54 protein-coding genes are annotated in these 57,170 nt (G+C 72.3%); 47 read left to right on the top strand and 7 right to left on the bottom strand.

What is annotated here, in order from left to right:
* The first annotated feature begins 152 nt into the window (after positions 1-152).
* The 14 genes from pyrR (at position 153) to AC068A_RS13360 (ending at position 16,917) form a co-directional block, all read left to right on the top strand.
* Positions 153-749 carry a bifunctional pyr operon transcriptional regulator/uracil phosphoribosyltransferase PyrR gene (gene pyrR / locus AC068A_RS13425; RefSeq protein ID WP_478584437.1) on the top strand — a complete coding sequence of 199 codons (597 nt, stop codon included), beginning with the start codon at positions 153-155 and terminating at the stop codon, positions 747-749.
* A gap of 132 nt (positions 750-881) precedes the next feature.
* The gene (locus tag AC068A_RS13420) at positions 882-1,874 is read left to right on the top strand and encodes an aspartate carbamoyltransferase catalytic subunit (RefSeq protein WP_478584435.1); all 993 of its coding nucleotides are present in this window, start codon (positions 882-884) and stop codon (positions 1,872-1,874) included.
* A gap of 2 nt (positions 1,875-1,876) precedes the next feature.
* Complete coding sequence (locus AC068A_RS13415) at positions 1,877-3,163, top strand: dihydroorotase (RefSeq protein WP_478584433.1); 1,287 nt, start codon at positions 1,877-1,879, stop codon at positions 3,161-3,163.
* Positions 3,160-3,741, top strand: a complete 582-nt coding sequence (locus tag AC068A_RS13410) for a PH-like domain-containing protein (protein ID WP_478584432.1) — start codon at positions 3,160-3,162, stop codon at positions 3,739-3,741. Before AC068A_RS13415 ends, AC068A_RS13410 begins: the two co-directional genes overlap by 4 nt.
* Positions 3,738-4,886 (top strand): glutamine-hydrolyzing carbamoyl-phosphate synthase small subunit, encoded by a 1,149-nt coding sequence (gene carA, locus AC068A_RS13405; RefSeq protein ID WP_478584430.1) that lies wholly within the window; start codon positions 3,738-3,740, stop codon positions 4,884-4,886. The genes AC068A_RS13410 and carA overlap by 4 nt, the downstream gene beginning before the upstream one ends.
* Positions 4,879-8,187, top strand: a complete 3,309-nt coding sequence (gene carB / locus AC068A_RS13400; RefSeq protein WP_478584428.1) for a carbamoyl-phosphate synthase large subunit — start codon at positions 4,879-4,881, stop codon at positions 8,185-8,187. The genes carA and carB overlap by 8 nt, the downstream gene beginning before the upstream one ends.
* 86 nt (positions 8,188-8,273) lie before the next feature.
* Positions 8,274-9,383 (top strand): quinone-dependent dihydroorotate dehydrogenase, encoded by a 1,110-nt coding sequence (locus AC068A_RS13395; RefSeq protein ID WP_478584495.1) that lies wholly within the window; start codon positions 8,274-8,276, stop codon positions 9,381-9,383.
* Positions 9,380-10,216 (top strand): orotidine-5'-phosphate decarboxylase, encoded by an 837-nt coding sequence (pyrF, locus tag AC068A_RS13390; protein WP_478584426.1) that lies wholly within the window; start codon positions 9,380-9,382, stop codon positions 10,214-10,216. The genes AC068A_RS13395 and pyrF overlap by 4 nt, the downstream gene beginning before the upstream one ends.
* A 282-nt stretch (positions 10,217-10,498) precedes the next feature.
* The gene (locus tag AC068A_RS13385; protein ID WP_008740406.1) at positions 10,499-10,822 is read left to right on the top strand and encodes an integration host factor; all 324 of its coding nucleotides are present in this window, start codon (positions 10,499-10,501) and stop codon (positions 10,820-10,822) included.
* Between the two features lie 61 nt (positions 10,823-10,883).
* Positions 10,884-11,447: a guanylate kinase gene (gene gmk / locus AC068A_RS13380; protein WP_478584424.1), complete on the top strand. Its 564-nt coding sequence runs from the start codon at positions 10,884-10,886 to the stop codon at positions 11,445-11,447.
* An 81-nt stretch (positions 11,448-11,528) separates the two neighbouring features.
* Positions 11,529-11,801, top strand: coding sequence for a DNA-directed RNA polymerase subunit omega (gene rpoZ, locus AC068A_RS13375; protein ID WP_114056739.1), 273 nt, complete (start codon positions 11,529-11,531; stop codon positions 11,799-11,801).
* Positions 11,802-11,902: 101 nt separating this feature from the next.
* Entirely contained in the window at positions 11,903-13,105 is a 1,203-nt protein-coding gene (gene coaBC, locus AC068A_RS13370) for a bifunctional phosphopantothenoylcysteine decarboxylase/phosphopantothenate--cysteine ligase CoaBC (RefSeq protein WP_478584422.1), read from the top strand.
* Between the two features lie 195 nt (positions 13,106-13,300).
* The gene (metK, locus tag AC068A_RS13365) at positions 13,301-14,509 is read left to right on the top strand and encodes a methionine adenosyltransferase (protein ID WP_478584420.1); all 1,209 of its coding nucleotides are present in this window, start codon (positions 13,301-13,303) and stop codon (positions 14,507-14,509) included.
* Positions 14,510-14,784: 275 nt separating this feature from the next.
* Positions 14,785-16,917 (top strand): primosomal protein N', encoded by a 2,133-nt coding sequence (locus tag AC068A_RS13360; RefSeq protein ID WP_478584418.1) that lies wholly within the window; start codon positions 14,785-14,787, stop codon positions 16,915-16,917.
* A gap of 293 nt (positions 16,918-17,210) precedes the next feature.
* Here the strand turns inward: AC068A_RS13360 and AC068A_RS13355 are convergent, their stop codons facing one another.
* On the bottom strand, positions 17,211-17,729 hold the full coding sequence (locus tag AC068A_RS13355) for a hypothetical protein (RefSeq protein ID WP_478584416.1): 519 nt from the start codon (positions 17,727-17,729) through the stop codon (positions 17,211-17,213).
* A gap of 284 nt (positions 17,730-18,013) precedes the next feature.
* Here AC068A_RS13355 and fmt point away from each other — a divergent pair, with 284 nt between their 5' ends.
* Positions 18,014-18,949 carry a methionyl-tRNA formyltransferase gene (gene fmt, locus AC068A_RS13350; RefSeq protein WP_478584414.1) on the top strand — a complete coding sequence of 312 codons (936 nt, stop codon included), beginning with the start codon at positions 18,014-18,016 and terminating at the stop codon, positions 18,947-18,949.
* Positions 18,950-19,003: 54 nt separating this feature from the next.
* A complete protein-coding gene (locus AC068A_RS13345) occupies positions 19,004-20,464 on the top strand; it encodes an RsmB/NOP family class I SAM-dependent RNA methyltransferase (protein ID WP_478584412.1) in 1,461 nt (486 codons plus the stop codon).
* A gap of 450 nt (positions 20,465-20,914) precedes the next feature.
* Here the strand turns inward: AC068A_RS13345 and AC068A_RS13340 are convergent, their stop codons facing one another.
* Positions 20,915-22,144, bottom strand: a complete 1,230-nt coding sequence (locus AC068A_RS13340; protein ID WP_478584410.1) for an MFS transporter — start codon at positions 22,142-22,144, stop codon at positions 20,915-20,917.
* 352 nt (positions 22,145-22,496) lie between these two features.
* Between AC068A_RS13340 and rpe the strand changes: the two genes are divergently transcribed.
* The 4 genes from rpe to AC068A_RS13320 all read left to right on the top strand — a co-directional run bounded on the left by rpe (position 22,497) and on the right by AC068A_RS13320 (position 25,316).
* The gene (gene rpe, locus AC068A_RS13335; RefSeq protein WP_478584408.1) at positions 22,497-23,183 is read left to right on the top strand and encodes a ribulose-phosphate 3-epimerase; all 687 of its coding nucleotides are present in this window, start codon (positions 22,497-22,499) and stop codon (positions 23,181-23,183) included.
* A gap of 165 nt (positions 23,184-23,348) precedes the next feature.
* Positions 23,349-24,395: a sugar-binding transcriptional regulator gene (locus tag AC068A_RS13330; protein WP_403562947.1), complete on the top strand. Its 1,047-nt coding sequence runs from the start codon at positions 23,349-23,351 to the stop codon at positions 24,393-24,395.
* Between the two features lie 52 nt (positions 24,396-24,447).
* Positions 24,448-24,930: a guanyl-specific ribonuclease gene (locus AC068A_RS13325; RefSeq protein ID WP_478584406.1), complete on the top strand. Its 483-nt coding sequence runs from the start codon at positions 24,448-24,450 to the stop codon at positions 24,928-24,930.
* Positions 24,927-25,316 carry a barstar family protein gene (locus tag AC068A_RS13320; protein WP_478584405.1) on the top strand — a complete coding sequence of 130 codons (390 nt, stop codon included), beginning with the start codon at positions 24,927-24,929 and terminating at the stop codon, positions 25,314-25,316. Before AC068A_RS13325 ends, AC068A_RS13320 begins: the two co-directional genes overlap by 4 nt.
* 132 nt (positions 25,317-25,448) lie before the next feature.
* Here AC068A_RS13320 and AC068A_RS13315 read toward each other — a convergent pair whose 3' ends face one another.
* From AC068A_RS13315 to AC068A_RS13295, 5 genes are all read right to left on the bottom strand, one after another.
* Positions 25,449-25,934 carry a group II truncated hemoglobin gene (locus AC068A_RS13315; RefSeq protein ID WP_478584403.1) on the bottom strand — a complete coding sequence of 162 codons (486 nt, stop codon included), beginning with the start codon at positions 25,932-25,934 and terminating at the stop codon, positions 25,449-25,451.
* A complete protein-coding gene (locus tag AC068A_RS13310; protein ID WP_478584401.1) occupies positions 25,931-26,266 on the bottom strand; it encodes a putative quinol monooxygenase in 336 nt (111 codons plus the stop codon). Before AC068A_RS13310 ends, AC068A_RS13315 begins: the two co-directional genes overlap by 4 nt.
* A gap of 99 nt (positions 26,267-26,365) precedes the next feature.
* Complete coding sequence (locus AC068A_RS13305; RefSeq protein WP_478584399.1) at positions 26,366-26,893, bottom strand: hypothetical protein; 528 nt, start codon at positions 26,891-26,893, stop codon at positions 26,366-26,368.
* Positions 26,894-26,963: 70 nt separating this feature from the next.
* Positions 26,964-28,697, bottom strand: coding sequence for an FAD-dependent oxidoreductase (locus AC068A_RS13300; protein WP_478584397.1), 1,734 nt, complete (start codon positions 28,695-28,697; stop codon positions 26,964-26,966).
* On the bottom strand, positions 28,694-28,966 hold the full coding sequence (locus AC068A_RS13295) for a UBP-type zinc finger domain-containing protein (RefSeq protein ID WP_478584395.1): 273 nt from the start codon (positions 28,964-28,966) through the stop codon (positions 28,694-28,696). The genes AC068A_RS13300 and AC068A_RS13295 overlap by 4 nt, the downstream gene beginning before the upstream one ends.
* 281 nt (positions 28,967-29,247) lie before the next feature.
* On the opposite strand from AC068A_RS13295, the gene AC068A_RS13290 reads away from it, so the two are divergent.
* From AC068A_RS13290 to AC068A_RS13160, 27 genes are all read left to right on the top strand, one after another.
* On the top strand, positions 29,248-30,072 hold the full coding sequence (locus AC068A_RS13290; RefSeq protein WP_478584393.1) for a type 1 glutamine amidotransferase domain-containing protein: 825 nt from the start codon (positions 29,248-29,250) through the stop codon (positions 30,070-30,072).
* A gap of 32 nt (positions 30,073-30,104) precedes the next feature.
* Positions 30,105-31,748: a thiamine pyrophosphate-binding protein gene (locus tag AC068A_RS13285; RefSeq protein ID WP_478584391.1), complete on the top strand. Its 1,644-nt coding sequence runs from the start codon at positions 30,105-30,107 to the stop codon at positions 31,746-31,748.
* An 81-nt stretch (positions 31,749-31,829) separates the two neighbouring features.
* Positions 31,830-32,267 carry a nuclear transport factor 2 family protein gene (locus AC068A_RS13280; RefSeq protein WP_478584390.1) on the top strand — a complete coding sequence of 146 codons (438 nt, stop codon included), beginning with the start codon at positions 31,830-31,832 and terminating at the stop codon, positions 32,265-32,267.
* A 26-nt stretch (positions 32,268-32,293) separates the two neighbouring features.
* A complete protein-coding gene (locus tag AC068A_RS13275; protein ID WP_478584388.1) occupies positions 32,294-32,749 on the top strand; it encodes a nuclear transport factor 2 family protein in 456 nt (151 codons plus the stop codon).
* A gap of 14 nt (positions 32,750-32,763) precedes the next feature.
* Positions 32,764-33,150 carry a nuclear transport factor 2 family protein gene (locus AC068A_RS13270; protein WP_478584386.1) on the top strand — a complete coding sequence of 129 codons (387 nt, stop codon included), beginning with the start codon at positions 32,764-32,766 and terminating at the stop codon, positions 33,148-33,150.
* Between the two features lie 9 nt (positions 33,151-33,159).
* Positions 33,160-34,776, top strand: a complete 1,617-nt coding sequence (locus AC068A_RS13265) for a GMC family oxidoreductase (RefSeq protein WP_478584384.1) — start codon at positions 33,160-33,162, stop codon at positions 34,774-34,776.
* Positions 34,769-35,380, top strand: a complete 612-nt coding sequence (locus tag AC068A_RS13260) for a DJ-1/PfpI family protein (protein WP_478584382.1) — start codon at positions 34,769-34,771, stop codon at positions 35,378-35,380. The genes AC068A_RS13265 and AC068A_RS13260 overlap by 8 nt, the downstream gene beginning before the upstream one ends.
* Positions 35,380-35,811, top strand: coding sequence for a VOC family protein (locus AC068A_RS13255; RefSeq protein WP_478584381.1), 432 nt, complete (start codon positions 35,380-35,382; stop codon positions 35,809-35,811). Before AC068A_RS13260 ends, AC068A_RS13255 begins: the two co-directional genes overlap by 1 nt.
* A 1-nt stretch (position 35,812) precedes the next feature.
* A complete protein-coding gene (locus tag AC068A_RS13250) occupies positions 35,813-37,633 on the top strand; it encodes an AGE family epimerase/isomerase (RefSeq protein ID WP_478584379.1) in 1,821 nt (606 codons plus the stop codon).
* A 41-nt stretch (positions 37,634-37,674) separates the two neighbouring features.
* On the top strand, positions 37,675-38,073 hold the full coding sequence (locus AC068A_RS13245) for an STAS domain-containing protein (RefSeq protein WP_478584377.1): 399 nt from the start codon (positions 37,675-37,677) through the stop codon (positions 38,071-38,073).
* Positions 38,070-40,211: a glycogen debranching protein GlgX gene (gene glgX, locus AC068A_RS13240; protein WP_478584375.1), complete on the top strand. Its 2,142-nt coding sequence runs from the start codon at positions 38,070-38,072 to the stop codon at positions 40,209-40,211. Before AC068A_RS13245 ends, glgX begins: the two co-directional genes overlap by 4 nt.
* 81 nt (positions 40,212-40,292) lie before the next feature.
* Positions 40,293-40,604 (top strand): STAS domain-containing protein, encoded by a 312-nt coding sequence (locus AC068A_RS13235; RefSeq protein WP_478584373.1) that lies wholly within the window; start codon positions 40,293-40,295, stop codon positions 40,602-40,604.
* 5 nt (positions 40,605-40,609) lie between these two features.
* The gene (locus tag AC068A_RS13230) at positions 40,610-41,074 is read left to right on the top strand and encodes an ATP-binding protein (RefSeq protein ID WP_478584493.1); all 465 of its coding nucleotides are present in this window, start codon (positions 40,610-40,612) and stop codon (positions 41,072-41,074) included.
* Positions 41,056-42,468: a PP2C family protein-serine/threonine phosphatase gene (locus AC068A_RS13225; protein WP_478584371.1), complete on the top strand. Its 1,413-nt coding sequence runs from the start codon at positions 41,056-41,058 to the stop codon at positions 42,466-42,468. The genes AC068A_RS13230 and AC068A_RS13225 overlap by 19 nt, the downstream gene beginning before the upstream one ends.
* Positions 42,468-43,211 (top strand): MinD/ParA family ATP-binding protein, encoded by a 744-nt coding sequence (locus AC068A_RS13220; protein WP_478584369.1) that lies wholly within the window; start codon positions 42,468-42,470, stop codon positions 43,209-43,211. Before AC068A_RS13225 ends, AC068A_RS13220 begins: the two co-directional genes overlap by 1 nt.
* A gap of 72 nt (positions 43,212-43,283) precedes the next feature.
* Entirely contained in the window at positions 43,284-44,063 is a 780-nt protein-coding gene (locus tag AC068A_RS13215; protein WP_478584368.1) for a type 1 glutamine amidotransferase domain-containing protein, read from the top strand.
* Positions 44,060-45,544, top strand: coding sequence for an aldehyde dehydrogenase family protein (locus AC068A_RS13210; RefSeq protein WP_478584366.1), 1,485 nt, complete (start codon positions 44,060-44,062; stop codon positions 45,542-45,544). Before AC068A_RS13215 ends, AC068A_RS13210 begins: the two co-directional genes overlap by 4 nt.
* Positions 45,545-45,629: 85 nt before the next feature.
* Positions 45,630-46,244, top strand: a complete 615-nt coding sequence (locus tag AC068A_RS13205; protein ID WP_478584364.1) for an NADPH-dependent F420 reductase — start codon at positions 45,630-45,632, stop codon at positions 46,242-46,244.
* Positions 46,229-46,768 carry a (2Fe-2S)-binding protein gene (locus AC068A_RS13200; RefSeq protein WP_478584363.1) on the top strand — a complete coding sequence of 180 codons (540 nt, stop codon included), beginning with the start codon at positions 46,229-46,231 and terminating at the stop codon, positions 46,766-46,768. Before AC068A_RS13205 ends, AC068A_RS13200 begins: the two co-directional genes overlap by 16 nt.
* 4 nt (positions 46,769-46,772) lie before the next feature.
* Positions 46,773-49,229 carry a xanthine dehydrogenase family protein molybdopterin-binding subunit gene (locus tag AC068A_RS13195; RefSeq protein WP_478584361.1) on the top strand — a complete coding sequence of 819 codons (2,457 nt, stop codon included), beginning with the start codon at positions 46,773-46,775 and terminating at the stop codon, positions 49,227-49,229.
* Positions 49,226-50,053: an FAD binding domain-containing protein gene (locus AC068A_RS13190; protein ID WP_478584359.1), complete on the top strand. Its 828-nt coding sequence runs from the start codon at positions 49,226-49,228 to the stop codon at positions 50,051-50,053. The genes AC068A_RS13195 and AC068A_RS13190 overlap by 4 nt, the downstream gene beginning before the upstream one ends.
* Positions 50,054-50,088: 35 nt before the next feature.
* Positions 50,089-51,363: an MFS transporter gene (locus AC068A_RS13185; protein ID WP_478584357.1), complete on the top strand. Its 1,275-nt coding sequence runs from the start codon at positions 50,089-50,091 to the stop codon at positions 51,361-51,363.
* The gene (locus AC068A_RS13180) at positions 51,360-52,868 is read left to right on the top strand and encodes an ATP-binding protein (RefSeq protein WP_478584356.1); all 1,509 of its coding nucleotides are present in this window, start codon (positions 51,360-51,362) and stop codon (positions 52,866-52,868) included. Before AC068A_RS13185 ends, AC068A_RS13180 begins: the two co-directional genes overlap by 4 nt.
* A 12-nt stretch (positions 52,869-52,880) precedes the next feature.
* Positions 52,881-53,222 (top strand): nuclear transport factor 2 family protein, encoded by a 342-nt coding sequence (locus AC068A_RS13175; protein WP_478584354.1) that lies wholly within the window; start codon positions 52,881-52,883, stop codon positions 53,220-53,222.
* Positions 53,223-53,304: 82 nt separating this feature from the next.
* Positions 53,305-53,952 (top strand): TMEM175 family protein, encoded by a 648-nt coding sequence (locus AC068A_RS13170; RefSeq protein ID WP_478584352.1) that lies wholly within the window; start codon positions 53,305-53,307, stop codon positions 53,950-53,952.
* A 71-nt stretch (positions 53,953-54,023) separates the two neighbouring features.
* Positions 54,024-55,412 (top strand): IS701 family transposase, encoded by a 1,389-nt coding sequence (locus AC068A_RS13165; RefSeq protein WP_478584350.1) that lies wholly within the window; start codon positions 54,024-54,026, stop codon positions 55,410-55,412.
* 223 nt (positions 55,413-55,635) lie between these two features.
* Positions 55,636-57,084, top strand: coding sequence for a GuaB1 family IMP dehydrogenase-related protein (locus tag AC068A_RS13160; RefSeq protein ID WP_478584491.1), 1,449 nt, complete (start codon positions 55,636-55,638; stop codon positions 57,082-57,084).
* Positions 57,085-57,170 lie beyond the last annotated feature (86 nt).

Here is a 57,170-nt window from a genome sequence, read left to right as displayed (position 1 = left end):
GGATGCGTCAAGCCGAATGCCGCCCCTCGCCTCGGACGAGCGGCCGCGCACCGCCCGGGTTCGGCTCACCCGAATCCCCCTGGTACCGTGGACGGCGTTGTACAGACGTCCTTTAAGGTCCGTCCCGTGAGGCGGAGAAGGAGGTCCTTCCCATGGACGCTCAGGCTGCCCAGAACGCAAGTGCTGTAGGCACCGATGCGATGCGCCCCGTGCTCGAGGCACAGGACATCGCGCGGGTACTGACCCGCATCGCCCACGAGATCGTCGAACGCGCCAAGGGCGCCGGCGACGTGGTACTCCTCGGCATTCCCACCCGCGGTGTGTTCCTCGCCCGCCGGCTGGCCGCCAAGCTCGAAGAGATCACCGGCTCGAAGATCCCGGTCGGATCCCTCGACATCACCATGTACCGCGACGACCTGCGGATGAAGCCGGCCCGCGCCATCGGCCGCACCGAGATCCCCGGCGACGACATCGACGGCCGTCTCGTCGTCCTCGTCGACGACGTCCTCTTCTCCGGCCGCACCATCCGGGCCGCCCTCGACGCCCTCGGCGACCTCGGCCGCCCCCGCGCCGTCCAGCTCGCGGTCCTCGTCGACCGCGGCCACCGCGAACTGCCGATCCGCGCCGACTACGTCGGCAAGAACCTCCCCACGTCGCTGCGGGAGACCGTCAAGGTCCAGCTCCAGGAGGAGGACGGCCGTGACGCCGTACTGCTCGGCCAGCAGACCGCCCAGGCAGCTGCGCAGTAGCCGGCCCCCCAACGGACAGCCGTACCCCCGTACGAGTGATGGGTCCCGCCCCCGGGACCCCGGCCTGCCCTGCCCGCACGCCGGCAAGCCGGCCCCGTCGCTCTGACCTCTCCCGACTTACGGAGCACCCAGATGAAGCGCCACCTCATCTCGGCCGCCGACCTGACGCGTGACGACGCCGTCCTGATCCTCGACACCGCCGAGGAGATGGCCCGGATCGCCGACCGGCCGATAAAGAAGCTGCCGACCCTGCGCGGCCGCACGATCTGCAACCTCTTCTTCGAGGACTCCACCCGCACCCGGATCTCCTTCGAGGCCGCCGAGAAGCGGCTGTCCGCCGACGTCATCAACTTCGCGGCCAAGGGCTCCTCGGTTTCCAAGGGCGAATCCCTCAAGGACACCGCCCAGACCCTGGAGGCGATGGGCGTCGACGCCGTCGTCATCCGGCACAGCGCCTCCGGGGCCCCCTACCGGCTGGCCACCTCCGGCTGGATCGACGCCCCCGTGATCAACGCGGGCGACGGCACCCACCAGCACCCCACCCAGGCCCTCCTGGACGCCTTCACCATGCGCCGCCGCCTCGTCGGCCGGGACGCGGGCCTCGGCAAGGACCTCGACGGCCGCCGGATCACCATCGTCGGCGACGTCCTGCACAGCCGCGTCGCCCGCTCCAACGTCGACCTGCTGCACACCCTCGGCGCCGAGGTCACCCTCGTCGCCCCGCCCACCCTGCTGCCCGTCGGCGTCGGCAGCTGGCCCTGCGAGGTCTCCTACAGCCTCGACGAGGTGCTGCCCAAGTCCGACGCCGTCATGATGCTGCGTGTGCAGCGCGAACGCATGAACGCCGCCTTCTTCCCCACCGAGCGCGAGTACTCCCGCCGCTACGGGCTGGACGCCGCGCGCATGGCGAAGATGCCCGAGCACGCGATCGTCATGCACCCGGGCCCCATGGTCCGCGGCATGGAGATCACCGCCGAAGTCGCCGACTCCGAGCGCTGCACCGTGGTCGAGCAGGTAGCCAACGGCGTGTCCATCCGCATGGCCGTCCTGTACCTGCTGCTCGGCGGCTCCGAGCCCGCCGTCACCACCTCCGCTTCCGCCGCCCGCACCGAGGAGACCAAGTAACCATGACCAAGATCCTTATCCGCGGTGCGAAGGTCCTCGGCGGCGAGGCGCAGGACGTCCTGATCGACGGCGAGACCATCGCGGAGGTCGGACAGGACCTCTCCGCCGACGGCGCCACCGTCATCGAGGCAGCCGGCCAGGTCCTCCTCCCCGGCCTCGTGGACCTGCACACCCACCTGCGCGAGCCCGGCCGCGAGGACTCCGAGACCGTCCTGACCGGCACCCGCGCCGCCGCGGCCGGCGGCTACACCGCCGTCTTCGCCATGGCGAACACCTTCCCCGTCGCCGACACGGCCGGCGTCGTCGAGCAGGTCTACCGGCTCGGCCGGGAACACGGCTACTGCGATGTGCAGCCCATCGGCGCCGTCACCGTCGGCCTCGAGGGCAAGAAGCTCTCCGAGCTCGGCGCCATGCACGAGTCCGCCGCCAGGGTCACCGTCTTCTCCGACGACGGCAAGTGCGTCGACGACGCCGTGATCATGCGCCGCGCCCTGGAGTACGTGAAGGCCTTCGGCGGCGTCATCGCCCAGCACGCCCAGGAGCCCCGCCTCACCGAGGGCGCCCAGATGAACGAGGGCATCGTCTCCGCCGAGCTCGGACTGGGCGGCTGGCCCGCCGTCGCCGAGGAGTCGATCATCGCCCGCGACGTCCTCCTCGCCGAGCACGTCGGCTCCCGCGTCCACATCTGCCACCTCTCCACCGCCGGCAGCGTCGAGATCGTCCGCTGGGCCAAGTCCCGCGGCATCGACGTCACCGCCGAGGTCACCCCGCACCACCTCCTCCTCACCGACGAGCTGGTCCGCAGCTACAACCCCGTGTACAAGGTCAACCCGCCGCTGCGCACCGAGCGCGACGTCATGGCCCTGCGCGAGGCCCTCGCCGACGGCACGATCGACATCGTCGCCACCGACCACGCCCCGCACCCGCACGAGGACAAGGACTGCGAGTGGGCCGCGGCCGCCATGGGCATGGTCGGCCTGGAGACCGCCCTCGCCGTCGTCCAGCAGACGATGGTCGAGACCGGCCTCCTCGACTGGGCCGGCGTCGCCGAGCGCATGTCCTTCGCCCCGGCCCGCATCGGCGGCCTCTCGCACCACGGGCGGCCCGTCTCGGCAGGTGAACCCGCGAACCTCGTGCTGGTCGACACCTCGTACCGTGGAGTCGTGGACCCCGCACACTTCGCCTCCCGGAGCCGCAACACGCCCTACGAGGGCCGCGAGCTGCCGGGACGCGTCACTCACACCTTCCTGCGGGGCCGTACAACGGTCGTGGACGGGAAACTGGCGTGACACCTGGAGCAATCCGACTGGCCGCAGAGGCCGCCGAACGGAAGTCGGCGGAGGTGACGGACTGGGGCGCCCGCATCGCGTGGGTGATCGGTCTGCTCGTCTTCATCGCCTTCGTGTACTGGCTGATGCGGCAGGGCTGGAAATGGCGCGGCGCCCTGCAGAGCGACCTGCCGGAACTGCCCGCCGCCCCCGGCGGACTCCCCGAGCACCGGCTGGCCCTCACCGGCCGGTACCACGGGTCCACCACCGCCGGGCAGTGGCTCGACCGGATCGTCGCCCACGGTCTGGGCGTGCGCAGCCGCGTCGAACTCACGCTCACGGACGAGGGCCTCGAAGTGGTCCGTCCGGGTGCCACGGACTTCTTCGTACCGGCCGCGCAGCTGCGCGGCGCCCGCCTCGACAAGGGGATCGCGGGCAAGGTACTCACCGAGGGCGGTCTGCTCGTCGTCACCTGGGCGCACGGCGACACGCTGATCGACTCCGGATTCCGCTCCGACCGGGCGGCCGAACACGCCGCCTGGGTCGAAGCCATCAACGACATGAACACATCCACCACGACGGAAGGCGCCGAACGATGACGACCTCCACCAGGGGAGCAGCCAAAGCTCCCGCCGTACTCGTCCTGGAGGACGGTCGCACCTTCCGCGGCCGCGCCTACGGCGCAGTGGGGGAGACCTTCGGCGAGGCCGTGTTCTCCACCGGCATGACCGGCTACCAGGAGACCCTCACCGACCCGTCGTACCACCGACAGGTCGTCGTGATGACCGCCCCGCACGTCGGCAACACCGGCGTCAACGACGAGGACCCCGAGTCCTCCCGCATCTGGGTCTCCGGGTACGTCGTCCGCGACCCCGCCCGCATCCCCTCCAACTGGCGCGCCCAGCGCTCCCTGGACGAGGAGCTCGCCGCCCAGGGCGTCGTCGGCATCAGCGGCATCGACACCCGCGCCCTGACCCGCCACCTGCGCGAGCGCGGCGCCATGCGCGTCGGCATCTTCTCCGGCGAGGCCTTCCAGGGCGTCCGCGACGAGGTCCTGCTGGCCCGCGTCCAGGAATCCCCCCAGATGAAGGGCGCCAACCTCTCCGCCGAGGTCGCCACCAAGGAGCCCTACGTCGTCCCCGCCATCGGTGAGAAGCGCTTCACCGTCGCCGCCGTCGACCTCGGCATCAAGGGCATGACCCCGCACCGCATGGCCGGGCGCGGCATCGAGGTGCACGTCCTGCCCGCCGGCGCCACCGTCGAGGACATCTACGCGGTCTCCCCGGACGGCGTGTTCTTCTCCAACGGCCCCGGCGACCCGGCCACCGCCGACCACGCCGTCTCCGTCATGCAGGGCGTGCTGGAGCGCAAGACCCCGCTCTTCGGCATCTGCTTCGGCAACCAGATCCTCGGCCGCGCCCTCGGCTTCGGCACCTACAAGCTGAAGTACGGCCACCGCGGCATCAACCAGCCGGTCCAGGACCGCACCACCGGCAAGGTCGAGGTCACCGCGCACAACCACGGCTTCGCCGTCGACGCGCCCCTCGACAAGGTCTCCGAGACCCCCTACGGCCGCGCCGAGGTCTCCCACGTCTGCCTCAACGACAACGTGGTGGAGGGCCTCCAGCTGCTCGACCAGCCGGCCTTCAGCGTCCAGTACCACCCCGAGGCGGCCGCGGGCCCGCACGACGCCGCGTACCTCTTCGACCGCTTCGTATCCCTGATGGAGGCCGAGCGTGCCTAAGCGCACCGATATCCAGTCCGTCCTGGTCATCGGCTCCGGCCCGATCGTCATCGGCCAGGCCGCCGAGTTCGACTACTCCGGCACCCAGGCCTGCCGCATCCTCAAGGCCGAGGGCCTGCGGGTCGTCCTGGTGAACTCCAACCCCGCGACGATCATGACCGACCCGGAGATCGCCGACGCCACCTACGTCGAGCCGATCACCCCCGAGTTCGTCGAGAAGATCATCGCCAAGGAGCGCCCCGACGCCCTCCTGCCCACCCTCGGCGGCCAGACGGCCCTGAACACCGCCATCTCCATGCACGAGCAGGGGGTGCTGGAGAAGTACAACGTCGAGCTCATCGGCGCCAACGTCGAGGCCATCAACAAGGGCGAGGACCGCGACCTCTTCAAGGAGGTCGTCGAGCGGGTCCGCGAGAAGATCGGCCACGGCGAGTCCGCCCGCTCGGTCATCTGCCACACCATGGACGACGTCCTCGCCGGCGTGGAGACCCTCGGCGGCTACCCCGTCGTCGTCCGCCCCTCCTTCACCATGGGCGGCGCCGGCTCCGGCTTCGCCCACGACGAGGACGAGCTGCGCCGCATCGCCGGCCAGGGCCTCACGCTCTCCCCGACCACCGAGGTGCTCCTGGAGGAGTCCATCCTCGGCTGGAAGGAGTACGAGCTCGAGCTGATGCGCGACAAGGCCGACAACGTCGTGGTCGTCTGCTCCATCGAGAACTTCGACCCGATGGGCGTCCACACCGGCGACTCCATCACCGTCGCCCCCGCGATGACGCTCACCGACCGCGAGTACCAGCGGCTGCGCGACATCGGCATCGCGATCATCCGCGAGGTCGGCGTCGACACCGGCGGCTGCAACATCCAGTTCGCGGTCAACCCGGTCGACGGCCGGATCATCGTCATCGAGATGAACCCGCGCGTCTCCCGGTCCTCGGCGCTCGCCTCCAAGGCCACCGGATTCCCGATCGCCAAGATCGCAGCCAAGCTGGCCGTCGGCTACACGCTCGACGAGATCCCCAACGACATCACCGAGAAGACCCCGGCCTCCTTCGAGCCGACCCTCGACTACGTCGTCGTCAAGGCCCCCCGCTTCGCCTTCGAGAAGTTCCCGGCCGCCGACGCCACCCTCACCACCACCATGAAGTCGGTGGGCGAGGCCATGGCCATCGGCCGCAACTTCACCGAGGCCCTCCAGAAGGCGCTGCGCTCCCTGGAGAAGAAGGGCTCGCAGTTCACCTTCACGGGTGAGCCCGGCGACAAGGACGCGCTGCTCCTGGCAGCCGTCCGCCCGACCGACGGCCGCATCAACACGGTCATGCAGGCGATCCGCGCCGGCGCCACCCAGGAGGAGGTCTTCGACGCCACGAAGATCGACCCCTGGTTCGTCGACCAGCTCTTCCTGATCAAGGAGCTCGCCGACGAGCTCGCCTCCGCCGAGCGCCTCGACCCCGAGCTGCTCGCCGAGGCCAAGCGGCACGGCTTCTCCGACGCCCAGATCGCCGAGATCCGGGACCTGCGCGAGGACGTCGTCCGCGAGCTGCGCCACGCCCTCGGCGTCCGCCCGGTCTACAAGACGGTCGACACCTGCGCCGCCGAGTTCGCCGCGAAGACCCCGTACTTCTACTCGTCCTACGACGAGGAGTCCGAGGTCGCCCCGCGCGAGAAGCCCGCTGTGATCATCCTCGGCTCCGGCCCGAACCGCATCGGCCAGGGCATCGAGTTCGACTACTCCTGCGTCCACGCCTCCTTCGCCCTGAGCGACGCCGGCTACGAGACCGTGATGGTCAACTGCAACCCGGAGACCGTCTCCACCGACTACGACACCTCCGACCGCCTGTACTTCGAGCCGCTCACGCTCGAGGACGTGCTGGAGATCGTCCACGCCGAGTCCCTCGCCGGACCCATCGCGGGCGTCGTCGTCCAGCTCGGCGGCCAGACCCCGCTCGGCCTCGCCCAGGCGCTCAAGGACAACGGCGTCCCCGTGGTCGGCACCTCCCCGGAGGCCATCCACGCCGCCGAGGACCGCGGCGCCTTCGGCCGGGTCCTCGCCGAGGCCGGCCTGCCCGCCCCGAAGCACGGCACCGCCACCACCTTCGCGGGTGCGAAGGCCATCGCCGACGAGATCGGCTACCCGGTCCTCGTCCGCCCCTCGTACGTGCTCGGCGGCCGCGGCATGGAGATCGTCTACGACGAGGCGCGCCTGGAGGCGTACATCGCCGAGTCCACGGAGATTTCCCCGACCCGCCCGGTGCTGGTCGACCGCTTCCTCGACGACGCGATCGAGATCGACGTCGACGCCCTCTACGATGGCACCGAGCTCTACCTCGGCGGCGTCATGGAGCACATCGAGGAGGCCGGCATCCACTCCGGCGACTCGGCCTGCGCCCTGCCCCCGATCACCCTCGGCGGCTTCGACATCAAGCGCCTGCGCGCCTCCACCGAGGCCATCGCCAAGGGCGTCGGCGTCCGCGGCCTGATCAACATCCAGTTCGCGATGGCCGGCGACATCCTCTACGTGCTCGAGGCCAACCCGCGCGCCTCCCGCACCGTCCCCTTCACCTCGAAGGCCACCGCGGTCCCGCTCGCGAAGGCCGCCGCCCGCATCTCGCTCGGCGCCACCATCGCCGAGCTGCGCGCGGAGGGCATGCTGCCGAGGACCGGCGACGGCGGCACCCTGCCGCTCGACGCGCCGATCTCCGTCAAGGAGGCCGTGATGCCGTGGTCGCGCTTCCGCGACATCCACGGCCGCGGCGTGGACACCGTCCTCGGCCCCGAGATGCGCTCCACCGGCGAGGTCATGGGCATCGACTCGGTCTTCGGCACGGCCTACGCCAAGTCGCAGGCCGGCGCCTACGGCCCGCTGCCCACCAAGGGCCGCGCGTTCATCTCCGTCGCCAACCGCGACAAGCGCTCGATGATCTTCCCGGCCCGCGAGCTCGTCGCCCACGGCTTCGAGCTGCTCGCCACCTCCGGCACCGCCGAGGTCCTGCGCCGCAACGGCATCAACGCCACCGTCGTGCGCAAGCTCAGCGAGGGCGAGGGCCCCGGTGGCGAGAAGACCATCGTCCAGCTCATCCACGACGGCCAGGTCGACCTGATCGTCAACACCCCGTACGGCACCGGCGGCCGTCTCGACGGCTACGAGATCCGCACCGCGGCCGTGGCGCGCGGGGTCCCGTGCCTCACCACCGTCCAGGCACTCGCCGCGGCCGTCCAGGGCATCGAGGCCCTGGGCCACGGCGAGGTCGGAGTCCGCTCCCTCCAGGAGCACGCCGAGCACCTGACCGCCGCACGCGACTGACAGCCCGTACGGACGAGGGGGACACCACGAGCGCAACCCGCGGCGGTGTCCCCCTCGTCATGAGCGCACAAGGGATCTTCCGGACTATGTACAAGCTGTTCTTCAACCTGGTCTTCAAGCGGATGGACCCCGAGGAGGCCCACTACCTGGCCTTCCGCTGGATCCGCCGGGCGGCCCGCACCCCGGTCCTGCGCACCTTCGCCGCGGCCGCCCTGGCCCCCCGGTACAAGGAGCTGCGCACCGAGGCCCTCGGCCTGCGCATGCACGGCCCCTTCGGCCTCGCCGCGGGCTTCGACAAGAACGCCGTGGCCATCGACGGCATGTCGATGCTCGGCTTCGACCACGTCGAGATCGGCACGGTCACCGCCGAGGCCCAGCCTGGCAACCCCAGGAAGCGGCTGTTCCGGCTCGTGCCGGACCGCGCGCTGATCAACCGGATGGGCTTCAACAACGAGGGCTCGGCGGCCGTGGCCGCCCGCCTGGCGGCCCGCCGGCCGGTCTTCCGGACCGTCGTGGGCGTCAACATCGGCAAGACCAAGGTCGTGCCGGAGGAGGAGGCCGTGGCGGACTACGTCACCTCCACCGAGCGCCTAGCCCGGCACGCCGACTACCTCGTCGTCAACGTCTCCTCGCCGAACACCCCGGGCCTGCGCAACCTCCAGGCCACCGAGTCCCTGCGCCCCCTCCTGACGGCCGTCCGCGAGGCCGCGGACCGCACCGTCACCGACCGCCGCGTCCCGCTCCTGGTGAAGATCGCGCCGGACCTCGCCGACGAGGACGTGGACGCGGTCGCCGACCTGGCCCTGGAGCTGGGCCTGGACGGCATCATCGCCACCAACACCACCATCGCCCGCGAGGGCCTGGGCCTGAAGTCCGACCCCGCCCTGGTCAAGGAGACCGGCGGCCTGTCCGGCGCCCCCGTCAAGCAGCGCTCCCTGGAGGTCCTGCGCCGCCTGTACGCCCGTGTGGGGGACCGGCTCGTCCTCGTGGGCGTCGGGGGCGTCGAGAACGCCGAGGACGCCTGGCAGCGGATCCTGGCGGGCGCCACGCTCATCCAGGGGTACAGCGCGTTCATCTACGAGGGCCCGTTCTACGCCCGCGCCATCCACAAGGGCCTGGCCGCCCGCCTGGCCGCCAGCCCGTACGCCACCCTCGCCGAGGCCGTCGGCGCCGAGACCCGGAAGGCCGCCCAGTGACCCACTCCTTCGGTACCCGCCTGCGCTCCGCCATGGACGAGCGCGGCCCGCTCTGCGTCGGCATCGACCCGCACGCCTCCCTGCTGTCCTCCTGGGGGCTGGGCGACGACGTCGCCGGCCTGGAGCGGTTCTCCCGCACCGTCGTCGAGGCGCTCGCCGACACGGTGGCCGTGTTCAAGCCGCAGGCGGCCTTCTTCGAGCGCTTCGGCTCGCGCGGCGTCGCGGTGCTGGAGCGGACCGTCGCCGACGCCCGGGCGGCCGGCACCCTCGTGGTCATGGACGCCAAGCGCGGCGACATCGGCTCCACCATGGCCGCGTACGCCGAGACCTTCCTGCACAAGGACGCGCCGCTGTTCTCCGACGCGCTGACCGTCTCCCCGTACCTGGGCTACGGCTCGCTGGCCCCCGCCGTGGAGCTGGCCCGCGAGTCCGGCGCCGGCCTGTTCGTCCTGGCCCTGACCTCGAACCCGGAGGGCGCCGAGGTCCAGCGGGCGGTCCGCGAGGACGGCCGGACCATCGGCGCGACGATGCTGGCCCACCTGGCCGAGGAGAACGCGGGCGCCGCCCCCATGGGGTCCTTCGGCGCGGTCGTCGGCGCGACGCTGGGCGACCTGTCCTCCTTCGACCTGGACATCAACGGCCCGCTGCTCGCCCCCGGCATCGGCGCGCAGGGCGCCGCGGCGGCGGACCTGCCGCGGGTCTTCGGGGCGGCCGTGCGCAACGTCGTGCCGAACGTGTCGCGCGGGGTGCTGCGGCACGGTCCGGACGCCGGCGCGCTGCGCGAGTCGGCGTTCCGCTTCGCGGACGAGATCCGGGAGGCCGTCTCCGCCTGACCGGGCCGACCGGGGGTGCGCGTCGTACGGTCTGACGAAAATCGAACGTCTTTCACCGGACAAAACCGGGGTGGTTTGTCCGTGATGTACGGTTCAGTGGAGGCTGACCAGGACTTTTCGTTCGTTCTCGCTGACTGGAGCGGCCGCGGCCGCTAGTCTCCGATCAGAGTGAACGAGCAGCGAACGAGTTCCACCGCTGTTCGGGCACTCGCCTGGTGTGGCGCCCTCGGGTTCCCCACCGGTCCGTATATCCGACAGTTCGACATCCGAGGTGACGTAGGCGTGGCTCTTCCGCCCCTTACCCCTGAACAGCGCGCAGCCGCGCTCGAAAAGGCCGCCGCGGCTCGCCGGGAGCGGGCCGAGGTGAAGAATCGACTCAAGCACTCCGGCGCCTCGCTCCAAGAGGTCATCAAGACGGGCCAGGAGAACGACGTCATCGGCAAGATGAAGGTCTCCGCCCTGCTGGAGTCCCTGCCTGGTGTGGGCAAGGTCCGCGCCAAGCAGATCATGGAGCGCCTCGGCATCTCCGAGTCCCGGCGTGTCCGAGGTCTCGGCTCCAACCAGATCGCCTCCCTGGAGCGTGAGTTCGGCACCCCTGCCGGCTGACGTGTTGCCCGGAGTTCCTCCGGCGTTCTCAGGCAGTCCCGGGAACCTGGATAATCGCTCTATGGCAGCAGAGGTTCGTCCGCGGCTGACCGTGCTCTCCGGCCCTTCGGGGGTCGGCAAGAGCACGGTCGTCGCGCATATGCGCAAGGTCCACCCCGAGGTATGGCTCTCGGTGTCGGCCACCACCCGCAAACCGCGGCCCGGTGAGCGACACGGAGTCCACTACTTCTTCGTCAACGACGACGAGTTCGACAAGCTGATCGCCAACGGCGAGCTGCTGGAGTGGGCCGAATTCGCGGGCAACCGCTACGGCACCCCGCGCGGTGCGGTGACCGACCGCCTGGAGAACGGCGAGCCCGTCCTCCTGGAGATCGACCTCCAGGGCGCCCGCCTGGTGCGCGAGTCCATGCCCGAGGCCCAGCTGGTCTTCCTGGCCCCGCCGAGCTGGGAGGAACTGGTCCGCCGGCTCACCGGCCGCGGCACCGAGTCCGCCGAGGTCATCGAGCGCCGGCTGGAGACCGCCAAGGTCGAACTGGCTGCCGAGTCCGAGTTCGACACCACCCTGGTCAACACCTCCGTCGAGGACGTGGCGCGTGAGCTGCTAGCCTTGATGGACGTTGTGTGACCGTCGGCCGATGCTCCATCCGCTCCGGATGACCCGCGCGGCCGGCGTCTGAACTTTCACCCGATCTTCGGAAGGTAGAGCGTGTCCTCTTCCATCACTGCGCCCGAGGGCATCATCAACCCGCCGATCGACGAGCTGCTCGAGGCCACGGACTCGAAGTACAGCCTCGTGATCTACGCGGCCAAGCGCGCGCGTCAGATCAACGCGTACTACTCGCAGCTCGGTGAGGGCCTGCTCGAGTACGTCGGCCCGCTCGTGGACACCCACGTCCACGAGAAGCCGCTTTCGATCGCGCTGCGCGAGATCAACGCGGGTCTGCTGACCTCCGAGGCCATCGAGGCCCCGGTCCAGTAAGGCACCGAGAGATTCCCTGCACCACAGGCCCGGCAGCACACCTGCCGGGCCTGTGGTGTGTCATTGGTACGTAGCAACGGTCAGCCGAAGGGGCGTGTGTGGTGGGTAAGCCGAAGGTCGTGCTCGGGGTGAGCGGCGGGATCGCCGCCTACAAGGCGTGCGAGCTGCTGCGCCGGCTGACCGAGTCCGGCCACGACGTACGAGTGGTCCCCACGGCGGCGGCCCTGAACTTCGTCGGCGAGGCCACCTGGGCCGCCCTCTCCGGGAACCCGGCCGGCGCGGAGGTCTGGGAGGGCGTCCACGAGGTGCCGCACGTGCGCATCGGCCAGTCCGCCGACCTCGTCGTCGTCGCCCCCGCCACCGCCGACATGCTGGCCAAGGCCGCCCACGGACTGGCCGACGACCTGCTCACGAACACCCTGCTCACGGCCCGCTGCCCGGTGGTCTTCGCCCCCGCCATGCACACCGAGATGTGGGAGCACCCCGCCACCCGGGAGAACGTGGCCACGCTGCGCCGCCGCGGCGCCGTCGTGATCGAGCCCGCGGTCGGCCGGCTCACCGGCAAGGACACCGGCAAGGGCCGGCTGCCCGAGCCCGAGGAGATCTACGAGGTCTGCGTCCGAGTCCTGGCCCGCGGCGCGTCCGAGCCCGACCTGGCCGGACGCCACGTGGTGATCAGCGCCGGCGGCACCCGCGAGCCCCTCGACCCGGTCCGCTTCCTCGGCAACCGCTCCTCCGGCAAGCAGGGCTACGCGCTGGCCCGCACCGCCGTCGCGCGCGGCGCCCGGGTGACCCTCGTCGCCGCCAACACCGCGCTCGCCGACCCGGCCGGGGTGGACGTCGTGCGCGTCGGTACGGCCGTACAGCTGCGGGAGGCGGTCCTCAAGGCGGCCGCCGGCGCCGACGCCGTGGTGATGGCCGCGGCCGTGGCCGATTTCCGGCCGGCCGAATATGCCACCGGCAAGATCAAGAAGCAGGACGGGCAGGACCCCGCCCCCGTCGCCCTCGTCCGCAACCCCGACGTCCTGGCCGAAATCTCGGCCGACCGGGCCCGAGAAGGGCAGGTCATCGTCGGATTCGCGGCGGAAACCGACGAAGTTCTGGCCAACGGGCGCGCCAAACTTCTCCGCAAGAAGTGTGATCTTCTCGTCGTGAACGAGGTCGGCGAGAGCAAGACCTTCGGTTCGGAGGAGAACGAGGCGGTGATCCTTTCCTCCGATGGGCAGGAGGTTGCCGTGCCCTATGGTCCCAAGGAGGCCCTGGCGGACGCAGTTTGGGATCAGGTCGCCTCCCGACTCGGCTGACGGATGGCCCTTCTCCCAGCCGATTCCATGAGCCAGAATGGAGTGCCGCAGGTCACACGCCTCCCAGAAGGCGAGACGGGTGGTCCGGCGAACGGTGGCGACCGATAAACTGCATTCGGAACGTGACCGGGCGCAGCCCCCGGTAAGGTTTCGCCAAATGATCAGCCAGCAGCCGCTGCAACCCCAGGGAGCGATGTGTCCCGCCGCCTGTTCACCTCGGAGTCCGTCACCGAGGGCCACCCCGACAAGATCGCCGACCAGATCAGCGACACGATCCTCGACGCGCTCCTCACCGAGGACCCGACCTCGCGTGTGGCCGTGGAGACGCTCATCACGACCGGTCTCGTGCACATCGCCGGCGAGGTGACGACGAAGGCGTACGCGCCGATCGCGCAGCTCGTCCGCGACAAGATCCTCGAGATCGGCTACGACTCCTCCAAGAAGGGCTTCGACGGCGCCTCCTGCGGCGTGTCGGTGTCCATCGGCGCGCAGTCCCCGGACATCGCGCAGGGCGTCGACACCGCGTACGAGCAGCGCGTCGAGGGCGACGAGGACGAGCTCGACCAGCAGGGCGCCGGCGACCAGGGCCTGATGTTCGGCTACGCGTGCGACGAGACGCCCGAGCTGATGCCGCTCCCGATCCACCTCGCGCACCGGCTCTCCCGCCGCCTGTCCGAGGTCCGCAAGAACGGGACCATCCCGTACCTGCGCCCCGACGGCAAGACCCAGGTCACCATCGAGTACGACGGTGACAAGGCCGTCCGCCTCGACACGGTCGTGGTGTCCTCGCAGCACGCCTCCGACATCGACCTGGACTCGCTGCTCGCCCCCGACATCCGCGAGTTCGTCGTCGAGCACGTGCTCAAGGAGCTCGTCGAGGACGGCATCAAGCTGGACACCGACGGCTACCGGCTGCTGGTCAACCCGACCGGCCGCTTCGAGATCGGCGGCCCGATGGGCGACGCCGGCCTCACCGGCCGCAAGATCATCATCGACACGTACGGCGGCATGGCCCGCCACGGCGGCGGCGCCTTCTCCGGCAAGGACCCGTCGAAGGTCGACCGCTCCGCCGCCTACGCGATGCGCTGGGTCGCCAAGAACGTGGTCGCCGCCGGCCTCGCCTCGCGCTGCGAGGTCCAGGTCGCGTACGCCATCGGCAAGGCCGAGCCCGTCGGCCTCTTCGTCGAGACCTTCGGCACCGCCAAGATCGACGTTGCGAAGATCGAGGACGCCATCGGCGAGGTCTTCGACCTCCGCCCGGCCGCGATCATCCGCGACCTCGACCTGCTGCGCCCGATCTACGCCCAGACCGCCGCCTACGGCCACTTCGGCCGCGAGCTGCCGGACTTCACCTGGGAGCGCACCGACCGCGTCGACGCCCTGCGCGCCGCCGCCGGTCTGTAGGACCCCCGCGCACGCGAGTGCGCTGCGCACGGCCCCGGCCGCCCCTGTGGCCCGGGGCCGTACGCGTTCCCGGAAGTTCCGGGGCGGAGACATGCGGGCGACCTGCGGCGCTGCCGCGGGCAGGCCGGCGCAGGCCTCCCGGTGCGAAGGCGACGGATACATCCGGAGCGGGTGACCTGCCCCCGCCGTGAAGGAAACCCACCGCCGCCGGCCGGGACCTCGGGAGGCCGTCCGGACCCCGCCCACTGTCGGTGGGGTTTGGTAAGAATGCGGGTGTGAGCAGCGCGAACGATTCCGGCCAGGGGGGCGGGGGCAAGGGTCCCGGCGGCCCGCCGGAGCAGCTCGCGCTCATCCGGGAGATGGTCGCCGAGGCGAAGGCCAAGGCGCCCAAGGCCAAGCCGCGCACCTGGCGGGGCGCGGCCCTCGCCCACGACCTGCCGATCGCCCGGGTCCTCGTCAACAAGGGCGTGCTCCACCTCGACCAGCTCTGGGACTACGCCGTCCCCGAGGAGCTCTCCGAGGCCGCGCAGCCCGGTGTCCGCGTCCGCGTCCGCTTCGGCGCCGGCTCCCACCACGTCCACGGCGGGCGCCGTGAAGGCGGCCGGCTGATCGACGGGTTCATCGTCGAGCGGCGCGCCGAATCCGACTACAGCGGGGCGCTGGCCGCCCTGGCCCATGTCGTCTCGCCCGAGATCGTGCTCACCCCGGGCATGCTCGCCCTCGCCCGCGCCGTCGCCGACCGGTACGCCGGCAGCCTCGCCGACGTCCTCCAGCTCGCCCTGCCCCCGCGCAACGCCCGCGCCGAGGCCAAGCCCTCCCCGGAGCCGCTGCCGCCGCCCCCCGCTCCCGAACCCGGCGGCTGGGCCCGCTACGGCGCCGGCCCCGCCTTCCTGCGGTCCCTCGCCACCGGCGGCATCCCGCGCGCCGTCTGGACCGCCCTGCCCGGCCCCGGCTGGGCCGACGAGCTCGCCCGGGCCATGGCGGCAACCCTGGCCTCCGGCCGCGGCGCGCTCGCCGTGCTGCCCGACGGCCGCACCGCCGCCCGGGTCGACGCCGCGCTCACCGCCCTGCTCGGCGAGGGGCGGCACGCGCTGCTGACCGCCGAGTCCGGCCCCGAGAAGCGGTACCGGGAGTGGCTCGCCGTCCACCGCGGCTCCGTACGCGCCGTCGTCGGCACCCGCGCCGCGATGTTCGCCCCCGTCCGCGACCTCGGACTCGTCGCCGTCTGGGACGACGGCGACTCCAGCCACAGCGACGTCCGCGCCCCCTTCCCGCACGTCCGCGAGGTGCTGGAGCTGCGCGCCGTCAGCGAGGGCTGCGGGTTCCTCGCCGGCAGCACCAGCTGCACCGTCGAAGCCGCCCAGCTCGTCGAATCGGGCTGGGCCCGGCCCCTGACCGCCGACCGCGACACCGTCCGGGCCTGCGCCCCCCGCATCCGCACCGTCGGCGACGAACTCCTCGCCCGGGACGAGGCCGCCCGCGCGGCCCGCCTGCCCTCCCTGGCCTGGGAGACCGTACGGGACGGGCTGAAGAGCGGCCCGGTCCTCGTCCAGGTGCCGCGGCGCGGCTACGTGCCCCGGCTGGCCTGCGAACGCTGCCGCACCCCGGCCCGCTGCCGGGCCTGCGCGGGCCCGCTGGAGGCCCCGGACGCGCGGGACCTCACCTGCGGGTGGTGCGGGCGGCCCGAGCCGTCCTGGCACTGCGGGGAATGCGGCTCGTTCCGGCTGCGCGCCCAGGTCGTGGGCGCCCGGCGGACCGCCGAGGAGCTGGGGCGGGCCTTCCCGGCCGTACCCGTACGGACCTCCGGGCGCGACCACGTCCTCGACGAAGTGCCCGACCGGCCCGCGCTGGTCGTGTCCACCCCGGGCGCCGAACCGGTCGCGGCCGGCGCCGGGTACGCGGCCGCGCTGCTCCTGGACGGCTGGGCCATGCTGACCCGGCCCGACCTGCGGTCCGGCGAGGAGGCCCTGCGGCGGTGGATCGCGGCCGCCTCGCTGGTGCGCGGCGAGGGGCAGGTCGTGGTGGTCGCCGAGCCGACGCTGCGGCCGGTCCAGGCGCTGGTGCGCTGGGACCCGGTGGGCCACGCGGTGCGGGAGCTCGCGGAGCGGGCCCAGCTGGGCTTCCCGCCGGTGTCCCGGATGGCCGCCGTCGTCGGGCGGGGCGAGGCGGTGGAGTCCTTCCTGGCGGGCGCCGCCCTGCCGCCGGACGCGGAGGTGCTGGGCCCGGTCCCGCTCCCGGGGCGGCGCGGGGAGCCGTCCCCGGGGGAGCGGGCGCTGGTCCGGGTGCCCCCGGGGAGCGGCGCGGCCCTGGCGGCCGCACTCAAGACCGCCCAGGCGGCCCGTATGGCGCGGGGGGTCCCGGCGGCGGAGGCGGTCCGGGTCCGGATCGACCCGCCGGACATCGGCTGACGCCCGAGGGCCACGGGCCCTCGGCCGGGCGGCCGCAGCCGGGGCGGCGGGGAGCCGTTCCCGGGGGAGCGGGCGCCGGCGGCCGCGCTCAAGGCGGCCCGGGCGGCTCGTCTGTCCGGTGCGGGGCGTGCCGGCGGCCGCTCGGCGGGGAGGGCCGGGCGCCTGCGCCCGAGCGGCGAATGCCCCGGCCTGACGGGCGAACGCCCCCGGGCGGCCCGGGGGCGTCGGGGGCGTTGTGGTCGCGGCGTCGGGGCACCGGCCTGCGGGGTCGGCGTCCCGCGGCGGGCGCAGGGTCAGCCGCTGCGGGGGCCGGGCAGGGCCGCCGGGCGGGATCCGGCCCCGGCCTGGGACTCCTCGCGCACCGGCTGGGGCGGCATCGAGCGGGCCGCCGGGACCGTGGGGAGCGGCCCGAGGGTCCGCGTCGCGGTGCCCTCGGTCAGCGGCTCGGCCGCCTCGGCGGCCTGCGCCCGCCGGGCCCCGTACCGCCGGTGCACGGCCTGCTTGGTGACGCCGAGCGCCGAGCCGACCGCGTCCCACGAGAAGCCGAGCGAGCGGTCGAAGTCCACCGCCGCGGTGACCAGCGTCTCGACGCTGTCCCGCAGTTCCTGGGCGAGCCGGACGGTGGGGGCGGGCGCGCGTCCGTAGACGACGAAACCCGTGGAGGGACCGGAGCGCCGGGGACGGTAGACGTTGCCCAGCTGAGCGGTGAGCGTGCGCAGCGCATCCACCTGCCGGCGGACCCGCTCGATGTCCCGCACCAACAGGTGAAGACTGGCCCGCGCTTGGGCGTCGTGGGTGGCGTGGTCGGCCATGAAGAAGCCTCTCGAACCGATGCTGAAGAGCGGACAGGGCCGCAGACACCGATCTTGCGCGGCCCGTTTCGGTCAATCTCACTTGACCAACGCGCCACCCGTCGAGGAAGTCACGCTCCGGGGGCGTGTCGGCATATGCGAGACGCCCGTGGGCGTACGTACGCCCCCTGAGCGGCCGGATCGGCCTCATCGCGGCCCTCGCGGGTTCCCTCCGGGGCGGCCCCATAGACTGGTGCGCTGCTGACAGCCGAGATCGCGAGCGAGAATAGCGAGGTAGACCCCCAGTGAAGCTCGTCTTCGCAGGCACCCCCGAGGTCGCCGTGCCCGCCCTGGACGCCCTGATCGCCTCCGGGCGCCACGAGGTCGCGGCCGTCGTCACCCGGCCCGACGCCCCGGCCGGCCGCGGCCGCCGGCTCGTCGCCAGCCCGGTGGCCCAGCGCGCCGAGGAGGCCGGGATCGAGGTCCTCAAGCCGGAGCGGCCGCGCGACCCGGAGTTCCAGGCCCGGCTGCGCGAGATCGCCCCGGACTGCTGCCCGGTCGTCGCCTACGGCGCGATCATCCCCGGGAGCGCCCTCGACATCCCCCGCCACGGCTGGGTCAACCTGCACTTCTCGCTGCTCCCCGCCTGGCGCGGGGCCGCGCCCGTCCAGCACTCCATCATGGCGGGGGACCAGGTCACCGGGGCCTCCACGTTCCGGATCGAGGAAGGCCTCGACACCGGGCCGGTCTACGGGATCCTGACCGAGGAGATCCGGCCCACCGACACCAGCGGCGACCTGCTGACCCGCCTGGCCTTCGCCGGGGCGGGCCTGCTCGCCGCCACCATGGACGGCATCGAGGACGGCACCCTGCGGGCCGTGGAGCAGCCCGCCGACGGGGTCTCCATCGCACCCAAGATCACCGTCGAGGACGCCCGCATCGACTGGACGGCCCCCGCGATGCGCGCCGACCGCGTGGTCCGCGGCTGCACGCCCGCTCCCGGCGCGTGGACGGTGTTCCGCGGCGAGCGGCTCAAGATCATTTCGCTCGGCCTGGTGCCGGACCGCACGGACCTGGCGCCCGGCGCGCTGGCCCCGGCGAAGAACAATGTCTACGTCGGCACCGGCTCGCATGCCGTGGAGCTGCTCTGGGTGCAGCCCCAGGGCAAGAAGCCGATGCGGGGCGCCGACTGGGCACGCGGAGTCCGTATCGCCCCCGGCGAGCACCTCACGACGGCGTAACCTGAAGCGGACTCCCTTTTCATCCTGTATATCCATTTCCGGAGCACCTTTCACGTGAGCGAACAGCCCCGCCGTCGTCCCGCCGCCCCCGGCGGCAAGCAGCCCAAGCCGTACCGCCGGCCCAAGAAGGACCCGGTCCGGATGCTGGCCTTCGAGGCGCTGCGGGCGGTGGACGAACGCGACGCGTACGCCAACCTCGTCCTGCCGCCCCTGCTGCGCAAGGCCCGCCAGAACGAGAACTTCGAGGCCCGGGACGCCGCGCTGGCCACCGAGCTCGTGTACGGGACGCTGCGCCGCCAGGGCACGTACGACGCGATCATCAGCGCCTGCATCGACCGCCCGCTGCGCGAGGTCGACCCGCCGGTGCTCGACGTCCTCTCGCTCGGCGCGCACCAGCTGCTGGGCACCCGCATCCCGTCCCACGCGGCGGTCTCGGCGAGCGTCGAACTGGCCCGCGTGGTGCTGGGCGACGGCCGCGCCAAGTTCGTGAACGCCGTCCTGCGCAAGATCGCCGCGCACGACCTCGACGCCTGGCTGGAGCGGGTGGCCCCGCCGTACGAGGACGACGCCGAGGAACACCTCGCGGTGTACCACTCGCACCCCCGCTGGGTGGTCAGCGCCCTGTGGGACGCCCTCGGCGGCGGGCGCGCCGGGATCGAGGACCTGCTCGAAGCCGACAACGAGCGCCCCGAGGTCACGCTGGTGGCCCGGCCGGGCCGCTCCACCCCCGAGGAGCTGACCTCCGCGATCGGCGAGGGCGCGGCACTTCCCGGCCGCTGGTCGCCGTACGCCGTCCGGATGGCCGAGGGCGGCGAACCCGGCGCCCTGGAGGCGGTGCGCGAGGGGCGCGCCGGCGTCCAGGACGAGGGCAGCCAGCTCGTGGCGATGGCCCTGGCGGCCGTCCCCGTCGAGGGCCGCGACGAACGCTGGCTCGACGGCTGCGCCGGGCCGGGCGGCAAGGCCGCGCTGCTCGCCGCGCTCGCGGCGCAGCGCGGGGCGTTCCTGCTCGCCTCCGAGAAGCAGCCGCACCGGGCGGGCCTCGTCGAACGGGCACTGTCCGGCAACCCGGGCCCGTACCAGGTCATCGCCGCCGACGGCACCCGCCCGGCCTGGCTGCCGGGCTCCTTCGACCGGGTCCTGATGGACGTCCCCTGCTCCGGCCTCGGCGCCCTGCGCCGCCGCCCGGAGGCACGCTGGCGGCGTCGGCCGCAGGACGTGGAGGGCTTCGCCCCGCTCCAGCGGGCACTCCTGCGGGAGGCGCTGGCCGCGGTGCGGGTGGGCGGGGTCGTCGGCTACGCCACCTGCTCGCCGCACCTCGCGGAGACGCGGGTGGTCGTGGACGACGTGCTGAAGGGCCGCGGCGCGGCCGCCCGCCCCGTCTCGGCCGAACTGATCGACGCCCGCCCGTACCTCCCGGGCGTCCCCGCCCTCGGCGACGGCCCGGACATCCAACTCTGGCCGCACCTGCACGGCACGGACGCGATGTACCTGGCGCTGCTGCGGCGGACGGCGTAAGGGGCGCCGGGCCGCGCTGCCTGCGCATCGGGCGGGGCCGTGCGCCGGCCGCGCCGCGGCCGCGGCCGCGCCGGCACGGCTTGCGGGCGCGGGTCCGGGGTGGCACCGCGGGGCGGGGCCACGGCGAGCGGGCTGCGCGGGGCGGGGCTACGTGCAGCGGGGTCGGGCTGCGGGGCGGGGGCTGCGGTGGGGGCGCGCAGACGGTGCCGGGAGGCGGCACGGAAGCCGCGGCGAACCGGTACCCGCAGGCGGGGGCAGGCGGCTGAGCGGTGGCTGCGGTGGCCGGAGTGCCCGCACCGGGGGGCGGCGGCTGGCCGAGGGCTGCGGCGACCGGGGTGCCTGCACCCGGGGGTCGGTGGGCTGCCGGGAAGCCCCCGGATACTCCTCCGACCCTGGTGGGCTCCGATCCCGCCCATCGGCTTCCGTCCGGCCTGTCCTTCCCTTCTTCCCTCACGCTCCCTTTCTCCGCCCCCTCACCGGCGACAAGAGCAGGGGTAGCCAGGCCAGGGCCAGGAGGGTGGTGCCGGTCCAGAGGGCGGTGTGCAGGGTGGTGAGCTCGGTGATGAGTCCCGAGGCGGCGGAGCCGAGGGCCAGGGCGCCCGTGAGCATGAAGCGGAAGGTGGCGTTCATGCGGCCCAGGAGGGGGTCCGGGGTGAGCTGCTGGCGGAGGCTGACGGCGAGGACGTTGTTCGAGCCGATCGTCACCATGGCCAGCAGCCACCCGGTCCCCGCCACGCCGAGCCACGGACCGCGGTCGGCCAGGGGGACCAGCAGGGCGGCCGGGGTGAGGCTCAGCAGCAGGGCGCGGCCGTAGCCCACGCGGGCGGCGACGGGGCGGGCCAGACGCGCCCCCAGCAGCAGCCCGAGGCCGCCGGTCGCCCAGAACAGGCCCAGGGCCGTGGGCGAGAGCCCGAGCTCACTCACGAAGAGCACCGGCAGCATGGTGTTGACGGCGGCACCGCCCAGGTTGGAGAGGGTGGCGCTCAGGGCGAGCGCACGGAGTTCCGAGTGGCCCAGGACGTGGCCGAGCCCTTCGCGGATCTGGGCCAGGAGGGGGGTGCGCGGGGCCGGGGCGGGGGAGGGGAGCGTGCCGAGGCGGGTCAGCCGGCAGGCCGAGGCCAGGTACGCGGCCGCGGAGCAGGCCAGGGCGACGGGGGCGGTGAGGACGGCGACGAGGACGCCGCCGGCCCCGCGGCCGGCGATGTTGGCGACGGCCATGAGGGTGACCAGGGCGGCGTTGGCCCGGACCAGGCCGTCGCGGCGGATCAGCCGGGGCAGCAGGCTCTGCGAGCCGACGTCGGCGAAGACCGTGGCGCAGCCGTGGGCGAGGGTGACGGCGTAGAGGTGGGTGAGGGTCAGCGCGTCGAGCCACCAGGCGACGGGGAGCGAGGCGAGGAGCCCGGCCCGCGTGAGGTCCGCGGCGACGAGGACGCGGCGGGTGCGGAGCCGGTCGACCCAGGCGCCGGCGGGGAGGCCGATGAGGAGGAACGCCGCGGTGGACAGCGCGGCGAGGGTGCCGACCTGGCCGGGGGTGGCGTCGAGCGCGGCGAGCGCGAGGAGGGGGACGGCGATGTGGTGGGTGTTGGTGGCGAATTGCCCGAGGGCGGCGGAGCCGAAGAAACGGCGGAAGCTCCGGCTCGCCCATGGCGAGGCGGCAGTCGCAGCCGACCCCGCAGTCACAGTCGGGTCCGCAGTCGCCGTCGAGTCCGCCGCCGAGGGCCCGGCTACAGCCGAGGCCGGGTCCGGGGCCGCAGCTGTGGCCGGGTCCGCAGTCGCAGCCTCAGCCGAGGTCGGGTCCGGGGCCGCGGAGGGCTTCGGCGGCTTAGTCCCGGCTAAAAACTTCGCCTCGACCGGCCGCCTGGGCTCAGGGCACGGATCCGTCGGGAGTGGGGGTGTCATGTACCGAACCGTGGTGGATGTCCATCCCGAAGGACAAGTTAATTGATCTCCGCATGCCGTTAAGCAGCGCTACGCCGACGTCGAGATGCGGGGTCGTGGCCGGAACCGCGCGGGGGCATGGCAGGCTTGGGGCATGGCCGCTCAGATTTCTCCCAGCATCCTGTCCGCCGACTTCGCCCGCCTCTCCGATGAGGTGAAGGCCGTCGAGGGGGCCGACTGGCTGCATGTCGACGTCATGGACAACCATTTCGTCCCGAACCTCACCCTCGGTCTGCCCGTCGTGGAGTCCCTGAGCCGGGCCACCGACACGCCGCTCGACGTGCATCTGATGATCGAGAGCCCGGACCGCTGGGCCCCGCAGTACGCCGAGGCCGGCGCCGGCTCCATCACCTTCCACGCCGAGGCCGCCGCCGCGCCCGTGCGCCTCGCGCGCGAGATCCGGGCGCAGGGCGCCCGTGCGGCCATGGCGCTCAAGCCGGCCACGCCGATCGAGCAGTACGAGGACATCCTCCCGGAGCTCGACATGGTGCTGATCATGACGGTCGAGCCGGGTTTCGGCGGCCAGGCGTTCCTGGACATCATGCTCCCCAAGATCCGCCGGACCCGGGAGCTGATCGCCAAGCACGGCCTGGACATGTGGCTCCAGGTCGACGGCGGGGTCTCGGCCACCACGATCGAGCTGTGTGCGGAGGCGGGCGCCGACGTGTTCGTGGCCGGCAGTGCGGTCTACGGCGCGGTCGACCCGGCCGCCGCCGTCCGCACGCTGCGCGAGCAGGCGGACGTCGCGATCGCCGCGGCGCCCTGGGTGTGCGACCACTGACGCTGCCCACCGAAGCGGCCGAGGCGCTGAGGCACTGGGGCCACTGAGGTCGCTGGGGCAGCGGGGACAACAAAATCAAGGGTTGGAGGACGGCTCGATGAACGGGAGCTGTCCAGGCTGATCAACGGCCGCCGAATCTGACAGGATGAACGGCGAGTCGAGAGTGTGAACAGCAGTGAGGAGATCGCGGTGTCTGGTGTGTCGGCGGGACGCTCAGCCCTGCGGATGGGACCCGCGGAGCTGGTGCAGGCGGCGGCCATGGCCCGCCGCTTCTACCTGGAGGGCAAGTCCAAGATCCAGATCGCCGAGGAGTTCGGCGTGAGCCGCTTCAAGGTGGCCCGGGTCCTGGAGACCGCCCTTGAACGCGACCTCGTCCGCATCGAGATCCGGGTGCCGGCCGAGCTCGACGCGGAGCGCTCCGACGCGCTGCGCGCCCGCTACGGGCTGCGCCACGCGGTCGTCGTGGAGTCCCCGGCCGACACGGCCGACGACGCCCCCGACCCGGAGAACCTCGGTGCCGTCGCCGCCGACCTGCTCGGCGAGCTCGTCAGCGAGGGCGACGTCCTGGGCCTGGCGTGGGGCCGGTCGACCATCCACATGGCCGCCTCCCTGCACCGCCTCCCGCAGTGCACCGTCGTACAGCTCACCGGCGTGTACGACGCCGGCACGGCCGAGCGCGGGTCCGTGGAGGCCGTGCGCCGTGCCGCCCAGGTCTCGGGCGGCGACGCGCACCCCATCTACGCCCCGATGCTGCTGCCCGACCCGGCGACCGCGGCCGCGCTGCGCAACCAGACCGGGATCGCGCGGGCCTTCGAGTACTTCGACAAGGTGACCGTCGCGGCGGTGTCGATCGGCTCCTGGGAGCCGGGCATCTCCACCGTCCACGACATGCTCACCGACGAGGAGCGGGCGCACTACGCCTCGCTCGGCGTCGCCGCCGAGATGTCCGCGCACCTCTTCGACAAGGACGGCCGCCGGGTCGGGCGCGACCTCGGCGAGCGCTGCATCACCGTCGAGGCGGACCGGCTGCGCCGCATCCCCGAGGTCGTGGCCATCGCGGGCGGGCTGCGCAAGGCCGCCGCGATCGGCGCGGTGCTGCGCTCCGGCCTGGTGACCAGCCTGGTCACGGACACGGCCGTCGCGGACTACCTGCTCACCGAGTCGGCCCCGGGCCTGCGGCCGGCGCTGGACCGGGCCGACCCGGACGAGTGAGTCCCCGCGCCCGCGAGGCGCGGGTGAACGACCCTTTTGACACGATCGGGGCATGACCTTCCGGACCACCATGCCCCGATCGCCGGTGTTGTCGCGTCCGCGCCTGCGTCTTCTCCCCGGTCGGCTGTTCGGCGCCGTCTTCCTGTGCGTCGCGCTCGTCGCGGGTTCGGCCGGGTGCGGCGGGGCCGGCGGCGGGCCGTCCGCCGCCGACGGTACGCGGGCCGGTACGCGGGTCGGCGCGCCCGCCTGGGCCGCGGGCATGGCGACCGTACGGGCCGGGGAACTGCCCCGGGAGGCGCGGGACGTGCTCGCGCTGATCGACAAGGGCGGGCCGTACCCGTACCGGCAGGACGGGACGGTGTTCGGGAACTTCGAGAAGCTCCTGCCGCGGCAGAAGCGCGGCTACTACCACGAGTACACCGTGAAGACGCCGGGGGAGCGGGATCGCGGGCCCCGGCGGCTCGTGACCGGGCAGGGCGGGGAGTTCTACTACACGGACGACCACTACAACTCGTTCAAGGCGGTTCTCCGATGACCATGGACCCGCACCAGCACCAGCACCCGCACCCGCTCGACCCTGCCCTGGCGGCCGCCGAGGCGGCGGGCTGGACGGTCGTACGGCTCGACCTGGACGGCGTACGGACGAAGGCGCAGCTGATGGACGCGTGCGCGGAGGCGTTCGGACTGCCGGAGTGGTTCGGGCGGAACTGGGACGCGCTGGCCGACTGCCTGGCGGACCTGTCCTGGCTGCCGGGAGCCGCCGGGCGGCTGGTCGTGGTCACGGGGTGGCATGGGCTGGAGGAGGCCCGGCCGGGGGACTGGGAGGTCCTCCAGGAGGTGCTGGAGGAGGCCGGTGCCCACTGGCGGGAGGTGGAGGGCGGGCCGCCCCTGGAGGTGGTCGTGGACGCTGCGCGGGCGTAGTACCCCACCCCGCCCCGGGACGGGCGAACCCCCGGCGGGATCGGGTCGGGCCGGATCCGCCGGGGGTTCGGGGCTCACGTTTCGGGACGTGCGTTTCGGGACGTGCGTTTTCGGGACGTGCGTTTTCGGGGTTCAGGACTTCGGGATCCACGGAGGGGTCTGGCCCCAGGACCAGACCGGGACCTCGGCCGCGTCCACCGGGGGCGGGTTGGGCCCCGAGTAGATCAGGGCCATGCGCGTGCCCCACTCGATGTAGTAGGCGAACACCGCACGGAACTCCGGGTCCGTCGGGAGGCCGACCTCATCGGCCGTGTCCATCAGCAGGTCCACCCAGCGGCGGCGCTGCCGCTCGGTGATGCCCCGGCCCAGGTGCTTGGTGGCCATGTGCATGTGGCCGCCGTGGCCCGCCGTGTAGTCGGCCGGGCCGCCGAAGACCTCCGACAGCCACACCGCGACGTGCCGGGGGTGCTCCGCGTCCATGCCCGCGAAGACGGGGGCCAGGATCTCGTCCCGAAGGGCATGGCCGTAGAAGGCTTCCGTGAGGCGGTTCATCGCCTCCTCCCCGCCCATCCACTCGTAGATGGTCGGGGTGGTGCCGGGTGTGGGGGTGGTGCTCATGACGGGGACGAGGCCTTTCCGGGGCCGGCCACGTCGGTGACGCGGTAGTGCTGCATCTCCTCGATGGCCTTCACGTACGGTCGGATCGCGTTGAAGAACGCGGGGAAGTGCTCGCCCTTGCGGAATCCGTTCAGGTGGGCGTCGATCGAGGTCCAGCGGATGCGGAGGACGTAGTGCTCGCGGTCGTTCTCCTCCTCGCAGCGGGAGAGCTCGTAGTCGATGCACTCGGGTGAGGCGGCCAGGGACTCCGCGGCCTGCCGGTAGGAGTCCTCGAAGGCCTGCTGGTCGTCCAATGCGATCCGGTAGCGGATGTATTCGACGGTGGTGGTCATGCTGCCTGCCTCTCCCTGTGTCGGGCTCCCGACGTCGGGCGTCGGGCGTCGGTCGCGGCCAAGCCTTGCGCGATCATGCCGCGACGTGGGGCTCTTTCGTCATTCCGACCCAGACTTCTGGGAGTCGGCGTCTTCCCCGGCGTCGCCCTCGGCCTTCCGGTCCGGGCCCGCCTCGCGGACCTTCCGGACCTTGGCCAGGGAGTCGCGCAGCTCGGTCAGCCACTCGTCCGTGTTGCGGCCGACCAGGCGGACGCACCAGGCGAGGGCGTCGGCCCGGCTGCGGGCCACTCCGCCCTCGACCAGGGTGTCGAGGACCTGGCGTTCCGGCTGGCGCAGGCGCGTCATCACCGGCACCGCCAGGTGGGTGAACAGGATGCGGTCGTCCCCGGACTGGACGGCCCAGGCGACCTTGCGGCGGTACAGCTCCTCCGCCTCCCGGGCCACCTCCATGCGCTGTTGGCGCGTGCGCTCGCGGAACGCCTTGACCGACTCGTCGGCCGGGAGGGTGCCGACGACCGTGATCTCCTCGCGGTCGACCGCCACTTCGACCAGGGACTCGTAGACGTCCACCGGAAGGCGGTCCGCGAACCAGGTGCGCAGCTGCTCGCTCTGCTCGGATGTAATCATGTAATCGACGTTGCATCCGAAGCGTGCTTGATCGCAAGGGGTTCGCGGCCGCTCCCGCGCCTGTTCGCTCTCAGCCCATCGAGCGGTACCGGTGGATCAGCGAGACCGCCATGGCGCCCTCGCCCACGCCCGACGCGACCCGCTTGACCGAGTGCGCCCGGACGTCGCCGGCGGCGAAGACCCCCGGGACGCTGGTCTCCAGCGGGTACGGGGCCCGCTCGAGGCTCCACTCGGCCGGCAGCTCGCCGCCGTTGGCGACCAGGTCGGAGCCGGTGAGGACGAAGCCGTACTCGTCGCGCTCGACCACGCCCGACAGCCAGTCCGTGTGCGGGCGGGCACCGATGAAGGTGAACATGAAGCGCGCCGGGACCTCGGTGTCCTCGCCGGTCGCCGCGTCGTGCAGGGTCAGCTTCTCCAGGTGCTCGCCGCCGTCCAGCCGGACCACGGTCGTGCGGACCCTCACCTCGATGTTCGGGGTGCGGTCGATCTCGTCGATCAGGTAGCGGGACATGCTCGCGTCCAGCGATTCCGCCCGCACCAGCACCGTGACCCGGGCCGCGTACTTCGCGAAGTGGACCGCCGCCTGGCCGGCCGAGTTCGCCCCGCCCACGATGTACACGTGCTGCGAGATGCAGGCCGAGCTCTCGGTGGTGGCCGCGCCGTAGTACAGGCCGGCCCCCTCGAAGCGCTCCGCGCCCGGGGCCTGGAGGCGGTTGTACGAGACCCCGGTCGCCAGCAGCACCGTCTCGGCGCTGATCTCGGTTCCGTCGGACAGCGTGAGGATCTTCGCCGGGTCGTCCCGGGTCAGCGAGACCACCTCCACCGGGTGCAGGATCTCGGCGCCGAACCGGGAGGCCTGGATGGTGGCGCGGCGCGTCAGGTCGCCGCCCGACAGGCCCGAGGGGAAGCCGAGGTAGTTCTCGATCAGGCTGGACGTGCCGGCCTGGCCGCCGGGGGCGCGGGAGTCCAGCATCAGCGTGGACAGGCCCTCGGAGGCCGCGTACACGCCGGCCGCGAGCCCCGCCGGGCCGGCTCCGACGATGACGCACTCGTAGTGCGGGCGGGAGGCGGTCGTCGCCAGGCCCAGCCGGCGGGCGAGCTCGGTGTCGCTCGGGGCGGAGAGCACCGCTCCGTCCGGGAAGCGGACCAGTGGCAGGGCGGCGTCGGGCTGGGCCGCGATCAGGGTCAGCGCCTCCGGGTCCCGCTCGACGTTGAGGAAGCGGAACGGCTGGCCGTTGCGGGTGAAGAAGTCGCGGACGGCGTGCGTGCCGGGGGAGACGAGGTGGCCGGCGACGATGATGCCGTCGTACGCGGGGCGGTAGGTGGCGAGCCAGTCCGAGAGCAGGTCGTCCAGGACCGGGAAGAGCCGCTCGTGCGGCGGGTCCCAGGGCTTGAGCAGGTAGTAGTCCAGCCGGACCCGGTTGATGGCGGTGATCGCCGCGTCCGTCTCGGCGTACGCGGTGAGGAGTACCCGGCGGGCGTCGGGGAAGCGGCTCACGGCTTCGAGGAGGAACTCGACCCCGGTGACGTCGGGCATCCGCTGGTCCACGAGGAACAGCGCCGGGTCGTGGCCGCGCTCGTCGAGGGAGTCGAGGATCTTGAGGGCGTCGGCGGCCGAGGAGGCGCCGAGGACCCGGTACCGGTCGCCGTAGGCGCTGCGCAGGTCCCGGCGGACGGCCCGCAGCACCTGCGGGTCGTCGTCCACCGCCAGGATGACCGGCTTCCGGTTCTCCGCCCGCTCGGCGGCCGCGGCGGTTGCCGCGGCAGCGGCCGCTCCCGTCGTGCTCTCGGGGGCCGCACTCATGCCGGGTCCAGCATCAGCTTGTCGGCGTAGCACCAGGCCCAGGCCTCGCCCGGCTCGTGCGAGGCGGCGATCGGGTGGTCGGTGGTGCGGAAGTGCCGGGTGGCGTGGCGGTTCCTGGACGAGTCACAGCATCCGACGTGCCCGCAGCTCAGGCACATCCGCAGGTGCACCCAGCTGTCGCCGAGGGCCAGGCACTCCTCGCAGCCCTCGCTGCCCGGCTCCACCGGGCGTATCTGATCGGTGTGTGTGCACAACAGGCCCGTGGTCATCGTCCCCGTCCCTCTCCTCGTCCGCGCAGTGCTCGTCCTCCGCGCGCCCGTGATTCACGGCGCGTCCAGACCATAGGCGCCGGGTGCGTGAATGGTTCAGCGATTCGGCCGAAGTCAGGAAGTCCCGCGGCTACTTCATGACCTCCGCGGACGACTACGTGAGGTGCCCGTACCAGGTGCGCCGCTACCTCACGAAGTCGCACACCGGCGCTTTGACGCAGGCTCCCGGCCACAAGCAGTGTGGTGGACGCCAACACAACAGGCGGCGCCTGGAGGAATCCGTGAGCAGAAAGATTCTGGTCATTGTCTCCGAACACGGTTACTGGGCGGAGGAACTGATAGGCCCGGTCTCGAAGTTCGACGAGCAGGGCTACGAGGTCGTGTTCGCCACACCGACCGGAAAGCGCGCGCACGCACTTCCGCCGAGCCTCGACGCGAACTACATCGACCCCCCGCTGGGCCGCTCGGTGACCACCGAGGAGAACGCCCGGCTCGGGCGGGAATTCGAGCAGTCGAGCCGGCTGGACTCGCCGCTGGACATCGAGGCGTGGGTGCCCGAGCGCCCGTACACGAGCGACGAGGGCTACCTGCGCAAGCTGGAGCAGTACCACCGCGACCTCGACCGGCTGGCGTCGGACATCGCCGAGTACGACGCGATCCTCATCGTCGGCGGCAGCGGCCCCATCGCCGACCTGGCCAACAACGAGCGCGTGCACGCGCTGATCCTGGCGTTCAAGGACGCCGGCAAGGTCGTGGCGGCCGAGTGCTACGGCGTCGCCTGCCTCGCCTTCGCCCGCGACTGGGGCGACCGCAAGAGCATCATCTGGGGCAAGCACGTGACGGGCCACTGCAAGGAGTACGACTACAAGGACGGCACCGGATTCCTCGGCACCGATTTCAACATGGGCCCGCCGCCGTACCCGCTGGAGTACATCCTGCGCGATGCGACCGGCCCGGACGGGGCCTACCACGGGAATTTCGGCCACCCGCTGTCGGTGATCGTCGACTACCCGTTCGTAACGGGCCGCTCCACCCCTGATTCGTATCTCACGGGGCAGAAGATCGTGGAAGTCCTGGAGGACGGCCTCACCCGCTACGGCTGGTGATCCGGAAACTCTCCGAGAAAGAGGGGGAATTCATGGGAGCCACTCCCGGACGAGAAAGGCTGATCGAGCAGTTCAAGGCCGACGGCCTCACGGTGATGTTCGGAAATCCGGGGACGGTGGAGCAGGGATTCCTCGACGCGGCGGACGCCGCCGAGGACTTCCGGTACGTCCTCGCCCTCCAGGAGACGGTGGCCGCCGGCATCGCCGACGGCTACGCCCGGGCCACCGGCGGCGCGGCCCTGCTCCAGCTGCACTCCGGCGTGGGCCTCGGCAACGGCATCGGCATGCTCTACCAGTCGCTGCGCGGCCACACCCCGCTCGTCGTGGTCGCCGGCGACGCCGGGATCCGCTACGACGCCATGGACGCGCAGATGGCGTGCGACCTGGTGGCCCTGGCGAAGCCGGTGACCAAGTACGCGACCAGGGTCACCGATCCCCGGTCCGTGCTGCGCACCCTGCGCCGGGCGGTGAAGATCGCCCTGACCCCGCCGCGCGGCCCGGTGTTCGTGGGCCTGCCGATGGACGTGCTGGACGAGCTCAACTCCGAGCCGGTCCTGCCCGCCACGGTCCCGCTCACGGACGTGGCGCCGTCCCCGGCCTCCGTGGGGCGGGCGGCCGAGCTGCTGGCCTCTGCGGAGCGGCCCGTCGTCCTGGTCGGCGACGGGGTCGCGCTCTCCGGGGCGCAGCGCGAGCTCGCCGCCGTCGCCGAGCTGCTCGGGGCCGACGTGTACGAGGTGGACTCCTCCGAGGTGAACATCGCGGCCTCGCACCCGCTGCGCCGCGGGCAGACGGGGCACATGTTCGGCCCGCACAGCAGGGAGCTGGTCGGGGACGCGGACGGCGTGCTGATCGTGGGCACCTACGTCTTCCCGGAGGTGTTCCCCGAGCTCGACAGCCCCTTCCGGGCCGGCGCCCGGGTCGTCCACATCGACCTGAACGCCTACGAGATCGCCAAGAACCACCCGGTGGACCTCGGGCTGGCCGCCGACCCGCGGCAGGCGCTGCGCGCGCTGGCCGGCGTACTGGAGGAGCGGCTGACCCCGGCGCAGCGGGCCGCCGCGGCCTCCCGGATCGACACCCGCACCCGGGAGCGCGCGCTCGCCGCCCGCTCCGGCGGGGACGCGGAGGACGGCACGCCGATGGCGGTCTTCCTGCGCACCCTGGCCGAGCGGACCGGCGGGGACCTGATCGTCTTCGACGAGGCGCTGACGACCTCGCCGCTGGTCACCCGCTACCTGCCGGCGGAGCGGCCCGGCGACTACCACCTGACCCGCGGCGGCTCGCTCGGGGTGGGCTTCCCGGGCGCGGTCGGGGTCAAGCTGGCCCGGCCGGACCGGCAGGTCGTGGGTTTCGCCGGGGACGGCGGGGCGATGTACACCTACCAGGCGCTGTGGACCGCGGTGCGGCACGGCGTCGACGCCAAGTTCGTGGTCTGCAACAACCGCAAGTACCGGCTGCTGGACGACAACATCGCCCAGTACTGGCGGGAGCGGGACATCCCGGAGCACGGCTTCCCGGGCTCCTTCGACCTGTCCCACCCGGAGATCGACTTCGCCGGGCTGGCCCGGTCACTCGGTGCCGAGGGGACCCGGGTGGAGAAGCCGGACGAGGCCGCCGCGGCCGCGGTCCGGATGCTCGAGCACCCCGGTCCGTTCCTCGTCGACATACACCTCTGAGCCGGCGCCCGCATCCGGGCCGGCACCCGCATCCGCACACCGCAGTCACGGCACCACCCAGCACGGACAGGAGGAGACCGCATGCCCGCCGAGCGGCAGCAGCTGACCGAGGACGCGATCCGCACGTTCGCCGAGAACTGGTACGCGGCACTGGACCGGCACGCGCCGGCCGACCAGGTGCTCGCCCTGATCACCGAGGACCTGGAGTTCAAGGTCCCCGAGGACACCTTCCTCGGGCACGAGGGGTTCGGCCGCTGGTACGAGGCCGTCACCCACCGGTTCTTCGACGAGGTGCACACGGTCACGAAGGTGGAGCCGGTCATCGAGGGCGGCCGGGCCGTCGTCCGGGTCCTCGTGAACTGGCAGGCCAAGGTCTGGGACGCGCCGGCCGCCCGCAGCACCTGGCTCGGCTTCGACGCCGACCAGACGTGGACCGTGGTGGCGGGCCCGCAGGGGCCGCTGATCAAGCAGTACACCGTCAACGAGCTGGCCCCGATGCCCGGTTCGGCCTCCCTCTGAGCGCCGGCGAGCGAGGAGCGACGACGATGACCGAAGTGACACGGGAGCGGGTCGAGGCGGCCTACCGGGCCCTCGGCTCCGGGGACCGGGCGCGCATCCTGGAGTACTACGCCGAGGACCTGCGCTGGCTCGTGCCGGGCAACCACCCGCTGGCGGGCTGGTACGAGAGCCTCGACGAGTTCCTGGACCTGATGGGCCGGACCCACAAGCTCACGGGCGGCACGTTCCGCATGGACATCCAGGCCGTCCTCACCGGCGAGGACTGCAGCGCCGACGTCTGCCGCAACACCGCCCTGCGGGACGGCGCCGACCCGGCGAGCCCGTCGCCGTACGAGCGGATGGACTACCCGGTCTTCCACTTCATGCGGTGGCGGGACGGCCGGATCGTGGAGGGCCGCGACGGGCTCTTCGGGGACTCGGCGACCGCGTTCAGCCAGTTCTGGGCGGCGTTCGCGCCGGACGGAACCCGCAGGGACCGATAGGGGAGGGGAGCGCGATGAGCGCCATGGACGCAACGGAAATCCTGCGCAGGTACTACGAGTACGCCAACGCCGGGGACTGGGACCGCTGGTGCGACCTGTTCGCCGACGACCAGGTCATGGACGAGCAGCTCGCCGGGCACATCGAGGGGCTGGAGGTCCTGCGCTCGATGATGAAGGGCATGGGGACGATGTACCGCGTCTTCCAGAACCGGCCCGTGCACTTCATCGTCGACGCCGACGGGGAGAAGGCCGCGGCCGTCTCCCACCTCAGCGCCGTCAGCGCCTCCGGCGAGGCGATCGAGGCCGAGGTCATGAACTTCTTCCGGATCGCGGACGGAAAGATCGCCTACATGGCGAACTACCACGACACCGTCCCGTTCCAGGGGCTGAGCCGGGAATGAGGGGGAGACGTGACGGCCGCAGCTGAGTACGACTACATCGTCGTCGGAGCCGGCACCGCCGGCAGCGTCCTCGCGAACCGGCTGAGCGAGGACCCCGACGTCTCCGTCCTGGTCCTGGAGGCGGGCGGCAACCGCATCCCGCCCGAGGTGGACGACCCGTCCTCCTGGTACAAACTGCTCGGCGGGCCCGTGGACTGGGGCTACACCAGCGTCCCGCAGCCCGGGCTCGACGGCCGCCGCACCTACGAGCCGCGCGGCCGGGGCCCCGGCGGCAGCAGCAACCTGTACATCATGATGCACATCCGGGGCCACGCCTCGGACTTCGACAACTGGGCCTACCAGGGCGCGGCCGGCTGGGCCCACGAGGACGTCCTGCCGTACTTCGCCCGCCTGGAGGCCCAGGAGGACGCCACCGCCGCCACCACCGGCACCACGGGCCCGCAGCGGGTCACCCACGCCGGCCGGCACCGCCCCAACCCGGTCTCGCGGGCCTTCATCGACGCCGCCGTCGAGCTCGGCCACGAGGAGATCGCCGACTTCAACACCGACGGTCCCCGCCGCGGCCTCTTCGGCGCCGGCTGGCACCACATCGACGTCGCCGACGGCCGCCGCCAGGGGGCGCTCGCCGCCTGGCTGGAGCCAGCGCTGGCCCGCCCGAACCTGACCCTGCGCACCAGCGCCCAGAGCACCCGGCTGCTCTTCGACGGCGACACCTGCACCGGGGTGGAGTACGTGCAGCTGGCCCCGGCCGCGGACATCCCCGGCCGGACCGTCCGGGACGGCCACAGCGCCGCCGCCGCGCCCGGCCTGCACACCGTACGGGCCCGCCGGGAGGTGATCGTGGCGGCCGGGGCGATCGAGTCCCCCAAGCTGCTGCTGCTCTCCGGCATCGGCCACCCGGAGCAGCTGCGCGAGCACGGCATCGCCGTCACCGCGGCGGTGCCCGGTGTCGGCGAGAACTTCCACAACCACGTGCTGACCGGGCTGATGGCCGAGGTCACGCAGGAGCTGCCGGCGCCGGCGCAGAACCTGTCGGAGAGCGCGCTGTTCCTGTCGTCGCGCCCCGGCCTGCCCGCCCCGGACCTCCAGATCGCCTTCGTCCACGTGCCGTTCGACGTGATCGTCGGCAAGGACCACCCGAACACGGTGAGCATCCTGCCCGGGGTCGTCCGGCCCGTCTCGCGCGGCTGGATCCGGCTCGCCGGCGCCGACCCGCTGGCCCACCCGCTGATCAACCCCAACTACCTGGGCGACCGGTGGGACCTGGAGCGGATGGTTCAGGGCGTCAAGCTGGCCCGGGACATCTTCGCGACGTCCGCGTTCTCGCCCTGGTACAAGCAGGAGCTCCAGCCCGGCCCGGGCCTGGCCACCGACGACGAGCTGCGGACCTTCGTGAAGCAGAAGTCGGAGAGCTACCACCACCAGGCCGGTTCCTGCCGCATGGGCATCGACGACCTCGCCGTCGTCGACCCGGAGCTGCGCGTGCACGGCGTGCGGGGCCTGCGCGTCGTCGACGCCAGCGTGATGCCCGCGGTCCCGTCGGGCAACTGCCACACCGCGATCGCGATGATCGCCGAGCGTGCGGCGGACTTCCTCCGCGGCAGAGAGGGGCTTTCCCGTGGCTGAGGCCGTGCTGCGCGAGGGCGCGCTGAGCGGGACCCGGATCGCGGTCCTGGTGGAGAGCGACTTCTACGAACCGGAGATCTTCTACTACCAGCGCCGGTTCGCCGAGGAGGGCGCGGAGGTCGACTTCCTGACCCGGCTGTGGGGCAACGGGTCGATCACCTTCACCGGGCACGAGTTCCGGGCCCCGTTCACCGCCGACCGGTCCCTGGAGGGGATCGGCGACGAGGAGCTGCGCCGGTACGCGGCGGTCATCGTGCCCTCGGGCATGGTCGCCGACCGGCTCCGCTACACCGAGGACGTGGACGTCCTCGCGCCGGCGACGGACCTGCTGCGGCGGGCCTTCGACGAGCCGACCGTCCTCAAGGGGATCATCTGCCACGGCATGTGGCTGGCGTCCTCGATCCCGGGGAAGGTCCGCGGCCGCAAGGTGGTCTGCCACAACAACCTGATCGGCGACGTCCGCAACATGGGCGCCCAGTACGTCGACGAGGACGTGGTGGTCGACGGGGACCTGGTCACCGGGCGCACGGGCGCCCACCACCACCTGTTCGCCCGCCGCATCATCGACCTGCTCGCGGCCGACCGGGGGCGGAGGGCCGGCTGATGCGCCGGATGGACTGGTCGCACGTCGGCCTGAACTGCGCGGACCAGAAGGCGACCGAGGAGTTCTACACCCGGTACTTCGGCTTCACCCGGGCCCGGGCCGTCGACCTCGGCGAGTCGCAGATCGTGTTCCTGCGCCGGGGGGACGCGTACCTGGAGCTCTTCGCCTCGGACACCGCCGCGGCCCGCGCGGCGCACGACGACGGGCCGCAGGAGCCGGGCCGGATGCGCCACCTGGCCTTCCAGACCGACAGCGTGGACGCGTTCCTGGCCGAGCTGGGCGACGCGGCAGAAGTGACCCTGGGGCCGCTCGACTTCGACGACTTCATCTGCGGCTGGCGGACCGTGTGGGTCCGCGACCCCGACGGGGTGATCGTCGAGGTCAGTCAGGGATTCGAGGACGACCGCTCTCAAGACAAGGACGGTGCATGACATGGCGGACGCCGTGAGCTTCTCCTTCTCCGACACCATCGCGGGCTACGTCAGCCGGTTCGACACCGCGTCCCGCCTGCTGCGGCTGAAGACCTCGGACGGCCGCGAGTTCGACGTCTCGCTGGCCTCCGGCCCCAGCGCCGAGCTGGTCCGCAACCTCGACGAGCCGTACATCGACGCCTCCGGGCACATCGACGAGATGCTCTCGCCCGGCCGGTTCCTCTTCGCCTACGGGGTCCACTACCCCGAGCAGGGCGGCCGGTTCGACGCCAAGCGCCTGGTCTTCCTGGGCCGCGGAGCCGAGGACTACCGGTTCGAGGAAGCGGGCTGGTGGATCCGGCAGATCGAGTCGCTGGCCGACTTCTACAAGCGGGCGCAGTTCGGCGACGGGCCGGTAGACTTCACCGAGTACCGCACCGAGATCCGGCTGGGCGGCGACAAGACCGCCAGCCACGTCCAGGAGACCGACACGATCTCCCGCCTGGTCTACGGCATGGCCTCGGCCTACCTGCTGACAGGCAAGGACGAGTACCTGGAGGTCGCCGAGCGCGGCACCGAGTACCTGCGCAAGCACATGCGGGTCGTGGACAGCGAAGAGGACGTCGTCTACTGGTACCACGGCATCAGCGTCGACGGGGACACCGAGCGCAAACTGTTCACCTCGGAGTTCGCCGACGACTACGACGCGATCCCGATGTACGAGCAGATATACGCCCTCGCCGGCCCGATCCAGACCTACCGGGTCACCGGCGACGTGCGGATCAAGAGCGACGCCGACGCCACCATCCGGCTCTTCGACAAGTTCTTCCTGGACCGCGAGCAGGGCGGCTACTACTCGCACATCGACCCGATCCTGTTCAGCCCGGACCACGAGTCCCTCGGCGAGAACGCCGAGCGCAAGAACTGGAACTCGGTCGGCGACCACGCGCCCGCGTACCTGATCAACCTGTACCTGGCGACCGGCGACCGGAAGTACGCCGACTTCCTGGAGTACACCTTCGACACCATCGCGGAACGGTTCCCGGACTACGAGCACAGCCCGTTCGTCCAGGAGCGCTTCTTCCGCGACTGGTCGCACGACACCGAGCACAGCTGGCAGCAGAACCGGGCGGTCGTCGGCCACAACCTGAAGATCGCCTGGAACCTGATGCGGATGAACTCGCTGAAGGCCAAGCCCGCCTACGCCGACCTCGCCCGGAAGATCGGCGAGATCATGCCGGCGGTCGGCAGCGACCTCCAGCGCGGCGGCTGGTACGACGTGGTCGAGCGGATCAAGCAGGGCGACCAGGAGGCGTACCGTTTCGCCTGGCACGACCGCAAGGCCTGGTGGCAGCAGGAGCAGGCGATCCTCGCCTACCTCATCCTCCACGGCACCGTCGGCGGCGCGGCCTTCCTGCGCGAGGCCCGGCAGGCCGAGTCCTTCTACAACACCTTCTTCCTCGACCACGACGAGGGAGCCGTCTACTTCAACGTCCTCGCGAGCGGTACCCCGTACCTGCTCGGCACCGAGCGGCTCAAGGGCAGCCACTCGATGTCCATGTACCACTCGGCGGAGCTGTGCTACCTCGCCGCCGTCTACAACAACCTGCTCATCAACGGCCGGGAGATGGACTTCCACTTCAAGCCCGACCCGGCCGACCTGCCCGAGCGCGTGCTGCGCGTCTCGCCCGACCTGCTGCCGGCGGGCTCGGTGCGGATCGCGTCCGTCGAGATCGACGAGAAGCCGTACACGGACTTCGACGTGGACGGGCTCACGGTCCGGCTGCCCGACGTCCAGGGGCGGGTCAAGGTCAAGGTCCGGCTGCGGCCGGTGACGTCATAGCGCTCAACGGGGGGCGCCCCGACAGAAGGGGAAAGCAAGCCATGACTCTGAACGTGAAGGAGCGCCGGAACAAGGCGGGCACCGTGCTCGTCACCACCGGCGAGATCAACAGCGAGACCTCGGGACAGCTGCTGGCGGCGCTCCTGCCGCTGGTCCGCGAGGGCCGGCCGCTGCGCATCGACCTCACGGCCGTCACGTACGTCTCCAGCGCGGGCCTGCGCACGCTGCTGGTCGTCTACCGCGAGGCGCAGCACGCCGGGGTCGCCGTCACCCTGTACGGGGTGAGCGAGGAAGTCCGGTTCGTCATGTCGGCCACCGGGTTCCTCGACTTCTTCGAGACCGGCGAGGCCGCCGCAGCCGAGGCCAAGGCCAAGGCGAAGGCCGGCGCCCGGGCGACGGCCGGGACCAGGACTCCGGTCGAGAGCGCGGTCGCCCGATGACCGAGGCCCGGTCCGAGCAAGTCCTGCGCGTCGACGCGTACCCGACCCACGAAGTGGGCGGGTACCGCGTCCGCGCCGGCAAGCCGTTCCCCTTCGGGGCCAACGTGGTCCCCGGCGGGGTCAGTTTCTCCGTCTACTCCGACCAGGCCACCTCCATGACCCTGGTCATCTACAAGCGCGGAGAGCCCGAGCCGATGGCCGAGCTGGAGTTCCCCGAGGAGTTCCGCACCGGCAGCGTCTTCGCCATGACGGTCTTCGGCCTCGACCACGAGAACATCGAGTACGGGTACCGGGCCGACGGCCCCTTCGACCCGGCCACCGGCCACCGGTTCGACGCCCGCCAGGTCCTCTCCGACCCCTACGCCCGGCTGATCGCCGGCCGGGACGTGTGGGGCGTGGAGCCGGACCGCAGCCGCGGCTACCAATACCGCTCCCGGGTCTGCCTGCAGGACTTCGACTGGGGAGACGACACACCGCTGCGGCTGCCCGCCGAGGACCTCGTCGTCTACGAGGCCCATGTGCGCGGCTTCACCCGGCACCCCTCCTCGCAGGTCACCGCCCCCGGCACGTTCGCGGGGCTGCGGGAGAAGATCCCGTACCTGAAGGAGCTCGGGGTCAACTGCATCGAGCTGCTCCCGGTGTTCGAGTTCGACGAGAGCGACAACCCGCGGACCAACCCAGAGACGGGCGAGCGGCTCTTCGACTACTGGGGCTACAACACCGTCTCGTTCTTCGCGCCCAAGGCCGGCTACGCGGCCACCGGACGCTACGGGATGCAGGGCGACGAGTTCCGCACCCTGATCAAGGACCTGCACGCCGCCGGCATCGAGGTCATCCTCGACGTGGTCTTCAACCACACCGCCGAGGGCAACGAGCAGGGCCCGACGATCTCCTTCAAGGGACTGGACAACGCCACCTACTACATGCTCACGCCGGAGGGGTACTACTTCAACTTCAGCGGCACGGGCAACACCGTCAACTGCAACCACCCCGTCGTGCGCAACTTCGTCCTCGACTGCCTGCGCCACTGGGTCGCCGACTACCACATCGACGGCTTCCGCTTCGACCTCGCGGCCATCCTCGGCCGCTCCCCGGACGGCACGCCGCTGCCCAATCCGCCGCTGCTGGAGCTGCTCGCCTACGACCCGGTCCTGCGGCACACCAAGCTCATCGCCGAGGCCTGGGACGCGGGCGGACTCTACGAGGTCGGCAACTTCCCGGCGTACGGCCGCTGGGCCGAGTGGAACGGGAAGTACCGCGACACCGTCCGCCGCTTCCTCAAGGGCGACACCGGGGTCACCGGGGAGCTGGCCACCCGGCTCGCCGGCTCGCCGGACCTGTACGCCGGCCGCGGCACCTCCGCCTCGGTCAACTTCCTCACCGCCCACGACGGCTTTACCCTGGCCGACCTCGTCTCGTACAACGACAAGCACAACGAGGCCAACGGCGAGGGCAACAACGACGGGGCGAACGACAACAACAGCTGGAACTGCGGGGCGGAAGGACCCACCGACGACCCGGCGGTGAACGCGCTGCGGCTGCGCCAGATGAAGAACGCGCTGGCGATCCTCTTCACCAGCCAGGGCATCCCGATGCTGCTGGCCGGCGACGAGGTGGGCCGCACCCAGCAGGGCAACAACAACACCTACTGCCAGGACAACGAGCTGTCCTGGTTCGACTGGGGCCAGGTCGACGAGAACGCCGAACTGCTCCGCTTCACCCGGGAGATGATCGCCTTCCGGGGCCGCCACCGGGAGCTGCGCTCCACCTCCCACCCCACCGGGCAGGTCCGCGAGGACCTGGGCCTGCCGGACATCAGCTGGCACGGCACGCGGGCCTGGCAGCCCGACTGGTCCGGCGAGAGCCGGCTGCTGGCGGTGGCCCGCTGCGGCATCGGGGACGACGACGTCGTCTACATGGCCATGAACTCCCACTGGGAGGCGCACGACCTGGAGCTGCCGGCGCTGCCCCACGGCCGCAGCTGGCACCTGTTCGCGGACACCGGGGCCGAGGCCCCGTACGACATCCGCACCCCGGGCACCGAGCCCGAGCTGGACAACGCCGGAAAGTACCTGATCGGCCCGCGCTCGGTGGTGATCCTGGTCGGGCGCACCCCCGGCCCGGACCGCGCGCTCTAGCCGCGGCCCCGCCGCGGGGCGCCGCCCCGCGGCGGGTTCCGGCCGCACCCTCACGACCCGTACGCCCGAAGGAGACCTGACATGCCGCTTTCCGTGTCCCTGAGCATCGAGGGCGACACCACCGTGATCGAGCTGGCGGGCGAGCTGGACGCCAAGACCGCGCCGGAGTTCCACCGGACCATCGAGAAGGCCGCCGGGCACGGCACGGCCACGGTCGAGATCAGGATGGCCGGGGTGGGCTACATGGCCAGCGCCGGGCTGCGGTCCCTGGTCTTCGCCCAGCAGAAGGTCGCGGACCACGTGACCATCAAGGTGGTCGGCGCGATCGAGCCCGTCTCCCGGACCATCCGGACGGCCGGGCTGGACCGCAGCATCGTGCTCTCCGACGAGTGAGCCACATGGGCGAGATGGCCGAACTGGCGAGGACGCCCGCCGAACTGGAGGTGCCCGCCACGCTGGGGGCGCTGGGCGAGATCGCCGCGTTCGTCCTGCGGCTGGCCGCCTGGGCGGGCCTCGACAAGCGGGCCACGTACCGGATCCGGCTGGCCGTGGACGAGCTGGCCACGAACATCGTCATGCACGGGTACCGGGGCGGCGGCGGGCGGATCACCGTCCGCGGCCGCTCCGGCCCCGGCCGGGTGCAGATCGTCCTCGTGGACGGCGCGCCCCCCTTCGACCCCGTCGCGGGGCGCGTGCCGCCCGCCCCCGGGACTCCCCCCGAGCGCCGGCGGATCGGCGGACTCGGCATCCACCTGGCGCTGACCAGCGTGGACGAGTTCGGCTACGCACGCAGGGACGGCCGCAACATCAGCACGCTGACCGTCACAGCCGAGGGGACGGACCCATGCCCTCCACCACCGTGATCATCCTCGACGAGTACCCTCCGCCGCCCGGCGAACTCCTCGACGCGCTGCGCCTGATGGACGCGGAGCTCGTCGGCCTCACCCTGCGCGAGCTGCTCGGCGGCCCACCGGACGCGCTGCCCGTCGCCGACGTGCTGCTCGCCCCGGCGGAGACCGAGGGGGAGTCCGTACGCCTGGCCGTGCGCCGGCTGCGCGGCTGGGCCGGGGCGCCGATCGTCGTCGTCTGGACCGTGACCGGGTTCGCCGCCCTGGAGCAGCACGTCCGGCTCGGCCACGACTACCTCGTACCCCCGTTCCTGCCCGCCCTGGTCGGGGCCCGGCTGCACAGCTGCTCGGAGCGCGCCGGACTCGGCCGCACCCTGCGCGAGGCCGACGCCCGCGCCGAGCTGATGGGCTACGAGAAGGAGCTGGAGATCGGCCGCGAGATCCAGGCCGGCTTCCTGCCCGACGCGCTGCCGGTCCCCGAGGGCTGGGAGATCGACGTCCGGTTCCGGCCGGCCCGGCAGGTCGCGGGGGACTTCTACGACGTGTTCGAGATTTCCCGCGGCCGCAGACTCGCCGTCGTCGTCGCCGACGTCTGCGACAAGGGGGTCGGGGCGGCGCTCTTCATGGCGCTCATCCGCTCCCTGCTGCGGCACACCGCGGAGAACAGCGGACTCCAGCACCTGGTCGCGGCCGGACGTGCGGGCGGCAGCCGCCGCATCCCCGTCGTCGGCGCCACCCCGCTGCTCAACGCGGTCACCGCCACCAACGGCTACCTCACCCGCAACCACCTCAGGCAGGGCTACTTCGCCACCCTGTTCTTCGGTGTGCTCGACCCGCTGACCGGCAGCCTCGTCTACATCAACGGCGGCCACAACCCGCCGCTGCTGCTGCGTGCCGACGGCGGGGAACCGCTCGCGCTGGACGTCACCGGGCCGGCCGTCGGGGTGCTGCCCGACTGCGTGTACACGCTCGGCTACGCCCAGCTGAACCACGGGGACACCCTGTTCGTGTTCACCGACGGAGTGCCGGAGGCCCGCTGCCCCGACGGCACGTTCCTCGGAGACGCGCGGATGCTGGAGCTGCTCGCCGGCCCCCCGGGGAGCGGCAGTGAGGTGGTCCACCGGATGGACGCGGCCGTACGCGAGCACACCGGCACGGCCGAACAGCACGACGACGTCACCATGCTGGCGTTGCACCGGCCCGGAGGGGGCGCGTCGGGGCAGGGGGGCGAGCGCCCGGAGGAAGGCCGCGAGGCACGAGCGGGCTTCCGAGGACGCACGCTGCCCGCCGCCGACCGCCAGCGGGCCCGCAGGGACCGGGAAGTCCACGAGCCACGTGCGGCGCGGGGGCCGCACGCCGGCCCGGCCGCGGCGGACCGTCCCGCCGCGGACCGCACGGCGGTGGCCTGATGACCCGGACCATCGTGGTGCACTCGCACCGCGGCGGCACCGGGAAGTCCTCGGTCCTGGCGAACCTCGCCCTGCTGCTGGCGGGCGACGGGCGCCGGGTGGGGGTGGTCGACACCGACATCCAGTCGCCCACCCTCGACCTGCTCTTCCGGCTCGGGCCGGGCCCCTCCCTGGCCGACTACCTGCTCGGGCGGTGCGAGATCGAGGCCGCCGCCCGGCGGGCGGGCCCGCGCGGGCCGTACGTCGTGCCGGCCCGGACCGGGACGGCGGCCCTGCGCGAGCTCATGGTGAGCGGTTACGACGTCGGGCTGCTGCCGGAGGGCTTCGACCGGCTCGCGGACCACTACGGGCTGGACGTCCTGCTGCTCGACACCCATGCCGGGCTGAACAACGAGTCGGTGGCCGCCATGGCGAGCGCCGACGTACTGATGATCATGGCAAGGGCGGACCGGATCGACCTGATGGGGGTGGAGGAGACGATCGCCCTCGCGGGACGGCTTGCCTGCCGCCGCGCACTTGTCGTGAGCATGGCTCCTGTGGGCGTCGACCTGGACGAGGCCCGCCGCCGGGCCGAGGAGGTGTACGGCGCCCCCCTGGCCGGAATCCTCCCGTACGTCCCGGAAATGGCCGCCCTGTACGGCGAACGCATATTCGCCGAAGCTCATCCCGACCACCCCCTGGTCGGTGAATTCCGCACCATCATCTCCGCGTTGGACGCACGTGACGAAGTATCCCGCGCCTGACGCTCCCCCCTTACGCCCTCTGCGAGCGGCGTGTTGAATCGGCAGCGATTCCTGAACAAGGAGAAAGAAGTCATGAAGATTCTTGTCGTCATGACGGCCAAGGCAACCCTCCATCTGCTGGACGGAGAAGAGCACCCCTCGGGATTCTGGGCCGAGGAATTCGTGGTCCCCTACACCCTCTTCACCGCCGCGGGCCACACCGTGGACGTGGCGACGATCGGGGGCCGGGCCCCCACCGTGGACCCGACCAGCATCGACCCCCAGTTCCTCCAGTGGGTCCGCCCCCAGGGCTCACCCGACGAGGACGCAGCCAACGCCGCCGAGTACGTCAGAGTCATCGAGAGCCTCCCCCAGCTCAAGAAACCCCTTGCCGTGGAGTCCCTGAAGGAGAAGGACATCGCCGCGTACGGCGGCCTGTACGTCAGCGGAGGCCACGGCGCGATCGGAGACCTCCCCAAGTCCGACGCGCTCGCCCAGGTCCTGCGCTGGGCCATCGCCCAGGACAAGCCGATCGCCACCGTCTGCCACGGCCACACCGCGCTGCTCGCGCTGCGCGACGGCGAGGGCCACTGGCCCTTCGAGGGCTACCGGATGACCGCCTTCTCGCACAGCGAGGAACTGGTCACGAGCATGGCCGGCCGGCTCCCGCTGATCCTCGAGGCCGAGCTGACCCGGCTCGGCGCCCGCTACGAGAAGGCCGACGTGATCTGGGACTCCCACGTCGTCGTCGACCGGGAGCTCACCACCGGCCAGAACCCGTACTCATCGAAGGCCCTCGCCGAGACGTTCCTGCAGCAGCTCGCGAAGGGCGGGCACCCCCGCACCCCCGACACCGGAAGGCATCAGCCATGACCAGGCGCGCGCTCAGCGACCAGCCCTTGGCCAACCCCGGGAAGCTGTTCATCGGCGGAAAGTGGGTACCGGCACAGGACGGCCGGACCGAGCCCGACATCAGCCCCGTGGACGGACAGGAGATCGTACCGGTGGCCCAGGCCGCCACCGCCGACGCGGACGCGGCCGTGGCCGCCGCCCGCACGGCGTACGAGGAGGGTCCCTGGAGCAGACTGTCCGCCCAGGAGCGCGCCCTGCGGCTGAACCGGGTCGGCGAACTCATCGAGCGCGACCTGGAGGAGATCGCCCTGCTGGAGACCGTGGACATGGGCAAGCCGTTCGCCTTCTCCAGCACGGTCGACGCCCCCATGGCCGCCCAGCTGATGCACTACTACGCCGGCGCCGTCACCCGCGTCGACGGCTCCTCCCGGGCCCCGGCCGGCGGGCAGCTCGCCTACACCCTGCGCGAGCCGCTCGGCGTGGTCTGCGCCATCACCCCCTTCAACTTCCCGCTGCTGCTGTCGATGACGAAGATCGCACCGGCCCTGGCGGCGGGGAACACCGTCGTCCACAAGCCCTCCCCGGCCACCCCGCTCACCGCCCTGAAGATCGCCGAGCTCTTCCAGGAGGCGGAGATCCCCGACGGTGTGCTCAATGTGATCACCGGCCCCGGCGTGGAGCTCGGCGAGACCCTCACCGACCACCCCGGCATCGACAAGATCGCCTTCACCGGCTCCACCGCCGTGGGCCAGTCGATCATCCGCAAGTCGGCCGGCACCCTGAAGAAGGTCACGATGGAACTCGGCGGCAAGTCCGCCAACATCGTCTTCGCCGACGCCGACCTCGACGCCGCCGAGGAACTCGCCTTCTTCGGCATCTACTACAACAAGGGCGAAATCTGCACCGCCGGCTCAAGGCTGCTGCTCCAGCGCCCGATCCACGACGAGCTCGTCGAGCGCCTGGTCCGCCGGGCCGCCGCCCTCAAGCCCGGCGACCCGCGCGATCCGGAGACCCTGTTCGGGCCGCTGGCCCACCGCGGCCAGTTCGAGAAGGTCAGCTCGTACATCGAGATCGGCGAGAAGGAAGGCGCCGTGCTGCGCACCGGCGGCGCCGGCTGGACCCCCGAGGGGGCCTCCAGCCAGGGCCTGTACTTCCTGCCGACCGTCTTCACCGGCGTCGACAACGGCATGCGGATCGCCCAGGAGGAGATCTTCGGCCCGGTCCTGTCGATCATCCCCTTCGACACCGAGGAAGACGCCATCCGCATCGCCAACGACAGCGCGTACGGCCTCGCCGCCGGCGTCCACACCAAGGACCTGCGGCGGGCGCACCGGGTCGCCTCCCAGATCAAGGCGGGCACGGTCTGGGTCAACTGCTACAACCAGTACGACCCCTCGGTGCCCTACGGCGGCTACAAGGCCTCCGGCTACGGGCGCGAGTGCGGACCCGAATCCCTCGAGAGCTACACCCAGACCAAGTCGGTCTGGATCGGCATGGACTGACGGCCCGACAGCCCGACGGCCCGACAGCCGCGACGGCACCCACGGCCCACGACGGCCCACGACGGCCAACAACGAGGAGCGGCACATGCGCACAGGCATCATCGGCACCGGGCGGATCGGCTCCACCCTGGCACGCATCCTGGTGGCCGCCGGCCACGAGGTCGTGCTGGCGAACGCCCGCGGCCCGCAGTCCATCGGCCCCTTACTGGCCGAACTGGGCCCGGCGGCCTCGGCGGCGCACCCCGCCGAGGCCGCCGAGCGGGCAGACCTCCTGGTGCTGATGGTGCCCCACGCGAGCGTCCGCGGCCTGCTCCCGCCGGACTCCCTGCGCGACCGGGTGCTGGTGGACGCCACGAACGCGTTCAGCGGCCCGGGCACCCCCGCCGACCTCGGCGGGCGCACCTCCAGCGAACTCGTCGCCGAGTGGTATCCCGGCGCCCGGGTCGTGAAGTCCCTGAACACCATGCATTACGAAACACTCGCCGTGGCCGGCACCGCCCAGGGCGAGCGCCTGGCCCATTTCACGGCGGGCGACGACGGAAAGGCGAAGGAAATCGTCGCGGGAATCATCACGGATCTCGGATTCGCCGCCGTCGACACCGGCCCGCTGCACTCCGGGGGAATTCTCCAGCAGCCCGGCGGGCCACTTTTCAACCGGCCGCTCACGGAAGCGCAGGCGCTGGCATGGATCTCTCACTGAACGTGAACGGAAGACCCGAGCAGTTCTCGGCCCGGCCGAACGAACTGCTCGTGGAACGGCTCCGGGACGGCCTCGGCCTGACCGGCACCAAGATCGGCTGCGACACCGGGCAGTGCGGCTCCTGCGTCGTCCGCCTCGACGGCCGGTCCGTCAAGAGCTGCCTGGTCCTCACCGCCTCGGCCGCCGGCTCCGCGGTGACCACCATCGAGGGGGTCACCGCGCAGGACGGCGGGCTCACCGGACTCCAGGAGGCCCTGCGCGAGGAGCACGGCACCCAGTGCGGGTTCTGCACCCCCGGCATGGTCATGGCCCTGGGCGAGCTCGTCGAGAACACCGCCGACCGCGCGGCCCCGACCGAGCCCGAGATCCGCGAGTGGCTCACCGGCAACCTGTGCCGCTGCACCGGCTACCACAGCGTCGTACGGGGCGTGCAGCGCGCCTGCGCCGCCGCCCGGGCCGAGGTCCCCGAGGAGCTCGGGGAGAGCGCGGCCGTGCCCGCCACCGCGTCCGGAAAGGAGGGGTGAGGACATGACCGCAGTGACGGGGGAGAGCCCGCTCCGGGAACAGGACCGGGACCGGGACCAGGCGGAGCCGCAGGACCGGGCACCGGGCGGCGGCGGTGTGCTCGGCGCGCCCCTCGACGCCCGCGAGGACCCGCAGCTGCTGCGCGGCCAGGCGGTGTACGTCGCCGACGTCAACCTGCCCGGCACGGCCCACATGGCCATCCTCGGCAGCCCGCTCGCCCACGCGCGGATCCTGTCCATCGAGACCAAGGCCGCCGAGCAGCTGCCCGGCGTGCTGAAGGTGGCCACCGCCGCCGACTTCCCCGACGTCATGCCGCTGCCCTGCATCTGGATACCCGGCGGCGTCGAGAGCCACTTCCCGCCCCACCCCTACGGACTTCCCGGCGCCCGCCCGGTCCTCTCCGGCGACGCCGTCCGGCACGTCGGCGATCCCGTGGCCGTCGTCGTCGCCGAGACCCCGCAGCAGGCCGCCGCGGCCCTGGCCGCCATCGCCGTCGAGTACGAGCCGCTGCCCGTGGTCACCCGCGCCGACCACGCCCTCGCCGACGGCGCCCCGCAGCTGCACGAGGCCGTCCCGGGCAACCTGAACGCGTACTGGACCTGCGGCGACAAGGAGCGCACCGACGCGGCCATCGCCGAGGCCGAGGTGACGGTCGAGCTCGACCTGGTCAACCAGCGCACCATCAACAGCCCCATCGAGCCGCGCGGCGCCGTCGGCGACTACAACGCCGCCACCGGCGAGTACACCCTGTACGCCTCCACCCAGGGCCCGCACAACCACCGCTTCCTGCTCTCCGCGCTGGTCCTCGGCATCCCCTTCAACAAGCTCCGGGTGATCGCCCCGACCGTCGGCGGCAGCTTCGGCACCAAGGGGTACCTCTACCCCGACATGGCGCTGGTGCTGCTGCTGTCCAAGGCGCTCGGCCGGCCCGTGAAGTGGGTGGACACCCGCACCGGCCTGATGAACTCCACCGTCCAGGGCCGCGACCACCGCCAGCACGTCACCCTCGCCGGCACCCGCGACGGCCGGATCACCGCCGTGCGCTGCACCAGCCACGCCAACCTCGGCGCCTACCCCTCGACCATCGGCCCCGGCGTCGCCACCGCCCTCATGGGCCGATCCATCACCGGCATGTACGAGATCCCCGCCGCGTTCTGCGAGGTCTACGCCGCCTTCACCAACACCGTGCCGCTCGGCGCCCAGCGCGGCAGCGGCCGCGCCGAGGCCGCGTTCCTGATGGAGCGCCTCGTCGACCGGTACGCCGCCGAGATCGGCATGGACCCGGCCGAGGTCCGCCGCCGGAACCTGGTGCCGAGCGACCGCTTCCCGTACGACAACGGCCTCGGCTGGACCTACGACTCCGGGGACTACGTCCGCAACTTCGACCGGGCCCTGGAGCTGTCCGGCTACGCAGACATGCCCGCCCGCAAGGCCGAGGCCCGCGCCCGCGGCAAGCGCCTCGGCGTCGGGCTCGCCACCTACGTCGCCGTCTGCGGGGTCGGCCCCTCCACCCGGATGTCCCGGGAGGGCATGCTGGGCGGCACCTGGGAGAGCGCCAACATCCGCGTCCACCCCACCGGCGAGGTCGCCGTCACCGTCGGCTCCGCCTCCACCGGCCAGAGCCACGGCACGGTCTTCGCGCAGGTCGCCGCCGCCGAGCTCGGCATCGACCCGGCCGCCGTCCAGGTGTACGAGGGGGACACGCTGAAGGCCCCGTACGGGCAGGGCACGTACGGCTCGCGCTCGTACAGCATGGCCGCCCCCGCGATCGCCCTCACCGCCCGCAAGATCAAGGACAAGATGGTCCGGGCCGGCGCGGTCCTCCTCGGCGTCCCCGAGGACCGGGTCGTCTACGACGGCGGCCGGGTCCACGAGGCCGGCAACCCGGAGAACGGCAAGACGTTCTCCGAGATGGCGATGGCCCTCTGGTACGGCTGGGGACTGCCCCCCGAGATCGAGCCGGCCCTCGACGAGACCACCCACTTCGACCCGCCGGACTTCAACTACCCCTTCGGCACCCACGTCGCGGTCGTCGAGGTCGACGAACTCACCGGCGAGACCGAGGTGGTGGCGTACACGGCCGTGGACGACGCCGGGAACGTCGGCAACCCGAAGGTGGTGCGCGGCCAGATCGAGGGCAGCATCCTCCACGGCCTCGGCCAGGCCCTGATGGAGGCCGCCGTCTACGACGAGCAGGGCACCCTGCTCACCCGCGACCTCGGCAGCTACGCCCTGCCGCGCGCGGCCGACGCGCCGTTCTTCACCCTCGACCGGACGGTCACGCCCACCCCGCACAACGTGCTCGGAGCCAAGGGCGCCGGCGAGATCGCCACCGTGCCGCCCGCCGCGGCCGTCGTCAACGCCGTCGTCGACGCCCTGTCCGACCTGGGCGTCACGCACATCGACATGCCGCTCACCCCCGAGAAGGTCTGGCGCCGCCTGCGAGGAGAAGCCCAATGATCCTCACCGACTTCGACTACGTCCGGCCCGCCGGCCTCGCCGAGGCCCTGGACCTGCTCTCCGGCACCACGGGCGCCCGGGTGCTGGCCGGCGGCCAGAGCCTGCTGCCCGCCCTGCGCGCCGGGGAGGACAGCGCCCGCCTGCTCGTCGACGTACGGCGGCTCCCGGAGCTGCGGGGTATCGCCCGCACCCCCGGCGGGATCCGGATCGGCGCGCTCACCACCCTCGCCGAACTCGCCGGCAGCCCGCTCGTGCTCGCCGAGGCACCGGAGCTCGCCGCGGCCGCCCGGGCCAACGGCGACCCCCAGGTCCGCAACCTCGGGACCGCCGGGGGCAACCTGGCCGCCCGCGGGCCGCGCGCCACCGACCTGCCCGCGGCCGCCATCGCCGCCGAAGCGGTGGTCGAGCTGGCGGGACCCGGCGGGCGGACCACCGTCACCGCCGAGCACCTGGAGGCCGGCGGGCCGCCGCCCGGGGCAGTGATCACCGCGCTGCTCGTGCCCGCCGGAGGGCCGGCCGCCGCCTTCGAGAAGACCGCCGACCGGGCGACGCGTCATCCGGTGTGCGCCGCCGCCGCGCGGCTCACCCCCGGCGGGCCGCGGATCGCGGTCACCGGGGCCACCGCCCGCGCCCGGCGGCTGCGCGGGGTGGAGGCCCGGCTGCGCGGGGGCCCGTACACCACGGAGGCCGTGCTCGCGGCCTTCCGCGCCGAGCCCCGGGAGCTGTTCGTCCCCGGGCGCGGCGCCTCGGCCGAGTACCTCGGCCACCTCGCGGGGGTACTCACCGCCCGCGCGCTCCAGAGGGCAGAACGGGCCCTCCGCTGACCGCCCACCACAGGGAATCGACAGGAGTGGCCGACGTGACCAGGACGACCGCGGGGGTCTCCCCGCGCCCGGGTGGCCCGCCGGCCGCCGGCTCCGGGGGCGCCGCCTCCGGAGCCGGGGGTTCCGGATTCTGGGTCGTGGGCGCGGTCCTCGTCCTGCTGATGCTCTCCTCCTCCGTACCGTCCGCCCTCTACGTGCTCTACCAGGAGAGATGGGACCTGTCCTCCGGGATGGTCACCGTCGTCTTCGCCGTGTACGCCGTCACCGTGCTGCTCGGGCTCCTGCTGTTCGGATCCCTGTCCGACACCCTGGGCCGGCGCCCCGTGCTGTGCGCCGGGCTGCTCCTGGCGATCGCCTCCATGGGCCTGTTCACCGTAGCCGGGGGGCCCGGGCTGCTGCTCGCCGCCCGCGCCGTGCAGGGGCTCGCGGTGGGTCTGGCCACCGGGGCGGTGGGGGCGGCCCTGCTCGAACTCTCCCCGCGCTCGCGGCCCGCGCTCGGCGCCCAGGTCAACAGCGCGGGGCCGACCGTGGGCATCGGGCTGGGCGGGATCGGCGCCGGGCTCCTGGTCCAGTACGCGCCCGCCCCGACCGTGCTCAGCTACCTGCTGCTGGTCGCCGCGTTCGCCGTCACGCTGGTCGGGGTCGCCCGGATGCCGGAGAGCGCCCCGCTCGGCCCTCGCGGCCGCAGCTGGCGGATCGTCCCGCACCGGATCGGCGTCCCGGCCGCCGTGCGGGGCCGGTTCGCCGTCCTCGTGCTCACCATCGTCGCCGTCTGGACGGTCGGCGGCTTCTACCTCTCGCTCGGGCCGCACCTGGCCCTGGCGCTGCTGCGGAGCACCAACTACCTCGTCGGCGGGGCCACCGTGGCCCTGCTGGCGGGCGCCGCCACCGCGGCCCAACTGCTGCTGGGCCGCACCGCCCCGCTGCGGACCGCCGTCCTCGGCCTGTGCGGGCTGCTGGCCGGGCTCTCCCTGGTCCTGCTCGCCCTCGGAACCGGCTCGGCCGCCGTGTTCCTGGCCGGCACGGCCGTCCTCGGCAGCGGCTGGGGCGCGGCCTTCCTCGGCGCGTTCCGGGCGCTGAGCGCACTGGCCGAACCGGCGCACCGCGGCGAACTGACCGCCGCCGTCTACGTCTTCGCGTACCTCGCGATGAGCGTGCCGGCGGTGCTCGCCGGACTGCTGACCAACGTCCACGGGCTGCACCGCACCTCCGTCGGCTTCATGGCCGCCGTCGCCGGGGTGTGCGTCCTGGCCCTGTCCGCCACGCTGCGGCTGGCCGCCCGGACCCGGGCCGAAGGGAGTACGCCATGAGCGCCGCGAACGGCACCGACCCGAGCCGCACGGACCTGCGCCGGGCCCTCGCCGGGCTGGAGATGTTCGCCGCGCTGACCGAGGAGCAGCTCGACTGGCTGGTCTCGGTCTCCGAGCCCAGGGTGCTCGCCGACGGGGAGGTCCTCTTCCGCGACGGCGAGGAGGCCACCGGATTCCACGTCCTGCTCTCCGGCGGGCTGGTCGTCACCAAGGTCGTGGACGGCCGGGAGGAGGTGCTCACCCGGCACTCCACCGAGGAGGAGAGCGCCGCCGCCGAGGACCACGACGGCAAGCCCTCGGCCGCGCACCGCTTCACCGGCGAGCTGCCGCTGCTGACGGACGGCGCGTACGTGGCCACGGCGGCCGCGAGCGGCCCGGCGACCACCGTCGTCGCCTACCCGAAGCCGGTGTTCTTCGAGATGCTGACCCGCTGCAACGGCGTGGCGGCCGTCCTGATCCCGGTGCTCGCCTGGCGGATCAAGTCCTCCGAGGTGCAGGCCCGCAAGCGGGCCACCGTCGAGGCCCTCGGGACGCTCGCCGCGGGTCTCGCGCACGAGCTGAACAACCCGGCGGCCGCCGTCGCCCGGGCGGCCCAGGAGCTGTCGCCGGCCCTGGACCGGCTCACCCGCAGCGCCCACGCCTGGGGTGCCGCCGCGGGGGGCGCGGAGCGCTCCGTACTCGACCGGCTGGCCGAGGAGCTGGACAAGCTGCCCCCGCCGGCCACCAGCGACCCGCTCGCCCAGGCGGACGCCGAGGAGGAGGTCGCCGACTGGGCGGAGGAGGCCGGCGCCGAGCGGCCCGGACTGCTCGGCGCCGGGGTCGCGGACCTCGGGCTGGAGCTCGGCTGGCTGCTGGAGCGGCTGGAGGGCATCGGCGAGCCGGCCCTGCCCGCCGCCCTCGACCACCTGGCGGCCCTGCTGGAGATCCGCGCGCTCGCCGCGGAACTGCGGGCGGCCGGCCCGAGGATCTCCCAGCTGGTCGCCGCCACCCGTGATTACGCCAATCTCGACCGGGCGCCCGAGCAGCGCTTCGCCGTGCCCGACGGACTGGAGAACACACTGGTCGTGCTGCGGGCCAAGCTGGCCGGCATCACCATCGTGCGCGCGTACGAGCCGGACCTGCCCGAACTGACGGGCTATCCGAGCGAGCTGAACCAGGTGTGGACGAACCTGGTCGACAACGCGGCCGAGGCCATGGAGGGCTCCGGCACCCTGACCCTGCGGGTGCGGGCCGAGGGCGCCTGCCTGGTCGTGGAGGTGGCCGATACCGGCCGGGGCATCCCCGAGGAGGCCCTGCCCCGGATCTTCGAGCCCTTCTACACGACCAAGGACGTGGGCAAGGGCACCGGCCTCGGGCTGCACCTCAGCTACCGCATCGTGACCCAGCGCCACCGCGGGTCGATCACGGCCCGATCCCGTCCCGGGGAGACCCGGATGATCATCCGGCTGCCGCTGAGCGCGGCCGCCGCCTGTGCCGAACCACCTGCCGAACCCACCACCAGTTGAAACGGAGTCGCCATGGCCACGTACGACATCTCCGAGCTCCACCCGGTCTTCGTCCGGCAGATGGACGCGCTCGCCGCGCTGGACATCGACGCGGTGATGAAGAACTACACCGACGACGCCGTGCTGGTCCGCTTCGAGGGGGCCTCGGTCGGCATCGACGCCGTGCGCGAGACGTTCACCGGCTACCTCGCGCTGAAGCCGGCCCTGGTGGAACTCAAGGAGTACATCGAGACCGAGGACACGATCTTCTACCGGGCGATCATGAATCTGAACGGAGCACCGGAGCACGCATTCGGGACACTGGTGGTCCGCGACGGCCGGATCTGGCGCCAGACTGCCGGTTTCGGCAGCTGACCGCCGGTATCCGGGTAGCGTGTGCGGGGAGGGCGGGGCAGCGCCCTCCCCGTGCGCGCAGGGAAATGGCTAAGGGGAGGTCATGGAACGCGAAACCGGTCGTATCGAGGCATTCAGTGACGGTGTATTCGCCATCGTCATCACGATTCTCGTCCTGGAGCTCAAGGTTCCCGAGGAGACGGGATCGGACTTCTGGCACGGCGTGTGGGAGCAGTGGCCGCACTATGCGGCGTACGTGGTGAGTTTCCTCATCATCGGTGTGATGTGGGTGAACCACCACACCATCTTCACCCATCTCAAAAGGGTGGACCGACCGCTGTTGTTCCTGAATCTCCTGGTGCTGATGGTGGTATCAGTGATTCCGTACACCACCACCGTCCTCGCGGAACACCTCGTCCACGGGGGCAGCTCCGCCAACGCGGCCGCGGTGCTCTACAGTTCGGTCACCGTCGCCTACGCGCTCGCGTTCCTCGCCTTCTGGTGGTACGTCACCCGAGTGGGCCACCTGTTCCACGAACACGTCGACAAGGATGGCGCCCGCGCGACCCGGCTGCGCTTCGGCCTGGGCGCCATCGCCTACCCGCTCACCGTCATCCTGTCCCTCTTCTCCGCCACGCTCACTCTCGTCGCGCACTTCCTCATTGCGCTCTACTATGCGGCGAACCAGATCCCCATCCCCCTCGTGGTAGAGGAAGAGCGGCTCGAATCTGCCGGCGACCTCAGGAAGTAGCCGCCAGGGCCTACGGCCGTTTGAAGCGGTCAAGTAGGGTATTGGATCTAGTGGTCGCGGGGGAGGCCCAGATGGCTCGAACAGTGCTGCCGGAGGAATCCGCCAAGGAAACCTCCGAATTGATCGACGTCCTGATTTCGCTGTTCTTCGAATCGTTACCGCGGCGGGACCAGAGAAACTGGGCCCGCGTATATCTCAACGGCCTCGTGCGTACCAGCGGGAAGAAAACGATCCGCAACATCGCCGGAACAGGGGCGAGTTCCGTCGAGCAGAGCCTCCAGCAGTTCATCAGCAAGTCGCCGTGGGACTGGACCCCCGTACGGCGCTCACTCGCCCAGTACCTCGAACGCACCGCCCAGCGCCCGCTGGCCTGGGTGGTGCGTCCCATGGTCATCGAGAAGGCGGGCGACCGCTCCGTCGGCGTCGGCCGGCAGTTCGTCCCGCAGCTCGGCCGCACCGCCAACTGCCAGCAGGCCAGCGGGATCTGGCTCGCATCCAGCGAGTCCAGCTTCCCCGTCGAATGGACCCTCACCCTGCCCTCGCCGTGGACCAGCGAACTGCTGCGCCGCCGTCGGGCCGGGATCCCGGACACGGCGCGCTCGCTCACCCCCGCGCAGGACGCCGTGCACGCCGTCCAGCGGATGGCCGCCACCTGGCAGCTCCAGCGGCGGCCCGTGGTGATGGAGGTCGCCGGCGGCGACGTCGCGAGCTGCGTCGAGTCCTTCACGCTCCAGGACATCCCGTTCGTCTTCAAGGTCGACGGCTCACTGCCCGTCTCCTTCGGCGGCGCCGGCCGGCAGCGGCCCGGACCGTACACCGCACCCGCCCGCGAACTGATCGACTCCCTGCGCTCCCAGCGGCGCGTCGTCGAGTGGACCCGGCACGGCCGCGCCGAGGGGGCAGTGACCCTGCTGACCTCGGCCGCCATCCTCGCCGCCCCCGGCGAGGACCGGCCCGTACCCCTGCCGCCGACCCCGCTGCTGCTCATGGGCGCCTGGACGGAGGCGGCCCTGCTGCCCACCGAGTTCTGGATCACCAACATCGGCGACCGGCCCCTGGCCCAACTCTTCCTGCTCGCCAAACTCACCGACCGGGTATCCCTCGATTTCACCGAGACCTGCGAACCCGTAGGCATCCGTGACTTCGAGGGCCGCTCCTTCCGCGGCTGGCACCACCACGCCACGCTCGCGAGTGTCGCCCACGCGTCGATGCTGCTCAGCGCCCGCGGCCGGACCTCCGCCGGATACCCCGGCCCCGGCCCCGCCCGCGGCCCCCTCGGGCCCGCCCGCTCCGCCGTCGCCCCCGCCGGCCGCCCCGCCGGCCCCGCGCCGGCCGCCACCGCCGCGCCGGCCGCCACCGCCACGGCACCCGCCACCGCCACCCGGACCGGCCCGGCGCCGGTGCTGCCGCCGCGGCCGTTCATCCCGGGCCAGAGCGACCGGCGTGCGTACATCCGCTGATCCATCCGCCGAAGCCCGCCCCGGACGGGCGCGCACCGCGGCCCGGAGCCCTCTCGCGGCCTTTCGGGAGCCTTGTCCCGTAGGAAGCCACGAGAGGGTCCGGTATGTCCTGGACGATCGGCCCGGGCGGCATTCGTGCAGGTCCATGGGAGAATGAAGTACGTGCGTTTTCCCGGCTGCCCCTCATGGGTATGACGGGATCCTCCGACTTGACTGGGATGTTCTGCACGTGCGTTTCCTCAATGACCTGAAGCCGCCGTACGACCTGACGTACGACGATGTGTTCATGGTGCCGAGCCGTTCCGCGGTCGGTTCCCGCCAGGGCGTCGACCTCGCCTCGCCCGACGGCACCGGCACCACCATTCCGCTCGTCGTGGCGAACATGACCGCGATCGCGGGCCGCCGGATGGCCGAGACGGTCGCCCGCCGCGGCGGCCTCGTGGTCATCCCGCAGGACATCCCGATCGAGGTCGTCACCGACGTCATCTCCTGGGTCAAGACCCGCCACCTCGTGCTCGACACCCCGATCACGCTGGCGCCCGCCCAGACCGTCGCCGACGCCCTGTCCCTGCTGCCCAAGCGGGCCCACGGCGCCGGTGTCGTCGTCGACACCGACAACCGCCCGATCGGCGTGGTCACCGACCACGACCTGACCGGCGTGGACCGCTTCACCCAGCTCTCCGAGGTCATGTCGAAGGAGCTCCTGCTCATCGACGCCGACATGGACCCCCGCGAGGCCTTCAACCAGCTCGACGCCGGCCACCGCAAGCTCGCCCCCGCCGTCGACAAGGACGGCCGCCTCGTCGGCATCCTGACCCGCAAGGGCGCCCTGCGCGCGACCCTGTACACCCCGGCCACCGACGCGGCCGGCAAGCTGCGCATCGCCGCGGCCGTCGGCATCAACGGCGACTACGTCGGCAAGGCCAAGCAGCTGCTCGACGCGGGCGTCGACACCCTCGTCATCGACACGGCCCACGGCCACCAGGAGTCGATGATCAATGCGATCAAGGCCGTGCGCGCGCTGGACCCGCAGGTCCCGATCGTCGCCGGCAACATCGTCGCCGCCGAGGGCGTCAAGGACCTGATCGACGCCGGCGCCGACATCATCAAGGTCGGCGTGGGCCCCGGCGCCATGTGCACCACCCGCATGATGACCGGCGTCGGCCGTCCGCAGTTCTCCGCGGTGCTGGAGTGCGCCGCCGAGGCGAAGAAGTACGGCAAGCACGTCTGGGCCGACGGCGGCGTCCGCCACCCGCGCGACGTGGCCATGGCCCTGGCCGCCGGCGCGTCCAACGTCATGATCGGCTCCTGGTTCGCGGGCACCTACGAGTCCCCGGGCGACCTCCAGCAGACCGCCGACGGCCGGCTCTACAAGGAGTCCTTCGGCATGGCCTCGGCCCGCGCGGTCCGCAACCGCACCTCGGAGGAATCCGCCTACGACCGCGCCCGCAAGGCGCTGTTCGAGGAAGGCATCTCCACCTCCCGGATGTTCCTGGACCCGCAGCGCCCGGGCGTCGAGGACCTGATCGACTCGATCATCGCCGGTGTCCGCTCCTCCTGCACCTACGCGGGCGCGGGCTCCCTGGCCGAGTTCGCGGAGAAGGCCGTCGTGGGCGTCCAGTCCGCGGCCGGCTACGCCGAGGGCAAGCCGCTCCACGCCAGCTGGAGCTGACCCCCTCCGACCCGTCCCGGGGGGGGGGGGGGGGGGGGGGCCGGGGGGGGGGGGGGGGGGGGAAGGGGGGGGGGGGGGAGGGAGTA

This window comes from Streptomyces sp. NPDC043854 (assembly GCF_056436005.1).
The sequence above is the reverse complement of the archived record's forward strand: the minus strand, read 5'-3'. Positions and strand labels throughout refer to the sequence as shown.

Excerpts from the sequence above, each read along its gene's own strand:
- pyrR (WP_478584437.1), top strand. The coding sequence starts at position 153 with ATGGACGCTCAGGCTGCCCAGAACGCAAGTGCTGTAGGCACCGATGCG.
- AC068A_RS13420 (WP_478584435.1), top strand. The coding sequence starts at position 882 with ATGAAGCGCCACCTCATCTCGGCCGCCGACCTGACGCGTGACGACGCC.
- AC068A_RS13415 (WP_478584433.1), top strand. The coding sequence starts at position 1,877 with ATGACCAAGATCCTTATCCGCGGTGCGAAGGTCCTCGGCGGCGAGGCG.
- carA (WP_478584430.1), top strand. The coding sequence starts at position 3,738 with ATGACGACCTCCACCAGGGGAGCAGCCAAAGCTCCCGCCGTACTCGTC.
- AC068A_RS13395 (WP_478584495.1), top strand. The coding sequence starts at position 8,274 with ATGTACAAGCTGTTCTTCAACCTGGTCTTCAAGCGGATGGACCCCGAG.
- gmk (WP_478584424.1), top strand. The coding sequence starts at position 10,884 with ATGGCAGCAGAGGTTCGTCCGCGGCTGACCGTGCTCTCCGGCCCTTCG.
- AC068A_RS13355 (WP_478584416.1), bottom strand. The coding sequence starts at position 17,729 with ATGGCCGACCACGCCACCCACGACGCCCAAGCGCGGGCCAGTCTTCAC.
- rpe (WP_478584408.1), top strand. The coding sequence starts at position 22,497 with ATGGCCGCTCAGATTTCTCCCAGCATCCTGTCCGCCGACTTCGCCCGC.
- AC068A_RS13325 (WP_478584406.1), top strand. The coding sequence starts at position 24,448 with ATGACCTTCCGGACCACCATGCCCCGATCGCCGGTGTTGTCGCGTCCG.
- AC068A_RS13320 (WP_478584405.1), top strand. The coding sequence starts at position 24,927 with ATGACCATGGACCCGCACCAGCACCAGCACCCGCACCCGCTCGACCCT.
- AC068A_RS13315 (WP_478584403.1), bottom strand. The coding sequence starts at position 25,934 with ATGAGCACCACCCCCACACCCGGCACCACCCCGACCATCTACGAGTGG.
- AC068A_RS13310 (WP_478584401.1), bottom strand. The coding sequence starts at position 26,266 with ATGACCACCACCGTCGAATACATCCGCTACCGGATCGCATTGGACGAC.
- AC068A_RS13305 (WP_478584399.1), bottom strand. The coding sequence starts at position 26,893 with ATGATTACATCCGAGCAGAGCGAGCAGCTGCGCACCTGGTTCGCGGAC.
- AC068A_RS13300 (WP_478584397.1), bottom strand. The coding sequence starts at position 28,697 with ATGAGTGCGGCCCCCGAGAGCACGACGGGAGCGGCCGCTGCCGCGGCA.
- AC068A_RS13295 (WP_478584395.1), bottom strand. The coding sequence starts at position 28,966 with ATGACCACGGGCCTGTTGTGCACACACACCGATCAGATACGCCCGGTG.
- AC068A_RS13285 (WP_478584391.1), top strand. The coding sequence starts at position 30,105 with ATGGGAGCCACTCCCGGACGAGAAAGGCTGATCGAGCAGTTCAAGGCC.
- AC068A_RS13280 (WP_478584390.1), top strand. The coding sequence starts at position 31,830 with ATGCCCGCCGAGCGGCAGCAGCTGACCGAGGACGCGATCCGCACGTTC.
- AC068A_RS13275 (WP_478584388.1), top strand. The coding sequence starts at position 32,294 with ATGACCGAAGTGACACGGGAGCGGGTCGAGGCGGCCTACCGGGCCCTC.
- AC068A_RS13270 (WP_478584386.1), top strand. The coding sequence starts at position 32,764 with ATGAGCGCCATGGACGCAACGGAAATCCTGCGCAGGTACTACGAGTAC.
- AC068A_RS13255 (WP_478584381.1), top strand. The coding sequence starts at position 35,380 with ATGCGCCGGATGGACTGGTCGCACGTCGGCCTGAACTGCGCGGACCAG.
- AC068A_RS13250 (WP_478584379.1), top strand. The coding sequence starts at position 35,813 with ATGGCGGACGCCGTGAGCTTCTCCTTCTCCGACACCATCGCGGGCTAC.
- AC068A_RS13245 (WP_478584377.1), top strand. The coding sequence starts at position 37,675 with ATGACTCTGAACGTGAAGGAGCGCCGGAACAAGGCGGGCACCGTGCTC.
- glgX (WP_478584375.1), top strand. The coding sequence starts at position 38,070 with ATGACCGAGGCCCGGTCCGAGCAAGTCCTGCGCGTCGACGCGTACCCG.
- AC068A_RS13235 (WP_478584373.1), top strand. The coding sequence starts at position 40,293 with ATGCCGCTTTCCGTGTCCCTGAGCATCGAGGGCGACACCACCGTGATC.
- AC068A_RS13230 (WP_478584493.1), top strand. The coding sequence starts at position 40,610 with ATGGGCGAGATGGCCGAACTGGCGAGGACGCCCGCCGAACTGGAGGTG.
- AC068A_RS13225 (WP_478584371.1), top strand. The coding sequence starts at position 41,056 with ATGCCCTCCACCACCGTGATCATCCTCGACGAGTACCCTCCGCCGCCC.
- AC068A_RS13220 (WP_478584369.1), top strand. The coding sequence starts at position 42,468 with ATGACCCGGACCATCGTGGTGCACTCGCACCGCGGCGGCACCGGGAAG.
- AC068A_RS13215 (WP_478584368.1), top strand. The coding sequence starts at position 43,284 with ATGAAGATTCTTGTCGTCATGACGGCCAAGGCAACCCTCCATCTGCTG.
- AC068A_RS13210 (WP_478584366.1), top strand. The coding sequence starts at position 44,060 with ATGACCAGGCGCGCGCTCAGCGACCAGCCCTTGGCCAACCCCGGGAAG.
- AC068A_RS13205 (WP_478584364.1), top strand. The coding sequence starts at position 45,630 with ATGCGCACAGGCATCATCGGCACCGGGCGGATCGGCTCCACCCTGGCA.
- AC068A_RS13200 (WP_478584363.1), top strand. The coding sequence starts at position 46,229 with ATGGATCTCTCACTGAACGTGAACGGAAGACCCGAGCAGTTCTCGGCC.
- AC068A_RS13195 (WP_478584361.1), top strand. The coding sequence starts at position 46,773 with ATGACCGCAGTGACGGGGGAGAGCCCGCTCCGGGAACAGGACCGGGAC.
- AC068A_RS13190 (WP_478584359.1), top strand. The coding sequence starts at position 49,226 with ATGATCCTCACCGACTTCGACTACGTCCGGCCCGCCGGCCTCGCCGAG.
- AC068A_RS13180 (WP_478584356.1), top strand. The coding sequence starts at position 51,360 with ATGAGCGCCGCGAACGGCACCGACCCGAGCCGCACGGACCTGCGCCGG.
- AC068A_RS13175 (WP_478584354.1), top strand. The coding sequence starts at position 52,881 with ATGGCCACGTACGACATCTCCGAGCTCCACCCGGTCTTCGTCCGGCAG.
- AC068A_RS13170 (WP_478584352.1), top strand. The coding sequence starts at position 53,305 with ATGGAACGCGAAACCGGTCGTATCGAGGCATTCAGTGACGGTGTATTC.
- AC068A_RS13165 (WP_478584350.1), top strand. The coding sequence starts at position 54,024 with ATGGCTCGAACAGTGCTGCCGGAGGAATCCGCCAAGGAAACCTCCGAA.